General features: G+C 66.5%; 53 protein-coding genes (2 of these 53 only partly in view). 29 read left to right on the top strand and 24 right to left on the bottom strand.

All coding sequences use genetic code 11. From position 1 onward, the window contains the following. Together AABF56_RS25770 and AABF56_RS25765 are read left to right on the top strand one after the other, a co-directional pair. Window positions 1-519: the 3' portion of an ABC transporter substrate-binding protein gene (locus AABF56_RS25770; RefSeq protein ID WP_244766225.1), read on the top strand. The gene continues 318 nt to the left of window position 1, outside the view; 519 of the gene's 837 nt are visible here — the last part of the coding sequence; its start codon lies off the left edge, out of view; it ends in the stop codon at window positions 517-519. A gap of 94 nt (window positions 520-613) precedes the next feature. Continuing rightward, window positions 614-1,288 carry a 4-carboxy-4-hydroxy-2-oxoadipate aldolase/oxaloacetate decarboxylase gene (locus tag AABF56_RS25765; protein WP_272807603.1) on the top strand — a complete coding sequence of 225 codons (675 nt, stop codon included), beginning with the start codon at window positions 614-616 and terminating at the stop codon, window positions 1,286-1,288. 49 nt (window positions 1,289-1,337) lie between these two features. On the opposite strand, the gene AABF56_RS25760 is transcribed toward AABF56_RS25765, so the two are convergent. The 7 genes from AABF56_RS25760 to AABF56_RS25730 form a co-directional block, all read right to left on the bottom strand. Beyond that, entirely contained in the window at window positions 1,338-2,147 is an 810-nt protein-coding gene (locus AABF56_RS25760; protein WP_272807604.1) for an ABC transporter ATP-binding protein, read from the bottom strand. 23 nt (window positions 2,148-2,170) lie between these two features. Then, on the bottom strand, window positions 2,171-2,866 hold the full coding sequence (locus AABF56_RS25755; RefSeq protein WP_272807605.1) for an ABC transporter permease: 696 nt from the start codon (window positions 2,864-2,866) through the stop codon (window positions 2,171-2,173). Further along, complete coding sequence (locus tag AABF56_RS25750; protein ID WP_272807606.1) at window positions 2,866-3,579, bottom strand: ABC transporter permease; 714 nt, start codon at window positions 3,577-3,579, stop codon at window positions 2,866-2,868. Before AABF56_RS25750 ends, AABF56_RS25755 begins: the two co-directional genes overlap by 1 nt. Further along, window positions 3,576-4,736: an NAD(P)/FAD-dependent oxidoreductase gene (locus AABF56_RS25745; protein WP_272807607.1), complete on the bottom strand. Its 1,161-nt coding sequence runs from the start codon at window positions 4,734-4,736 to the stop codon at window positions 3,576-3,578. Before AABF56_RS25745 ends, AABF56_RS25750 begins: the two co-directional genes overlap by 4 nt. After that, window positions 4,729-6,174, bottom strand: coding sequence for an FAD/NAD(P)-dependent oxidoreductase (locus AABF56_RS25740; RefSeq protein ID WP_338341921.1), 1,446 nt, complete (start codon window positions 6,172-6,174; stop codon window positions 4,729-4,731). The genes AABF56_RS25745 and AABF56_RS25740 overlap by 8 nt, the downstream gene beginning before the upstream one ends. Window positions 6,175-6,224: 50 nt before the next feature. Beyond that, window positions 6,225-6,530, bottom strand: coding sequence for a (2Fe-2S)-binding protein (locus AABF56_RS25735; protein WP_244766232.1), 306 nt, complete (start codon window positions 6,528-6,530; stop codon window positions 6,225-6,227). 87 nt (window positions 6,531-6,617) lie between these two features. Continuing rightward, the gene (locus AABF56_RS25730) at window positions 6,618-7,466 is read right to left on the bottom strand and encodes a transporter substrate-binding domain-containing protein (protein WP_272807609.1); all 849 of its coding nucleotides are present in this window, start codon (window positions 7,464-7,466) and stop codon (window positions 6,618-6,620) included. A 127-nt stretch (window positions 7,467-7,593) separates the two neighbouring features. Between AABF56_RS25730 and AABF56_RS25725 the strand changes: the two genes are divergently transcribed. After that, entirely contained in the window at window positions 7,594-8,517 is a 924-nt protein-coding gene (locus AABF56_RS25725) for a LysR family transcriptional regulator (RefSeq protein WP_272807610.1), read from the top strand. Between the two features lie 97 nt (window positions 8,518-8,614). Here AABF56_RS25725 and AABF56_RS25720 read toward each other — a convergent pair whose 3' ends face one another. From AABF56_RS25720 to AABF56_RS25700, 5 genes are all read right to left on the bottom strand, one after another. Next, window positions 8,615-9,751: a lysozyme inhibitor LprI family protein gene (locus AABF56_RS25720; protein ID WP_272807611.1), complete on the bottom strand. Its 1,137-nt coding sequence runs from the start codon at window positions 9,749-9,751 to the stop codon at window positions 8,615-8,617. Further along, complete coding sequence (locus AABF56_RS25715) at window positions 9,748-10,998, bottom strand: lysozyme inhibitor LprI family protein (RefSeq protein WP_272807612.1); 1,251 nt, start codon at window positions 10,996-10,998, stop codon at window positions 9,748-9,750. Before AABF56_RS25715 ends, AABF56_RS25720 begins: the two co-directional genes overlap by 4 nt. A gap of 23 nt (window positions 10,999-11,021) precedes the next feature. After that, the gene (locus AABF56_RS25710) at window positions 11,022-12,344 is read right to left on the bottom strand and encodes a caspase family protein (protein WP_272807613.1); all 1,323 of its coding nucleotides are present in this window, start codon (window positions 12,342-12,344) and stop codon (window positions 11,022-11,024) included. Window positions 12,345-12,578: 234 nt separating this feature from the next. Continuing rightward, complete coding sequence (locus AABF56_RS25705) at window positions 12,579-14,576, bottom strand: CocE/NonD family hydrolase (protein WP_272807614.1); 1,998 nt, start codon at window positions 14,574-14,576, stop codon at window positions 12,579-12,581. A gap of 90 nt (window positions 14,577-14,666) precedes the next feature. Next, a complete protein-coding gene (locus AABF56_RS25700; protein ID WP_272807615.1) occupies window positions 14,667-16,250 on the bottom strand; it encodes an ABC transporter substrate-binding protein in 1,584 nt (527 codons plus the stop codon). Between the two features lie 141 nt (window positions 16,251-16,391). Between AABF56_RS25700 and AABF56_RS25695 the strand changes: the two genes are divergently transcribed. Next, entirely contained in the window at window positions 16,392-17,186 is a 795-nt protein-coding gene (locus AABF56_RS25695) for a helix-turn-helix domain-containing protein (RefSeq protein ID WP_272807616.1), read from the top strand. Window positions 17,187-17,208: 22 nt separating this feature from the next. Here AABF56_RS25695 and AABF56_RS25690 read toward each other — a convergent pair whose 3' ends face one another. Beyond that, window positions 17,209-18,162 (bottom strand): LysR family transcriptional regulator, encoded by a 954-nt coding sequence (locus AABF56_RS25690; protein ID WP_272807617.1) that lies wholly within the window; start codon window positions 18,160-18,162, stop codon window positions 17,209-17,211. Window positions 18,163-18,263: 101 nt separating this feature from the next. Between AABF56_RS25690 and AABF56_RS25685 the strand changes: the two genes are divergently transcribed. The 7 genes from AABF56_RS25685 to AABF56_RS25655 are packed head-to-tail and all read left to right on the top strand — an operon-like array spanning window position 18,264 to window position 25,384. Further along, window positions 18,264-19,673, top strand: a complete 1,410-nt coding sequence (locus AABF56_RS25685; protein ID WP_272807618.1) for an amidase — start codon at window positions 18,264-18,266, stop codon at window positions 19,671-19,673. Beyond that, entirely contained in the window at window positions 19,673-20,521 is an 849-nt protein-coding gene (locus tag AABF56_RS25680) for a branched-chain amino acid ABC transporter permease (protein ID WP_244766243.1), read from the top strand. The genes AABF56_RS25685 and AABF56_RS25680 overlap by 1 nt, the downstream gene beginning before the upstream one ends. Further along, complete coding sequence (locus AABF56_RS25675; protein ID WP_244766244.1) at window positions 20,518-21,498, top strand: branched-chain amino acid ABC transporter permease; 981 nt, start codon at window positions 20,518-20,520, stop codon at window positions 21,496-21,498. Before AABF56_RS25680 ends, AABF56_RS25675 begins: the two co-directional genes overlap by 4 nt. Continuing rightward, on the top strand, window positions 21,495-22,181 hold the full coding sequence (locus AABF56_RS25670) for an ABC transporter ATP-binding protein (protein WP_272807619.1): 687 nt from the start codon (window positions 21,495-21,497) through the stop codon (window positions 22,179-22,181). Before AABF56_RS25675 ends, AABF56_RS25670 begins: the two co-directional genes overlap by 4 nt. Next, window positions 22,181-22,876: an urea ABC transporter ATP-binding subunit UrtE gene (gene urtE / locus AABF56_RS25665; RefSeq protein ID WP_272807620.1), complete on the top strand. Its 696-nt coding sequence runs from the start codon at window positions 22,181-22,183 to the stop codon at window positions 22,874-22,876. The genes AABF56_RS25670 and urtE overlap by 1 nt, the downstream gene beginning before the upstream one ends. A 52-nt stretch (window positions 22,877-22,928) precedes the next feature. Next, a complete protein-coding gene (locus AABF56_RS25660; RefSeq protein WP_272807621.1) occupies window positions 22,929-24,095 on the top strand; it encodes a substrate-binding protein in 1,167 nt (388 codons plus the stop codon). Continuing rightward, window positions 24,083-25,384: an amidase gene (locus AABF56_RS25655; protein WP_338341913.1), complete on the top strand. Its 1,302-nt coding sequence runs from the start codon at window positions 24,083-24,085 to the stop codon at window positions 25,382-25,384. Before AABF56_RS25660 ends, AABF56_RS25655 begins: the two co-directional genes overlap by 13 nt. A 57-nt stretch (window positions 25,385-25,441) precedes the next feature. Here the strand turns inward: AABF56_RS25655 and AABF56_RS25650 are convergent, their stop codons facing one another. Continuing rightward, a complete protein-coding gene (locus AABF56_RS25650) occupies window positions 25,442-25,918 on the bottom strand; it encodes a RidA family protein (protein ID WP_272807623.1) in 477 nt (158 codons plus the stop codon). A 125-nt stretch (window positions 25,919-26,043) separates the two neighbouring features. Here AABF56_RS25650 and AABF56_RS25645 point away from each other — a divergent pair, with 125 nt between their 5' ends. After that, the gene (locus AABF56_RS25645) at window positions 26,044-27,015 is read left to right on the top strand and encodes a helix-turn-helix transcriptional regulator (RefSeq protein ID WP_272807624.1); all 972 of its coding nucleotides are present in this window, start codon (window positions 26,044-26,046) and stop codon (window positions 27,013-27,015) included. A gap of 84 nt (window positions 27,016-27,099) precedes the next feature. Here AABF56_RS25645 and AABF56_RS25640 read toward each other — a convergent pair whose 3' ends face one another. Continuing rightward, window positions 27,100-27,954: a LysR substrate-binding domain-containing protein gene (locus AABF56_RS25640; protein ID WP_338341912.1), complete on the bottom strand. Its 855-nt coding sequence runs from the start codon at window positions 27,952-27,954 to the stop codon at window positions 27,100-27,102. A 229-nt stretch (window positions 27,955-28,183) separates the two neighbouring features. On the opposite strand from AABF56_RS25640, the gene AABF56_RS25635 reads away from it, so the two are divergent. The 7 genes from AABF56_RS25635 (at window position 28,184) to AABF56_RS25605 (ending at window position 35,611) form a co-directional block, all read left to right on the top strand. Then, window positions 28,184-29,017 (top strand): transporter substrate-binding domain-containing protein, encoded by an 834-nt coding sequence (locus AABF56_RS25635; protein WP_272807626.1) that lies wholly within the window; start codon window positions 28,184-28,186, stop codon window positions 29,015-29,017. A gap of 65 nt (window positions 29,018-29,082) precedes the next feature. After that, window positions 29,083-29,742 (top strand): amino acid ABC transporter permease, encoded by a 660-nt coding sequence (locus AABF56_RS25630; RefSeq protein ID WP_272807627.1) that lies wholly within the window; start codon window positions 29,083-29,085, stop codon window positions 29,740-29,742. Beyond that, a complete protein-coding gene (locus AABF56_RS25625; RefSeq protein ID WP_272807628.1) occupies window positions 29,739-30,515 on the top strand; it encodes an amino acid ABC transporter ATP-binding protein in 777 nt (258 codons plus the stop codon). The genes AABF56_RS25630 and AABF56_RS25625 overlap by 4 nt, the downstream gene beginning before the upstream one ends. A 24-nt stretch (window positions 30,516-30,539) precedes the next feature. Continuing rightward, the gene (locus AABF56_RS25620) at window positions 30,540-31,661 is read left to right on the top strand and encodes an enolase C-terminal domain-like protein (protein WP_272807629.1); all 1,122 of its coding nucleotides are present in this window, start codon (window positions 30,540-30,542) and stop codon (window positions 31,659-31,661) included. Window positions 31,662-31,755: 94 nt separating this feature from the next. Beyond that, window positions 31,756-33,033 (top strand): NAD(P)/FAD-dependent oxidoreductase, encoded by a 1,278-nt coding sequence (locus AABF56_RS25615; protein ID WP_272807630.1) that lies wholly within the window; start codon window positions 31,756-31,758, stop codon window positions 33,031-33,033. 37 nt (window positions 33,034-33,070) lie between these two features. Beyond that, window positions 33,071-34,825 (top strand): thiamine pyrophosphate-binding protein, encoded by a 1,755-nt coding sequence (locus tag AABF56_RS25610; protein WP_272807631.1) that lies wholly within the window; start codon window positions 33,071-33,073, stop codon window positions 34,823-34,825. Window positions 34,826-34,852: 27 nt separating this feature from the next. Beyond that, on the top strand, window positions 34,853-35,611 hold the full coding sequence (locus tag AABF56_RS25605; protein ID WP_272807632.1) for an SDR family NAD(P)-dependent oxidoreductase: 759 nt from the start codon (window positions 34,853-34,855) through the stop codon (window positions 35,609-35,611). A 12-nt stretch (window positions 35,612-35,623) separates the two neighbouring features. On the opposite strand, the gene AABF56_RS25600 is transcribed toward AABF56_RS25605, so the two are convergent. The 9 genes from AABF56_RS25600 to AABF56_RS25560 form a co-directional block, all read right to left on the bottom strand. Further along, entirely contained in the window at window positions 35,624-37,204 is a 1,581-nt protein-coding gene (locus AABF56_RS25600) for a GMC family oxidoreductase (protein ID WP_272807633.1), read from the bottom strand. Between the two features lie 7 nt (window positions 37,205-37,211). Next, window positions 37,212-38,642: an NAD-dependent succinate-semialdehyde dehydrogenase gene (locus AABF56_RS25595; protein WP_272807634.1), complete on the bottom strand. Its 1,431-nt coding sequence runs from the start codon at window positions 38,640-38,642 to the stop codon at window positions 37,212-37,214. Next, window positions 38,632-39,639, bottom strand: a complete 1,008-nt coding sequence (locus tag AABF56_RS25590) for an NAD(P)H-dependent flavin oxidoreductase (RefSeq protein ID WP_272807635.1) — start codon at window positions 39,637-39,639, stop codon at window positions 38,632-38,634. The genes AABF56_RS25595 and AABF56_RS25590 overlap by 11 nt, the downstream gene beginning before the upstream one ends. A gap of 4 nt (window positions 39,640-39,643) precedes the next feature. Continuing rightward, window positions 39,644-41,266, bottom strand: a complete 1,623-nt coding sequence (locus AABF56_RS25585) for a class I adenylate-forming enzyme family protein (protein ID WP_272807636.1) — start codon at window positions 41,264-41,266, stop codon at window positions 39,644-39,646. After that, window positions 41,256-42,035: an enoyl-CoA hydratase/isomerase family protein gene (locus AABF56_RS25580; RefSeq protein ID WP_272807637.1), complete on the bottom strand. Its 780-nt coding sequence runs from the start codon at window positions 42,033-42,035 to the stop codon at window positions 41,256-41,258. The genes AABF56_RS25585 and AABF56_RS25580 overlap by 11 nt, the downstream gene beginning before the upstream one ends. After that, the gene (locus AABF56_RS25575; RefSeq protein ID WP_272807638.1) at window positions 42,035-43,222 is read right to left on the bottom strand and encodes a CaiB/BaiF CoA transferase family protein; all 1,188 of its coding nucleotides are present in this window, start codon (window positions 43,220-43,222) and stop codon (window positions 42,035-42,037) included. Before AABF56_RS25575 ends, AABF56_RS25580 begins: the two co-directional genes overlap by 1 nt. Further along, on the bottom strand, window positions 43,222-43,968 hold the full coding sequence (locus AABF56_RS25570) for an enoyl-CoA hydratase/isomerase family protein (protein WP_272807639.1): 747 nt from the start codon (window positions 43,966-43,968) through the stop codon (window positions 43,222-43,224). Before AABF56_RS25570 ends, AABF56_RS25575 begins: the two co-directional genes overlap by 1 nt. 8 nt (window positions 43,969-43,976) lie before the next feature. Beyond that, complete coding sequence (locus tag AABF56_RS25565) at window positions 43,977-44,903, bottom strand: hydroxymethylglutaryl-CoA lyase (protein ID WP_272807640.1); 927 nt, start codon at window positions 44,901-44,903, stop codon at window positions 43,977-43,979. A gap of 79 nt (window positions 44,904-44,982) precedes the next feature. After that, window positions 44,983-45,549 (bottom strand): MarR family winged helix-turn-helix transcriptional regulator, encoded by a 567-nt coding sequence (locus AABF56_RS25560; RefSeq protein WP_133036248.1) that lies wholly within the window; start codon window positions 45,547-45,549, stop codon window positions 44,983-44,985. Window positions 45,550-45,726: 177 nt separating this feature from the next. On the opposite strand from AABF56_RS25560, the gene AABF56_RS25555 reads away from it, so the two are divergent. The 10 genes from AABF56_RS25555 to AABF56_RS25510 form a co-directional block, all read left to right on the top strand. Next, window positions 45,727-46,770 (top strand): ABC transporter substrate-binding protein, encoded by a 1,044-nt coding sequence (locus AABF56_RS25555; protein ID WP_272807641.1) that lies wholly within the window; start codon window positions 45,727-45,729, stop codon window positions 46,768-46,770. A 22-nt stretch (window positions 46,771-46,792) separates the two neighbouring features. After that, on the top strand, window positions 46,793-47,860 hold the full coding sequence (locus AABF56_RS25550; protein WP_272807642.1) for an ABC transporter ATP-binding protein: 1,068 nt from the start codon (window positions 46,793-46,795) through the stop codon (window positions 47,858-47,860). Then, window positions 47,857-48,759: an ABC transporter permease gene (locus AABF56_RS25545; protein WP_338341911.1), complete on the top strand. Its 903-nt coding sequence runs from the start codon at window positions 47,857-47,859 to the stop codon at window positions 48,757-48,759. The genes AABF56_RS25550 and AABF56_RS25545 overlap by 4 nt, the downstream gene beginning before the upstream one ends. Continuing rightward, on the top strand, window positions 48,756-49,568 hold the full coding sequence (locus tag AABF56_RS25540; RefSeq protein ID WP_272807643.1) for an ABC transporter permease: 813 nt from the start codon (window positions 48,756-48,758) through the stop codon (window positions 49,566-49,568). Before AABF56_RS25545 ends, AABF56_RS25540 begins: the two co-directional genes overlap by 4 nt. Before the next feature lie 42 nt (window positions 49,569-49,610). Continuing rightward, entirely contained in the window at window positions 49,611-50,993 is a 1,383-nt protein-coding gene (locus tag AABF56_RS25535; protein WP_272807644.1) for an aminotransferase, read from the top strand. Between the two features lie 12 nt (window positions 50,994-51,005). Continuing rightward, window positions 51,006-52,025, top strand: a complete 1,020-nt coding sequence (locus AABF56_RS25530) for a histone deacetylase family protein (RefSeq protein WP_272807645.1) — start codon at window positions 51,006-51,008, stop codon at window positions 52,023-52,025. A gap of 618 nt (window positions 52,026-52,643) precedes the next feature. Beyond that, window positions 52,644-53,246 (top strand): TetR/AcrR family transcriptional regulator, encoded by a 603-nt coding sequence (locus AABF56_RS25525; RefSeq protein WP_272807647.1) that lies wholly within the window; start codon window positions 52,644-52,646, stop codon window positions 53,244-53,246. Between the two features lie 242 nt (window positions 53,247-53,488). Continuing rightward, complete coding sequence (locus tag AABF56_RS25520) at window positions 53,489-54,742, top strand: sarcosine oxidase subunit beta family protein (protein WP_272807648.1); 1,254 nt, start codon at window positions 53,489-53,491, stop codon at window positions 54,740-54,742. Between the two features lie 9 nt (window positions 54,743-54,751). Continuing rightward, window positions 54,752-55,036 carry a sarcosine oxidase subunit delta gene (locus AABF56_RS25515; protein WP_272807649.1) on the top strand — a complete coding sequence of 95 codons (285 nt, stop codon included), beginning with the start codon at window positions 54,752-54,754 and terminating at the stop codon, window positions 55,034-55,036. Continuing rightward, window positions 55,017-55,397, top strand: partial view of a 2Fe-2S iron-sulfur cluster-binding protein gene (locus AABF56_RS25510; protein ID WP_272807650.1) — the 5' end (the start) only. The gene runs 2,427 nt beyond the window's last position; only the first 381 of its 2,808 coding nucleotides appear in the window; its start codon is at window positions 55,017-55,019; its stop codon lies beyond the right edge, outside the window. Before AABF56_RS25515 ends, AABF56_RS25510 begins: the two co-directional genes overlap by 20 nt.

The raw sequence follows: 55,397 nt of genomic DNA, 5'->3' as shown, positions 1-55,397 counted from the left end.
CGTGCCGAGCAGATCCAGTTCAGCGATCCCTATTACCTCGCCAAGGAAATGCTGATCGTTCCGGCCGATGATCCCGGCACGTCGAAAGCCGACTATGTCGGCCAGCGCATCGCCTCCACCAAGGGCTCGACCTCGGAAATGTCGATCAAGCTCAACAAGTCCGAGCCGCTGACGTTCCAGGACACGGCATCCGCCTATCTCGCCGCCCAGCAGGGCAAGGCGCGCGGCATGGTCGCCAACACCATGACGACGACCAAGCTGGTCAACGAGTCCAAGACCAAGGGCCGCGAGATGCGCATGATCGAAGAGCCCATGCTGTTCCAGCCGATCGGCATCGGCATGCAGCAGGACCAGCCGGCGCTGACGGCCAAGATCAACGAGGTCCTGCGCAAGCTGGACGAAAGCGGCGAGCTCAACAAGATCTGGGACAAGTGGCTCGGCCCGGACACCGAATACAAGATGACCCGCACCGACAAGGTCGTGCCGCTTTCCGAACTGAAGTTCGACCAGATCCCGTAAGGGTTCGCGCGCAAGCGGCCTCCTTTCCGGCATGAATCGAGCAACCCGGCGGCGGGCGCCGCGCCCGCCGCAACGATTACCCATGGGAAAAATCATGACGCATATCAAGAAAATGCCCGTTCGTCCGAGCGCCGCCGAGATCGAGGCGCTTGCGAAATTCTCGCCGGCGACCATTCACGAGGCGCAGGGTCGCCGCGGGGCGCTTTCCTCGCGCATCAAGCCGGTCGACTACCGCATGAAGCTTTGCGGCCCGGCCTTTACCGTGCGCTGCGCGCCGCGTGACAACATCATGCTGCAGCTCGCGATCAACTACGCTCAGCCCGGCGATATCATCGTGGTTTCGGGCGGCGAATACGAGGAGGCCGGCTCCTTCGGCGACGTGCTCGCCAATGCCTGCCTCGCCAAGGGCATCGGCGGCCTTGTGACCGACAGCGGCGTGCGCGACTCGCTGCAGCTGCGCGAGCTGGGCTTCCCGGTATTCTCGCTCAGCGTCTGCATCAAGGGCACCGTCAAGGAGACGCTGACCTCCACCAACGACCCGATCGTCGTCGGCGGCGAACTCATTCATCCCGGCGACATCATCGTCGGCGACGCCGACGGCCTGGTCGTCGTGCGCCGCAGGGAGGCGCTTGAGGTGGCGAGGCTCTCGCAGGCCCGCGAAGACGCCGAAGCCGGATACATCGCCGACTACAAGGCCGGCAAGTCGGTCATCGAGGTCAGCAAGCTCGAAGCCGTGCTGAAGGCCAAGGGCCTGACCGTCGAGGCGTGAGCGGGATCGAGCGGCTGCAGGCCGGGCTATACCCGGCCGCGTGCATTCCTCAAGCCTGGTTGAACCGCGAGATGAATTGATCAAAGCGCTCATTGACGCCGCCGCGGAACAAGTCCAGCGGCGGGCCTTCGGCTTTGATCCGGCCCTGCTCCAGGAACATGATCCGGCTCGATACGTCTCGGGCGAAGGCCATTTCGTGCGTCACGATCAGCATCGTGCGTCCTTCCGCCGCCAGATCCCGCATGACCTTCAGCACTTCGCCAACGAGCTCGGGATCGAGCGCGGAGGTGGGTTCGTCGAAGAGGAGGCCCCGGGGCTTCATGACCAGGGCGCGCGCTATGGCCGCCCTCTGCTGCTGGCCGCCGGACAGCTGGGCCGGATAGGCTTTTGCCCGATCGATCAAGCCGACGCGCCGCAACATGGCTTCCGCCTCCTCGCGCACCTCGCCGCGACCGCGCCGTTGGACATGGAGGGGCGCCTCCATCAGGTTTTCGAGCACGGTCATGTGGCTCCAGAGGCAGAAATTCTGGAACACCATCGCCACCTGGGTTCGCAGGCGATCCACCTGCCTGCGATTGCCGATATGGAGGGCGTCGCCGCTTTGCCGCAGATCGACCTGTTCGCCGAAGATCTGCAGCCGCCCCGCTGACGGAAGCTCCAGGAGGTTGAGACAGCGCAGGAAGGTCGACTTGCCCGAGCCGGATGCACCCAGGATGGAGATGACCTCGCCCTCATGGGCGCGGAAGTCGATGCCTTTCAGCACCTCGATCGCGCCATAGCGCTTGTGGAGGCCATCGACCGCGATGGCGGGAGCCGTGGAAGCATTGTCGGCAGCAGCCGGGCGGGAGGCGGAAGCCATCTGGTTTCTCCGTGTGGACGAGGTCAGGCGCGACGATGGGCGTGGTGGGCCTGGAGTTGCCGTTCGAGAAGCGCGAAGGCCGCGCTCATCAGGAAGGTCAGGGCGAGATAGATCGCTCCGGTGACGATGAAGATCTCGAAGATGCGATAGGTCGAGGAAATCAGCTTGTGCGCGATGCCGGTCAGCTCCGTCAGGGTGATGATGCTTGCCAGCGAGGTCGCCTTGATCATCAGGATGGCTTCGCTGCCGTAGACGGCCAGGCCCTGGCGGAGGGCGATGGGCCAGATGATGCGACGGCGCAGCAGGAGGCCCGACATGCCGCAGGCGCGCCCCGCCTCGATCTCGTGTGCCGGCACGGCCTGGATCGCGCCGCGGATGATCTCGGCCGTATAGGCCGAGGTGTTGAGCGCAAGGGCGAGGATGGCGCACCAGTAGGGTTCGCGAAGGAAGGGCCAGAGGGCCGAGTGGCGCAGCGGGGCGATCTGACCCAGGCCGTAGTAGATCAGGAAGATCTGCAGCAGGAGAGGGGTTCCACGAAAGAGTTCGACATGGGCCTTCGCGGCCCATCGCAGCGGCGAGAAGGCGCTGCCGGCGGCGCCAGCGGCGAAGACGGCGAGGGCGAAGCCGATCGAGAGGGACAGTGCCGCAAGCTGGAGCGTCAGCGGCAAACCCGACAGCAGCTGGCCGAGGACATCCGTCAGAAAGGGCCAATCCAGCATCAGCGTCTCCAGGGTTTGGCGAGGTGGCTTTCCATCCGGTTCAGCCCGGCGCCCGTGGCGCGCCCGATGACCAGGAACACCGCGGCCGCAATGGCGTAGAACAGGAGAGGCTGGCGGGTCGAACCCGCGGCGGTACCGGCCTGGCGCAGCAGCTCCGTCAGCCCGATGACCGACAGGAGCGATGTTTCCTTGAGCGCGGACTGCCAGATGTTGCCGAGCGCAGGCAGGGCGAAACGCAGCGTCTGGGGAGCGACGATGCGGCGCAGGAGCAGGAGTTTCGACATGCCGCACGCGGTGCCCGCCTCGATCTGGCCGCGGTCCAGCCGAAGATATGCGGACCGATAGGCTTCCGTCTGGTAGGCACCGGATACGATCCCGATCGCAAGGACGCCGATGACGAAGGACGGCAGAGAATAGAAGCCGGGAAATCCTCCCGTGTTCATGAGCGTCGTCAGGATGACGCTGCCGCCGAAATAGAAGAGATACACCACGAGGATCTCGGGCACGCCTCGGAAGACCGTGGTATAGGCCTGGCCGATCAGGCGCAGGGCGCGCGGCCGGGCGAGCTTGAGGGTCGCCCCGCCAATTCCGAAAACGCTTCCCAGCAGGAAGCCGCAAAGGGCAGCGGCGATCGTGACGCCTGCGGCCTTGAGCAGCGGCAATCCCCAGCCTTGCGGCCCGAAGCCCAGCAATTCGAATATGCTCGACATCATGGAACAGCCTCGTCTTTGCGCTGCGGCCGGTGCAAGCGGTCGACCGCGAAGGGAGCGAGCGTCGCCTCCAGGCTTCCGGAGACAAGCGAACGCGCCACCGCTTCCCCAACGGCGGGGGCAAGCTGGAAACCGTGGCCGCAGAAGCCAAACACATGCCAGAGGCCGGGATGCAGGCGGCTGGGACCGATGAAGGGTATTCCGTCGTCGGTCGCCCCTTCGAGGCCGGTCCAGGTCCGCACGACGGGCACGCCCGCCAGGCCCGGAAAGGCCGCAACCGTGGCCGCGGCGCTCGATGCCATCCGGTCCATGACGGTGAACGAGGTGTCTTCGCTCAGGCAGGGCTTGCCGAGTATCCCGCCGCCGATGACCAGCGAGCCGACCGCGCTCTGCTTGAAGGAGAGGGGCTGGTCGATGCCGATGACGACAGGGGCGATGAATGGTTTCACCCGCGCCGTCACCATCATGGAAAGGGCCAGGACCGTGATCGGCAGCGTCTCGCCGAGGCGTGCCGCGATGTCCGATCCCCAGGCGCCGGCGCAGTTGAGCACCCACTCCGCCTCGATCCTGCCCGCATCCGTGTCGACGCGCCATCCGCCGAGGGGTTTGGCGGAGAGGTCGCGCACGGTGCACCGCTCAAGAATCCGGACGCCGGCACCTTCCGCAGCCTTGCGGAAAGCGCGTGCGGAATTGGCGGGGTTTGCGTGCCCGTCGCGCCGGGAAATCAGGCCACCATGTGCGGAGCCGGCAAGGCCGGGCAGGAGCCGGTGAAGCTCGTCGGGCGCGATCAGCTCTTCGGAATCTATTCCACGGCCGCGCATCGTCCGCGCCCGTGCCCCGCACCATTGCAGCTCGGCCGCATCCATCGCCAGCGCAATCTGCGATGTGCCGAGCCGGACCTCGCAGGCTTCGGCCGCGTCCTTCCCCACGAAGTCCGCAAGATTGGCCCACATGTCCATGGCCCGCAGGGAAAGCGGATATTCACGGATATCGCGCATCAGTGACCGAAGGCCACCCGCATTGACACCCGAGGCATGCCGCCCCGCCAGGTTCTTCTCGACCAGGGTGACCTGCCAACCGGCACGCGCGAGAAACAGGGCAATCGAGCATCCCTGCAAGCCGCCGCCGATAATGAGGGCATCGCAGCCGTTCCTATGCATGGACGTCGTCTCCGGTGATCTCTTCCGGCTTGTCGTCCAGCGACTCGACCTGCGCCAGCGCCGGATCGAGCCCCGTCATGCCGGCCAGCGCGCCGAGCGGAAGAGGCCGCAGCGGTGGCCTTGCGCGGAACGGGCTCGGCGGCATCGGTCGGCCGGGCTCTGCTTCCGCGAGAAGCCGGGCCAGCGTCGCCGCGCAGTTTCGGCCTTGGCAAGGCCCCATGCCGCAGCGCAGGAGCCCGCGGATCAGATTCATGTCGGCAGCCCCGTTCCGGATCGCGACACGTAGCGAACCCGCCGTGATTTCTTCGCAGCGACAGACGATGGTCGCGTCATCGGGCAGCCGTGCCGCCAGGCCGGGCGGAAACGCTGCGTCGAGGAAGGGGCGTGCTGCCAGGGTGCGTAGCACCTCGGCTTCGGTCCGATCCGGCCCCCCCTGTCTCCCGGTGATGCGGCCGAAGTCGGCGAGGATGGCTCGCGCGGCATGACGCCCGTGCGCGGCCGCGGCGTCGGCGCCGCCGATCCGGCGTGCGTCGCCTGTGATCCGTATCCTGCAGGGGCCCGTCGTGAACGATGGGCAGGGCGCCATCCGCGCCCGACCATCGTGCGCCGTCCTGGGGCGCCAGCTCGCATCGTCCCGTTTCCACTCGAGAGCAAGCCCGGCGGCATGCGCCAGGTCCGTTGACGGTACGATGCCGTCGTGCACCAGGAGGAGGTCGCAGGGAATATCCATGGTTTTTCCGCCGGCAAGCAGGCGGACGGATTCGAGATGTTCGCCGCCCAGCGCCTGAAGCCCGGATATGCCGGTCCGCATCGGGATGCCCGCAAGCCGCAACCGGGCAAGCCAGCCCACCCCCTTGGCGAGGGCCGGGATCCCGGCCGGTCGAACCCGTTTGAGAGCGGCAAGCTTGTCCCCGAGCCGGTCCGTGCGGGCAATCAACACCGGCTTGACGCCGAGACGCCGCAGCTGGTCGGCAAGCAGAAAGATCAGCGGGCCGGTTCCGGCCAGGACGATCCTTCCCTCCGGCTTGAGGCGTCCGGCCTTCATCAGGGTCTGAACCGCCCCGGCGGTCATCACGCCGGGCAGCGTCCATCCCGGAAACGGCGTCGGGCGCTCCACCGCGCCGCTGGCGAGCACGACATGCGGCGCACGCAGGTAGCCGGCCGCGTTGCCCCTGAGCCAGCCGACCGTACCGTCTGCCCGCAGATCCCAGACCGTGGTGCCGGGCCGGAAATCGATGCCGGGCGTTGCCCGAAACCGCTCGATCAGGGCAAGGCCGGCCCTGTAGGCCGGCCCGAGGGCGGAGAGCAGCGCGTCCGTCCGGGGGCGTGCCTGCATGTTGGCTTCCAGCGAACGAAAGATCTGCCCGCCGGGTAAGGGCTGCATGTCGAGCACGATTACCCTGCATCCCGCAGACGCCAGCTCGATTGCGGACGACATTCCGGCAGGACCTGCCCCTATGACGATCACGTCTGCATCGGGGGCCGGGGTCATTGGAATTCCATGCCGGCGATGGCGGCAGGCCCATCCTGGGTGTGAAGCCTCATGCCATCCTCGACCTCGCTCAGGCAGGCCTGGCGGCTTCCGACGCCGTCGATCTCGATCAGGCAGTCGAAACAGTGTCCGATCATGCAATAGGGCAGTCGTCTCGCGCCGCTGACCGGCGTCGTGCGGAAGTGGCCGACACCGGCGCGCAGAAGGCAGGCCGCGATGGTTTCGCCGGCCCGCGCCGGTATCGCCCGGCCATCCAGATAAATGGTCATCGTTGCCTCGGTGGAGCCGATGGGCGCGAACATGGTGCTACCTGTGCATCGTTGAAACGGCTGGTTCGGGAGGAGGGCCGCGCGGCGATCGCCCCCTCCCGACGAGGGAGGGGGAGCGGGCTATTCATGGATGGAGATATCCACGCCGAACCACTTTTCGGTCAGGGCCTTGTTGGTCCCGTCCCTGTTGATGTCCGTGATGGCTGCGTCAAAGGCTGCCCGCAGCGCCTCGTCGCCCGGACGCAGGGCGACATTGATGGTGCCGAGCCCAAGCACGCCGCCGGCGAAGGTGGGGCCGGTAAAGACCAGCGTCCCTGCCGGGTTCGCGTCGATCACCGCCTTGAAGGCCGTCACATTGGCCACGGCGAGGTCGATGCGCCCGGCGGTGAGCTCCAGGCCGAGCTGTTCGAAGGAGGGATATTCGCGGATATCGAGGCCGTTGAAGTATTCGCCGGCGAAGGTGGCCGCGGTGGAACCGGTCTGAACGCCGATGGTCTTGCCGGAGAGCTTTTCCTTCAGGGCTGCGAGCGCCGCCTCGGACTCCTGCGGAGCCTTTGCGAGGTCGAAGGAGCGGCCGGCTTCCGGAAGATCCTTGAGCGCGTTGTCGCCCGCCGTGAGGAACCCGTTGGGCGCCTTCGCATAGGGCTTCGAGAAGCCGATGACTTTCTTGCGCTCTTCAGTCACGCCCATCGACGCGATGATGGCATCATACTTGCCGACCGTGAGGCCCGGGATGATGCCGTTCCACTCCTGGGCGATGAGATCGCATTTGATCTTCATGCGCTCACAGAGCGCCTGCGTCAGCTCGATTTCATAGCCGCCGAGGGAGCCATCGGCATTGCTGAAATTCCACGGAGGATAGGCGCCCTCGGTCGCGACGGTGATGTGGTCGGGCAGGTTCTGAGCGGTCGCCGCGCCAGCCAGAAGCGGCGTCAGGGCGAGAGCAAGCAGCATATGGCGTCTGAGCATATCTTCGTTCCCTTGGTGTTGTTCATCGGGTTTTGAGCAACCCGTCATGCGACTATGCCAAAGAGCGAAGCATGTTTGGATACGGTATCTGATTGACCTGAGGCTAAGCTGGACTTAGCCTGATGCAATGCGTATCGCGAAAATCCCCTCGTTGAACTGGCTCCGCGTGTTCGAGGCAGCCGCGCGGCACCAGAGCTTCGCCCGGGCCGGAAAAGAACTAAGCATGTCCGCTGCCGCCGTCAGTCAGCAGATCCTTGCGCTCGAGACACATCTGGGACGTCCGCTGTTCGAACGCGCCGCAAACCGGATCAACCTGACGTCGGAAGGAGGCGATTTCCTTCCGACGGTCCAGGCGTCCCTCGGGGCGATCGAAAGCAAGGCCGAGTCCCTCTTCGCGCGGCAGCGGATCGACCGCGTTACGCTGTTGGCGAGCCAGTTGATGGCGATGAGCTGGCTGCCGCGCGTGCTGGCGGATTTCGAAGCGGCGAACCCGGCGATCCGCGTCGACCTTCTGGTGGAGGGCACGCAGCGCAAGGTGGATCCGGACCTGGTGATCCGGTTCGGAGAGGAGCCGCACCTCGTGCGGCACCCTACCTGGCTGATGGGCATGTCCCATGTCGTCATGTGCCGGAAGGAGGACACGGCGCGCATCGGCAGCCTGGAGGACCTGCTGTCGTTTCGCCTCTATGACGTGGCGTCCCACGCCATTGGCTGGACTGCCCTTCTCAATCACAATTTCGGCCCGCAGCCGGGCCGGCACCTCAAGCTCGAAACCGTTGACACGACGCCGCTGTCCCTGATGATGGTCAGCCAGGGGCTTGGCCTTGCGATCGGCCACCTGCCGGTTTGCGGCCCGATTGCCGCCGCCCTCGGCCTCGTCGTTTGCCCGTTCGTGCCGAGAACGCCGGGTCCGGGAAACTACTATCTCGAACAGCCACAGGACAGGCCGCAACGCCCCTCTGTCGGACGATTGGAGCGTGCTCTACAGGAGGCGGCGCATGCGTCGATGCGCATTGGCGCCCGGCCAGCCGGCGCGGAGGATGGTCGATGACCATGAGCGCCGCCGGCGGCAGGCTGTAGGCCGACCGGGCATCCTCTTCCCGAGGTTCAGGATGAATGGATGCGGTGTTGCCGCTGGAACGACATGTCTAGCGAATTTCCAGATCCATCCTCGTGCCGAAAAGCGGCACGTCCCGGGCGGACCAGCCTTTGCCGTCGGCCGTAAAGCCCAGCTCCGAACAGGGCCTGCCTTCGGCACCTGCGGGGTTCGAGGCCAGGTTCCTGCCGGCAAGGAAGGTCTGGGAGAAAGTGGTGTCGATGGGAACCGGCGTCAGGCAGGCGACCGCCTTGTAGAAATCGTCCCGGTGCTGCGGATCGTCCAGGGCATAGGATTGGAAGACGCCGCGCAATCCATCGAGTTTTTGCTGGCAGAACGCCGCCATGTCGGCGTCATAGCGGCAACCCAGTTCGGTGGAATACTGCACGCGGCATTGAGGATCCGCGAGGTTCTTCAGGCAGGAGGGCAGGCGCGCGGCAAAGGCTCCGGCCTCGTCCTTGTCCCAGCTGTTGTCGGCGGGGCTGCCCGCAATCGTTTCCGGCGCCGCATGCAGCCGCACGCCGCTTTCGGGATCATAGCGCAGCATGTCCCATTCGGCGGCGACGAAGCCGGAGGTCAGCGGGCCGTAGCCGCTTGCCGCACGGATCTTCGCCTGGAAATCGCTGACCCATTTGCGAAAGCTCCAGTCCTGCGCCTGGCGCGGCCCGGTCGCGAGAGCGACGCGATCAGCAATGGTGCGCATTGGCGGCCCGCCGAGCCGCAGCATGACCCAGGCATCCGTGTGGAAGGGACTTTGACTGACCCGCCGTTCGGACCAGCTCTCGCCCTCCGCGCCCGCTTCCGCAATGTCGGGGTTCTGCAGCTCGGCGAGCCGCTCCTCCGCCATCGACCGGCGGCATGCCTCGGTACCGTCCGGGTGGGCGCCGGCAAGGGCGCATTGGTGATCGCGGAAGGTCTCCCAGGCGGCTTGCGATGCGGCAAGCCGTGCCTGCTGGTCCGCCGCCTTCTCCTGCGCGATCCCGCCTGCGGCGGCGCGGGCCTCGATCTCGCCGTCGAGCAGCCGGAGGGTTTGCGAAAGCGATTCCGTTTGCACCGCGATCCGCCATGCCTGGCAGAGGCCGGGCGTCAGCGCGTTTCGCGCGCAGTCGGCTTGGTCCTGTGCTTCGGCGAATGTCGCCGTGCCCGACAAGACGGCCACGGAGAGGAGACTTAATGCAAGACGGCTCATTGTGCGGCCTCATCGAGTGCGTTGGCCACGCGTCGCAGGTGGTCGGCGTAGTCGGGATCGCGTGCCGGGTCGGCCGCCTGCGCATCCTCCCGATATTGCGCGAACACGCTTTCGGGGGAAACGGCATAAAGCTCGATCGTGCCGCCCGCAGCGATCGGATTGCCGCTCTCGTCGAACGTCCAGCCGATGAGCGCGCTGCAAAGCTCCGCCTGCCGCTCGGGAAGCGTCTCGATGTCGACCGGTTGGGCGACGGCGCTGCCGCCTGCCGGCTGTGCGATAAAGGTGAGCTTGGTGACGGTCTCGGCATTGTCCGGGGCGAAGACCGCGAGGCCCGCCCCCTTGCCGCCTTCCGCGATGCAGCCGGCCATGGCGTATACCGAATTGCCCTGGAAACCGGAAAAAGGCGAGGCGGTGCGGCCGTCGCGCCGATAGCCGGCAGCGATGGACCGGCTGACATCGAAGACGCCCTGGCATGCCTTCGCGACAGGCGGGTCGAGCCGGCAGCCGAGTTCGATCGAATAGGCCATGCGGCAATTCGCCGTGCCGAGATCGCGCATGCAGGCAGGAAAACGGGCCGCAAGCAACTGCATGTCGGCATCGCTGGCGCTCATGGGCGCGCTCTCCAGCAGGGGCTGGCCGTTTTCCGGGTGATATCGCCAGGCGTCCCAATCCGCCGAAATGGCCTTTGCCGTTTCCGCCTCGAAGCCGCGTGCCGCCAGCGCCTTCTCGATCAGGGCGGCGCCATAGCGCTTCTTGATGTACCAGCTGTAATCGCCGAAGGCGAAGGCGCGCATGGAATAGTGCGAATCGGCGAGCGTGTTGAAGTCCGGTTCGAGCCCGCCCTCGGCCTGGCTTTCGTCGCCGTCCTCCGATGGAGCGACGCCCAGCAGCGCGTCGAGTTCCTTCATCCGGCGCCACGATGTCCAGCGCAGGCATTGAAGGCCCTGGATGACGCCGACGATGCCCTCCTGCCCGGCAAAATAATCGCAGGTCGCTTTGCGATAGGAAAGCCAGGCGTCCTGGGCGGCGCGCACCGCATCAGGCTGCGCGGAGGCGGCCAGCACGGCCGCAAGCCGGCTTTCCACCTCGCCGTCCAGCCCTCCGCCAAGGGCTGCGAGGCAGGCTTCGATCTTCAGGTCACCCCTGTCCGTGCATTCGGCCGGCGTCTCGAAATTCTCGACGATCCCGCCGGCAGCCGCCGTTTCCGGCAGGATGCCCAGCAGCGCAGCGATAAAAAGGCGTTTCATCCTCTTCCCTTCCCGTGATGCCGTCAGTGGCAGCGGAAGCCCGCCGGCACGGTATCGTAGATTTTCAGGGCATGGACCGTCTCGAGCGTCAGTCCGCCGGCCTTCAGCCGGGCCTGCTGCTGAAACGCGCCGACCGCGGCCGAAAGCCCGTCCGGGCCGCGGACGGTCACGCCCGCTTGTCCAAGTGCCTGGGCCAGCGTTGCCTTGCCGCCGTCCGAAAGGTAGGGCAGCAAGTCGTGGGCGGTAAGCGTGGATGCCGCTTCGAGATCGCCGAGATCGCGCGCCCGCGAGATGAGCTGCAGCGCGCGGGCGATATCGGGCCTGGCCATGCCGCATCCGGCCAGATACATGATGCCGAGCGCATTGATAGCGGCCGGATGCCCTTTGTCCGCCGCCGCCTGGTATTGTTCCAGCGCCTCGGAAAGCCGCTCGGCCTTTTCGAGGCTGCGGGCAAGGTTGTGCTTGAGCCGGGCGCTTTCCGGCTCGGCCGCGACGGCATCAAGGCAGGCGGGCACGGCCTTCACGGCGTCGATGTCCTCGAAGGCGATGCCCTTCACGCCGATGAAATTACGCGCGTCGACGGCGAGCCGGTCGCATTCGGTTATGTTGGGTGGACGAAAGAAGAGCGTGCGACTCGTCTGAACCAGATATTCGGGCTTCTGCATGCCGTTCGTGCTGGCAAGCACGTCGCCTGCCGCAAGGCGAAACATTTCGGACACTTCGAGCCCGGGCTGATCGATGAAGCGCAGCAGGCTTTCCGTATAGGGGCTGTGCTCCCTTTCGCCATCGGATGCCACTTGGCCGGCAGCCGTGGCGAAGGCGACCAGGCGATAATAACCGGCACTCGCCTCAGCGCCGGCCGGCTTGGGCAGGTCGATGCGCGCAAGACCGCGCGATCCGTCCGCGCCGTGGAAGAGGTCGCTGAACGGATTGTTCCGGCAGGCATCGAGCACGATGATCTTGGCGGCATCCGGCTTGGCCTTCTCCTCGATGGCCGAAAGGATCAGGTCGACCGCGATCAGGTCGTCCCGCTGCCCGCCTTTCGCAAGATCGACCGGAACGAGGAAGTTGCGGCCGTCGAGCTGAAGGCCGTGGCCTGCATAGAAGACGAAGATCACGTCCGCACCGGACACGTCGCCGGCGAACCGCCGGATCGTCTCCTGCAAGGCGCTTGTCGGCTGGTCGATGGCGACATGGAGGCGAAAGCCGAGGCCGCCCAGTTTTTCCGCCATGGCCCGCGCATCGTTCGCCGGATTGGCGAGCCGGGCCACCGACCGGTAGTCCGCGTTTCCGATCACCAGGGCAACCCCGTCGAAGGCACCGTGCGATGCTGACACCTGTGCCATGGCCGGCGATCCGGCAGGAAGGAAAAGCAGGCAGACGAGCGCGGCGAGAAAATGCCGGATTGCATTTCTTCCAGGAACAGCCCGCATGCCTCAACTCCGCCTTGCACGCATGAACATCGCGGACGTTCTATTCCCGCCGTTCGTCGCCCGTTCACCAGAATTGGTTTCATTCAAACCGAAAAGCGGCAAAGAGGCAACCAGCGGCCTGCGGGCGATCGGAATGCGGCTGGAAGGCTACATGAAGTCGCGCGGAACCGCTTTTTCGAACGTCTTCTCGAAGATCTTCGTTTCGCCCTCGAAGGCGCGGACATTGGCCGAGATCAGCCAGTGCGTCGCGGTGCAGGCGATGGTGGCGGTCGAGACGGTGCGTACGAACCAGCCGGGGCGCTGCATGTCGCAGGTCCAGACGGCCGTGCCCGTCATCGAGAGCGGGTCGTTTTCGGCGATCGACCAGAGTTCGTCGCGGACCTGGCGGGTGGCGAGGCCCGTGCCGGGATGCTCGTTGAGGCCGGTATCCTCGTAGATCGAATATTCGGTCAGGCCGTTCGTCAGGTCCCGTTCCACGCCGCGCGCCGTTTCGCCCGGAGCGAGCTCCGTATATTTCGGCAACGGGTCGGGATTGGCCGGCTCGGGAAGAGAGACGACCCGGTGCGCGCCGAGTTTCGGCAGGGAAAGGCCGAGCGAGGCGAGATCGACCGTCACGCCGGCATCCACCGGCGGCGGCAGCACCATCGGCCAGTAGGATGTCGAGAGCGACAGGCGGATGCGGTGGCCGGCGCGGAAGCGATAGCCCATGGCATCGAGCACGAGGCGGACACGGACCTTCTCCCCTCTGGGCATCGCCTTCGGTTCGGCATTGCCGTCGCGATGGGCGAGGTTGAGGACGCCGAAGGTCACGCGGGTCGCCGTGCCATCGGGATGGATATCGACGAGGCGGGCGCAGAGATTGGCGATATCGGCCTCCGTCGAGAGGTCGAGCTCCAGCACCGGCTGGCCGAGGAAGTCCTGGGCTTCCGAGAGCGGCGGCGTCTCGATGACAAGCGAGCCGGCATCGTCGAGGCGCTGGTCGAGCGCCATTTCCGCGTCCGGCTTCAGCGTGAACCACTCGCCGGCCATGATGCCGGTGTCGAGCGGCGACTTCAGGGTGCGGTCGTGCCCGGTGGCGCCGGCAATCGGCATGCCGGGCGCCAGCGTGCCGTATTGCTCGACGTAGAAGGTCGCCATGTCGGGCGCCTCCCAGCGATCCTTGGCGACCCAGAAGCCGGGATCGGCCTCGCGGCGCAGCGCCGGGCGGGCGGCGTCCTGGATATAGGCGCGCACCTGCGGCGTCTTCTCCGCGCCATTCTCCTCACCGCGCAGCCAGCGGTTCCACCAGGCGATGGCTTCCGTGTGGAAATCCATGCGCGGCTTCGGCCAGGCGAAATGCGGGTATTTGTGAACCCAGGGGCCGATCAGCGCCTTCGCCTTGTCGCCAAGGCCTTCGACGGCCTTGAGCGGCGTGCTGCGATAACCGTCCGCCCAGCCGGCGATGACGAGGGCGGGGACGGGGAAGCCGGCGAAATCCTCGCAGATGGAACCGTGTTTCCAGAAGGCGTCGCGGCGCTGGTGCTGCAGCCATTCCTCCATGAAGAAGGGCTCGTTTTCCAGCCGCTCCAGCCACATCGCCTTCCAGCGCTCGCCGACGATGTCGGGGTCGGGCGAGCGTGACTGATAGGCGAGCATGGTGGCGGCCCAGGACAACTGGGCGGAAAGATGGGTGCCGTTCTTGTAGTGGATGTCGTCGTTGTACCGGTCGACGGTGGAGGCGATGGAGATGACGGCCTTCAGCGCCGGCGGCTTCAGCGCGGCGACCTGCAGGCAGTTGAAGCCGCCCCAGGAGATGCCCATCATCCCGACCGCGCCGTTCGACCAGGGCTGTGCCGCGATCCAGGCGATGAGCTCGCAGGCGTTCGCCAGCTCCAGCGGCGTATATTCCCCGTCGATGACGCCGTCGGATTCGCCCGAGCCGCGGATATCGACACGCACGCCGGCAATGCCGGCGGCGGCGAAGACGGGATAGGTCGATTCATCGCGCATGCACGTGCCGTCGCGCTTGCGGTAGGGCAGGAATTCGAAGACGGCGGGCACGGGGTCCGCCTCGGCCCCGTCCGGCATCCAGATGCGCGCGGCAAGCCACGTGCCGTCGGCAAGCGTGATCCACTGGTTTTCGATGACGGTGAAGGGGCGAGGCATGGCGGGCGTCCGTTTGGCGGGAGAGGCGGATTTGACTGACCGGATGCAGCGCGCGGCGCTGCATCCGGTCATGGATATAGAGGCATAACGTCAGGCGTCGAGCCAGACCCGGCTTGCGACATAGCCGTTGGAGACGTCGTTGCCGATGTCGTGGACATAGCCCTTCACCTGCTTGGAGCAGGCATTGAGGTAGTCGTTGAAGACCGGCAGGATCAGGCCGCCCTCGTCGCGCACGATGAGCGCCATGGTCTTGTAGAGCGCGCGGCGCTTGGTTTCGTCGAGCTCGGCCCTTGCCTGGAGAACCAGCTTGTCGAAATCCGGCCGCTTGAAGCGCGTGTCGTTCCATTCGGCGTTGGAGACATAGGAGGTGGAATAGCGCGAATCCTGCGTCGGGCGCCCGCCCCAGTAGGATGCGGAGAAGGGCTGGACGTTCCAGACGTTCGTCCAGTAGCCGTCATCCGGCTCGCGCTTGACGTCGATGGCGATGCCCGCCTTCTTGGCGCTCTCCTGGAAGAGCACGGCGGCATCGACCGCGCCGGGGAAGGCGGCTTCGGCAGTGCGCAGGAGAACCGGGCCGGAATGGCCGGATTTCTTGTAGTGGAAGGCGGCCTTGTCCGGGTCGAAGGCGCGCTGCTCGATACCGTCCGGGGCGAGGGCATAGGCCATGTTGACCGGATAGTCGTTGCCGAGGGTGCCGTAGCCGCTGAGCACCCGGTCGAGGATCTCCTGGCGGTCGATGGCGTATTTGAGCGCGAGGCGCAGATCGTTGTTGTCGAACGGTGCCGTGTCGCAATGCATCAGGAAGCTGTAGAAGCCCTTGCCGCCGGTCTGGAGGATCTCGACGATCGGCGCGCGCTTCAGGAGTTCGACGGTCTTGGGCTCTACCGCGCTGATGAAGTGGACTTGGCCGGAGGACAGCGCCGCAATGCGCGCAGTGGTGTCGTTCATGACGATGATCTCGACGCTGTCGACGAAGCCGCGGTCGGAGCGCCAGTCGTTCGCGTTCTTCTCGAAGGTCGTGCGCACGCCCGCCTCGAAGGAGACCAGCTTGTAGGGGCCGGTGCCGACCGCCGCATCGGGGTTTTCCACGCCGCCGCCCGGCTGGATGATCAGGTGGTAGTCCGAGAGGATCAGCGGCAGGTCCGCGTTCCCTTCGGCGAGCGTGATCACCAGGTCGCCGGCCTTGTCCTCGAAGGACCTGATCGAGCCGAGAAGCCCGAGCGCGCCCGACTTGGAGCCGGCATCGGAGTGCCGCTTCAGCGTGGCGAGCACGTCGGCGATGGTCATCGGGCTGCCGTCGTGGAACGTGACGCCCTTGCGGATCTTGAAGGTCCAGGTCGCGGCATCGGCGGAGGCTTCCCAGGATTCGGCAAGGGCCGGGACGGCGACGCCGGTATCGGGATGGGATTCGACCAGCGTATCTCCCCAGCAGCGGCCCGTCACGAAGGCGACGCCGGCGCTGTAGCCTGCCGGATCAAGCGTATCCGTCGCAGCGCCGCCCTTCAGGCCGAGCTTCAGGTGCCCGCCGCGCTTCGGCTCCTGCGCGAGCGCGCGCCCCGGCGCAAAGCCTGTCGCCGTTGCGGCGAGCACGCCGAGGGCGGCTGCGCCGCCGAGGAACTCGCGGCGTTTGAGGCTGCCGGTGGAATTTACATCAGGCTTCCAGATGCGCGTCATGTCGTCGGTTCCCCATTTGTGCGGGCTCCGGACATCCACCGGAGCTTTCGAGGAAATCGTAGCGAACATGGGGGCGGGAGAGAATTTCACGACTTGACGCGATTTTACGCTGCTTTACGCTCCTGTTCCCTGGAGTGAACCATGCAGCCGACGTCTTTCCCGATCAATCTCCGGCATGCCTGCAGCACCCGCAAGTCGGTGTCGGAAATCTGCCGCCAGCTCGGCGTCAACCGCCAGCAGTTCAACCGCTATGTGAACGGCGAGGCGGTCCCCTCGCCGCACAATCTGGCGCGGATCGCGGCCTTCTTCGGCGTCAGGCCCGCCGACTTCTCGCTCGACCCGGCCCTGTTCGAGCTGCGCCTCGTGAGCGCGGCCGGCGGAGCCTTCGGCACGGACGTGCTGCATACCTGCTTTCCCGGCAACCTGCCGTCGCTTCGCCGGCATCTCGGCTATTACCAGACCTACCATGTCTCGCTCTCGTGGCCGGGCATGATCGTCTGCTCCTGTGCCCGGCTGGACGAGCACGAAGGTGCGGTGCGCGTGAAATCCATCGAACGCATCCAGGACCGGCCGCATGAAATCCGCCAGTTCTCGAAATATGTCGGCCTCGCCTCGTTTCTCCGCAACCGCATCTTCGTCGTCGAGCGCAGCACCGGGCCTGAACCGATGATCGCGCAGACGATCCTGACGCCCTTCGAAACGCACCAGCGCATTTATCTGAGGGGCATGACGATGGGTGTTTCCTGGCGGAAGCAGAACCTCCCCTATGCCTCGCGCGTCATCTGGCGCCATCTCGGCACGGATACCGACCGGCGCCAGCTGCTGTCCCGCTGCGGCGTGTTGCCGCCAGGCTCGCGGCAGCTTCCCCCGACGGTGCGCGAATTCCTCGACGCGAGCGAAAATCCCGCCATTTCCATCCCGTTCAGCGAGGTCTGAGCATCTTGGGATCTGCGTCCGGCTAGACGGCGACCAGGCTTGCATGCCGTTCCGGCAAGGCAACCGCAAATCGCTCCGGCCCGATCTCCGCGAAAAATTCCCGCGCCACCTCGATGAAACGCCGCAGGAAGGCCGGTTTTGCGCTTCCGTACCGGTCGGCGATCATCAGGCGGGGTGTCGGCAGGATTTCGAGCAGGGGGCGGCGCACCAGACGATCGCTGTCCGGGCTTCCAAGCCCGATGGGGCGCATGTTGAGGATCGACATGCCGAAGCCGCAGGCCACCGCGGCGCGAACGGTATCGTAGCCCCGCGTCCGGAACGAGATTTTCGGTCGCTGGCCCGCGAGATCGAAAAGCGTGACCAGGTAGCCCGAGGTCTGCGGCAGGTCGAGCAGCACCAGCGGCCGCGTCACCAGCTCCGCGAGGCTGAGGCATTGCTTTTGCGCAAGCGGATCGTTCGCATGAAGCAGCGCATGTGCCGGCACATGGGCGAGGGTCACGGCATCCGAGGGAAGGCCCGGGCCGATGTCATAGGCCACGATCGCATCGACCATGTTCGATTCCAGCCATGTCAGCAGTTGTGGTTGCTCGCCCTCGAAGAGCTGGATCTCGGTGCCGCTCGCTGCAACGAACCGGTGCAGGAGTTCCGGCATGAACAGGGCGCCGAACGGCTCGAAGCAGCCGATCTTCAGGACCGGGGGCATGCCGGCGGTGAACTTGTCCATCGTGCGCTCGAACTCGGCCTCCGCCGCGAGCAGGCGGCGGGCCGACGCGACGAACCGCTCGCCTGCCGGCGTAAGCGTGACGCCCTTGGACGGCCGGCGCTCGAAGAGCCTGGAATGCATCTCGCCTTCCGCCTGGCCCATCGCGGCCAGAATGGAGGATTGCGCGATGCGGCACGTGCGCGCCGCAGCCGATATCGATCCCGTCTCTGCGACGAGCACGAGGTAACGAAGCTGGCGAAGGGTCAGATTCATTCATCTATTCCATGTAACAAGCAGCATCATATTTTGCATTTTATATAATTCAACGTTTGCGCGATGCTGTCTTCACTGGTTTTCAGCAGTGGGAAGACGCCGTGAACGACAGCCGCCAGTCCATCTCGCCAATCTCCGATGCGCCGGACCTGTGCCGCATGGATGTCGCGGCCCTCACCGCGGCCTTCCGGTCCGGCGCGCTTTCTCCGGTGGAGGCCGTCCAGGCGGCACTTGATCGCGCCGAGGCCGTCCAGCCGCGTTTCAACGCCTTCACCTTCATCGATCACGCCGGCGCGCTGGAGGCGGCGCGCGCCGCCGAGGCGCGCTGGCGGGCGGGCTCGGCGCTCTCGGCGATCGACGGCGTGCCCGCGACCCTCAAGGACATCGTGCATGTCGAGGGCTGGACCGTGCGCTACGGAAGCCGGGTCACCGATGCCGCGCCGATGAAGCAGGACGCGCCCGCCGTCGCGGGCCTTCGCGCTGCCGGCGCAGTCTTCATCGGCCAGACCACGACGCCGGAGTTCGGCTGGAAGGCGGTGACGGACAGCCCCGCCTTCGGCATCACCCGCAATCCATGGAACCCGGACCGCACGCCCGGCGGCTCTTCGGGCGGGGCAGCGGTCGCCTCGGCCACCGGCGCGGGCGTTCTTCATCTCGGCACCGATGGCGGCGGATCGATCCGGATCCCTGCCGCCTTCACCGGGACCTTCGGCCTGAAGCCGACCTTCGGTCGTGTCCCGGCCGATCCGCCGAGCGTCTTCGGCACGGTTGCCCATATCGGCCCGATGACCCGCAGCCCGGCCGACGCACGGGCGATGCTCGCCGCGATGGGCGGGCGGAGCCTTCGGGACTGGAGCCAGCCATGGGGGGCGGCGTCGGCGCTCGATGCGCAGCCCTTCGGCTGGAAGGGGCGCAAGGTCGGTCTTTGGATGTCGCCGCCGACGGGTTCGCTCGACCCGGCGATCGAGCGCGCGGTGTTGGATGCGGCCCGCCGGATCGAGGCGGCGGGCGCGCGCGTTGAAGCGATCCAGCTGCCCGGCGAACGCCTGCACGACCTGTTCTGCGCCCACTGGATGACCGGAGCCGCAAGCCGCCTTTCGTCCGTCCCCCCGTCGGCACGCGAAGCGATGGATCCCGGCTTCATCGATGCGGCCGGGGAGGGGAGCCGCTTCAGCCTGATGGACTATATCTCGGCGCAACAGGCCCGTGCCCGCTTCGGCGCCGCAATGGACCAGTTGCTTGCGGACTATGATCTCCTTCTTTCTCCCGCCACCGCCTGCCTGCCGTTTGCGGCCGGACGGGAGGTGCCAGAGGGCTCCAGCCTGTCGCGCTGGACCGAATGGGCCGGGTTCAGCTATCCGATCAACCTGTCACAGCAGCCGGCCTGCACCCTGTTCTGCGGCCTGGCCGACGGCTTGCCGGTCGGCTTGCAGATCGTCGGCCCGCGTGGGGAAGACGGCTTCGTGCTCGATGCCGCCGAGGCGGTCGACCGCTTGCTGGGAGCGCCGTGATGCCGGATATCGTCTCCCTTTCCCTCAATGCGCTGACGCTGATGAGCATTCTCATGCTCGTCGCGCTGGGTCTTGCGATCATCTACGGATTGATGGGCATCATCAATCTCAGCCATGGCGAGTTCGTCACCATCGGCGCCTATACGCTGTTCACGGTACAGGCGGCCGGCGGCTCGTTCTGGCTGGCGCTCGTCGTGGCGCCGGTCGTCGGCTATCTCCTGGGCACGGTGCTTGAAATCACGGTGATCCGGCGCCTCTACGACAGGCCCATCTCCACCATCCTCGCCACCTGGGGGCTCAGCCTCATCCTGCAGCAGGCGATCATCCTGGCCTATGGCGCCGCGCCGCGGCCGGTGACGGCGCCGTTCGAGGCGTCTGTTCAGGTGCTCGGCATCACATATCCGGCCTATCGGCTCTTCCTGATCGTCTTTGCCTTCGCCGTGATGGCCGGCTGCGTGCTGGTCTTCCGCAAGACGCCGTTCGGGCTCGATGTCAGGGCGGTGATCCAGAATGCGGGCATGGCGCGGGCGCTCGGCGTGAATGCCGAAAGGGTCTATCGCCGGGCGTTCGCCAGCGGCGCGGCGCTCGCCGCCCTCGCCGGCGTCCTCATCGCGCCGCTCGTCGCCGTGACGGCGCTGATGGGCGTCAACTATCTGGCGCGCTCCTTTTTCGTCGTCCTCGTCGGCGGCGCGGGTTCCATCCCCGGCGTCGTCGCCGGCTCGGCCTTCGTGGGCGGGCTGGAATCGTTGCTCTCCACCACCGTGCCGATCACCGTGGCGCAGGCCAGCGTGCTGATCCTCGCGGTCGTCATCGTGCGGTTCCGTCCGCAGGGGCTGGTGCCGGCATGACGCAACGGGAGAAGACCTGGCTTTTCATCACCCTCGCCATCCTGGCGGCGCTCGCCCTCTATCCGGCCTTCGGCTCCTATTCCGGCGTCTCCGGCCTTCGCGACATCCTGCTTTTCGCGCTCTTCGCCGTCTCGCTCGATCTCTTCTGGGGACGCACCGGCATCCTCTCCTTCGGCCACGCCACCTTCTTCGGTGCCGGTGCCTACGGCATGGCGGTGATGACGATCCACCTGGCGCCGGGCGCCGCCTGGAGCAGCCTCGCGGGGCTTGCCTTCGGTGTCGGCCTTGCCGGCGTGATCGCCCTTGCGGTCGGCTATTTCGTGATCTTCGGCGGCGTGCGCGGGGCCTATTTCACCATCGTCACCCTGGCCTTGACCCTGATCGCGCAGCAGATCGCCATCGGCTGGTCCTCGGTCACCGGCGGGGATGCGGGCCTGATCGGCGTTCCGCCGCTCACGCTCGGCCTCTCGATCACCGGCAAGGTCTTCTATTATCTCGTGGTCGCCGTGCTGTTCGGCATCGTGCTCGCGCTCTGGGCGGGCCTGCGCGGCCAGCGGGGCCTCGTCCTTCGGGCAATCGAGGACGACGAGCGCAAGGCCCAGACGCTCGGCTACAACACGCCGCTTCACCTGCTCGCCGTCTTCGTGCTTTCCGGCCTGATCGCGGGGCTCGCCGGCGCGCTCTATGTGACCGGAACGGGTTTCGTCGCGCCGGACATGATCGCGCTCCTGCTCTCCACCGAGGTCATCATGTGGGTCGCGGTCGGCGGGCGCGGCTCGCTCATCGGCGCGGTCGCGGGCACGATGATCGTCTGGCGGCTGCAGCAGGAGGTTTCCACGCTCAGCGCTTCGGCCTGGCCGCTGTTCATCGGCGCTTTCTTCCTCGCCATGGTGTTCTTCTTCCCTGACGGCCTGCCGGCCGCCGCGCAGAAGCTCTGGACGCGCTGGAAGGGCGTGAAGGAAGGGGGCGCGGCATGACGGGCGGCGAACTGCGCACGGAAGGCCTCGGCCGTCGTTTCGGCGGATTGGTTGCCGTCGAGGATGTCAGCGTGACCTTTGCGGCGGGGGAGGTCTCCTGCGTGATCGGGCCGAACGGCGCCGGCAAATCGACGCTTCTCAACATGATCTGCGGCGCCATAGCGCCGAGCGCCGGCCGGATCCTGTTCGACGGCAAGCCTGTCGAAGGCCTCTCGCGCCACGCGATCGCCCGTGCCGGCATCGCCCGCAAGTTCCAGGTCCCCTCCGTCTTCGGTTCGCTGACGGTTGCGGAAAACCTGGTGGTGGCGGGCGGCGGCGATGCGGAGGCGGTGATGGCGCGCACCGGACTTGCGGCCGAGCGCCATACCCGCGCCGACGTGCTGGCCCACGGCAAGAAGCAATGGCTGGAAATCGCCATGGGGCTGATCCGCAGGCCACGCCTCCTGCTGCTCGACGAGCCGACGGCCGGCCTCTCGCCGGAGGAGACCCAGGCGGTGGCCGATCTCCTCCTGTCGCTGCGCGGCACATGCACGGTGGTGGTGATCGACCACGACATGCATTTCGTGCGGGCGCTTTCCGCCCGCACCGTGGTGATGCACCAGGGCCGGCTCGTTGCGGAAGGCGATTTTTCGGCCATCGAGCGCGACCCGATGGTGCGCGACATCTATCTGGGGCGGGCGTGATGCTGGACGTGAACGATCTGCGCGCAGGTTATAGCAGCACCGAGGTCCTGCAAGGCGTCACCCTGTCGGTCCGAAAGGGCGAGGTCGTGTCGATCCTCGGCCGCAACGGCGTCGGAAAGACGACGCTGATGAAGGCGCTGATCGGCCTCATCAGGCCCTGGGCCGGGCAAGTCGCGCTGAACGGCAAGGCCGCCGCGGGCCTGCCGCCGGAAAGGATCGCGCGGGCGGGCCTTGCCTATGTGCCGCAGGGACGGGGCATCTTCCACAAGCTCTCCGTCATCGAGAACCTGACCATGGGCACGCGTGCGCGCCGCGACGGCAGCGCGACGATTCCAGCCGAGATCTTCGAAATGTTCCCGATCCTTGCCGAGCGTCGCCACCAGCTGGGCGGAACGCTTTCAGGCGGGCAGCAGCAACAGCTGGCGCTTGGCCGGGCGCTCGCCTCGGCACCGGATTTCCTGCTGCTCGACGAGCCCTCCGAGGGCATCCAGCCGAACATCGTCCAGATGATCGGCGACATCCTGCGCAAGCTCGCGGCCGAAAAGGGCCTGGGCGTGCTCCTGGTGGAACAGAACCTCGACCTCGGCCTCTCGGCGGCCGATCGGGTGCTGTTCATGGAGAAGGGGCGCATCGTTCACGAAAGCACGCCCCGGACGCTCGAAGAGGAGACGCTTCACCGGTACCTGGCCATCTGAACACGCCCGGATGGCCGGGATTGCATCAAGGCGAACCAAAAGGGGAACTGAAATGACGCTTATCACCCGCCGCCGCACGCTCCAGGGCCTTGCCGGCATTGCCGCCGTCTCGGCGCTCGGCGCGCCGTCCATCCTGCGTGCAGCCGACACGATCAAGCTCGGCTTCCTGTCGGGCCTCACCGGCCTTGAAACCATTCTCGGCGAAACGCAACTCCACTGCTTCGAGCTTGCGGTGGAAGAGCTGAACGCGGCCAACGGCATCGGCGGCCGCAAGATCGAATATGTCGTCGAGGACGACCAGACGACCACCCGCGGCGCCATCGAAAAGGCGCGCAAGCTGGTGTTCGAGGACGAGGTCGTCGCGACCATGGGCATGATCGCTTCGCTAGAGCACGTCGCCGCCCGCTCCGTTACCAGCCCGGCGAACCATATCCTGATGTACTCGACCTATTACGAGGGCGGGGTCTGCGAGAAGAGCTTCTTCTCGACCGGGCAGGTGCCGAACCAGCAGATCGTGCCCTCGCTCGGCTGGCTGACGAAGAACACCGGCAAGACCGTCTATGTCATCGGCTCCGACTACATCTGGCCGCGCGCCTCGACGGAAGTCATCAAAACGGAGATCGAAAAGCTCGGCGGCAAGCTGCTCGGCGCGGAATTCGCCCCGTTCGGCACGCAGGACTTCGCGCCGATCTTCGACCGTGCGCGGGCGGCCAATCCGGATTTCATCTGGATGATGGTGGCGGGCGCCGACGTCATCACGGCCCTGAAGCAGTACCAGTCCTTCGGCTTCAAGCAGCAGCTCTTCTCGAATGCGCTGGACGAGCTGTTCTCCTTCGCGCATCCGGAACTGACGGCCGGCACGCTGTCCAACCAGGCCTACTTCATGAAGCTGGACACGCCGCGGAACAAGACCTTCACGGAGGCCTTCGCGAAGAAGTACGGCGCGGACAAGCCCATCAACGCCATCGGCGAGGCGGCCTATGACGGCGTCCATCTCTATGCCGCCGCCGTGGAGAAAGCCGGATCGACGGAAAGCGACGCGGTCATCAAGGCATTGCGCGAGGTGGAGTTCGATGCGCCGCAGGGCAAGGTCAACTTCGCCGCCAACAATTGCCTGCGCACCAACTCCATCCTCGCTCGCGGCACGCCGGACGGCCATTGGGAAACCGTCGAGAACTTCGGCCAGATCGACCCGGACGTGCCTGGATGCACCCTTTGAACGACATCCTCACCTCGGCGAAAGCGGCACGTGCCGCTTTCCTGTCCGGCACGGCAGGCGCCGAGGAGATGGCCCGGGCGATGCTGGCGGGCATCGCCCGGGACAATCCCCGCCTCAATGCCTATCGCGAGGCGCTGGAAAGCACGGCGCTCGCCGAGGCGCGTGCCGCGGATGCCGCCAGGATGGCGGGCCGCGATCCCGGGCCGCTTGCCGGGCTCTGCGTGGCGGTGAAGGAAAACATCGATACCGTGCCGGCACTGGCGAGTGCCGGCATGCGCTTCCTTCGCGACCGGAGAGCGGTAAAGGACAGCTGGATCACCGCGAGATTGCGTGCGCTCGGCGCGACGATCGTCGGCACGACGATCAGCGATCCGGGCGCCTTCGGGGTGCGGACCGCCGAGGTGGTGCATCCTGCGGACCCGGCGCTCTCCGTCGGCGGTTCTTCGGGCGGCTCGGGTGCCGCGCTGGCGGCGGGGCTTTGCCATGCGGCGATCGGCACCGATACCGGAGGCTCCATCCGGGTGCCGGCCGCGCTGTGCGGCGTGGCGGGCCTGAAGCCGAGCGCCGGCCGATGGTCCCTTTCGGGCGTATGGCCGCTCGTGCCCTCGCTCGATCACGTCGGACCGATGGCGCGCACGGGCGAGGACCTGCTGCTCCTGGCAGAGGCCCTAGACCCCGACATGCCGGCACGCCCGGCCGCGCGCCGTGTCGCTTTCGACCCGGCCTGGATCGCCGAGTGCGATGGCGACGTGCAGGCAGCCTTCGGGCAGACGCTGACGGCGCTGACGCGCAAGGGTGTCGCGGTGTCCGAGGCGCGCCTGCCCGCGCTCGATCGGGTGGCGGCGGTGCACGGCACGATCTTCTGCGTCGAGACGGCCGCCTTCTATCGCAGCGTCGTCGCGCCCGGCGTCGAGCTGCCGCGCGAGGGGCAAGGTGCCGTCAACCATGCGGATTCGATCACCATGGCGGCTTATCTGGCTGCCTGCCGCGATCGCCAGCAGATGCGGGCCGCCGTCGATGCAATCCTTGCGGACGGCACGGTGATCGTGAGCCCGACGACCGCGGTGGCGCGTGCGCCGAAAGACGCGCAAAGCCTTACGGTCGGGGGGACGGAACGGGATTTCACCTATGGATTGGTGCGGCTGACCTGCCTCTTCGACCACACGGGCCACCCCGCCGCGGCTCTGCCGGCCGCAGGCGGCAGCCTGCAGGTCGTTGCCGCCCGCGACGCCGATCGCTCGACTTTCGCGCTGCTGGAGGACGGCCCCTCTTTCAGCACCGGCGTATGATGAAGGCGACGATCAACCCTCCGCTTGGGCCGCTTGCGCGGCCCCGCGGCAGGACCGCTAGTTCATGACGACCACGGCTTCCACCTCGAAAAGCATGGGGTCGATCGCAAGCCTGGGAACGGGAACGAGGGTCTGCGCCGGCAGCGCTTCACCGAACATTTCCTTAACGCTCTGGGTCAGCACCCCAAGCTTCGCCATGTCGTGATCGACCACGAATACGGTGAGCTTGGCGACCTGATCCGGCCTTGCCCCGAGCGCATCGAGGGCAGCGCGCAAATTTGCGTAGGCTTGTTTCACCTGGGCCGCGAAGTCGGGCGACAAGGCCCCCGTGCTGTCCTGGCCGCCCTGTCCGGAGACATAGGCAAGCCTGGCGCCTGCAGGGACGATGACCGCCGTGCTGTAGCCGTTCGGCGTCGGGTCGCCGAGGGTCGGCGGGTTGACGATGGTCAGCTCGTTCGCGGCCGACGCAGCGGAGATTCCGGTTGCCATGATGATGAGCCCTCCAATGAGCAGATGCTTGGTTGCACGTGGCATGATTTTGGTCCTTGGGGTCTAAGACAGGTCGGAGCGAGCATCGGCATGTCGCCTGCTCGTGGCCGACGACGCATTCTATGCGGCCATACCTGTCAATTTCTGTCAGGTTGGATTACGCTTTTTCGATGCGTGCAAGCCGCCTTCTGTCCATTCTGACGACCCTGCAAGCGAAGGGACATGTCACCGCCCAGGCGCTGGCCGCCGAGTGCGAGGTTTCGCTGCGCACGATCTATCGAGATGTGGATGCGCTCAGCGCAGCGGGAATTCCGGTGTACAGCGTGCAGGGCAGCAGCGGAGGCTATCGGCTGCTCGAGGGCTACCGGGTCCGCCTGAACGGCTTGTCCTCGACCGAAGCCGAGGCGCTGTTCCTGGCCGGCCTTACGCGCCAGGCGGCTGATCTGGGGTTGGGCGCCGTTGCGGCGAGCGCGCGCACAAAGCTTCTGGCCGCCTTGCCGGAGAACATGCGATCCGGGGCGATGAGGGCGCGTTTCCACTTCGATGCGCCGGCCTGGTTCGCCGAGGCCGAGGCCCTGGACCACCTGCCCGCCGTTGCCGATGCCGTGTGGAACCAGCGTCCTATCCGCATGCGCTACCAAAGCCGGAAGGCTGACAGGGAGCGGCGCGTCGAGCCTCTTGGAATCGTCCTGAAAGGCGGCGCCTGGTATCTGGCCGCTCGCGCCGACAACGCTTTCCGCACCTTCCGCCTCTCCCGGGTCGGGAAGATGGAGGTGCTTGATGAACGCTTTGACTATCCGGAAGGGTTCGACCTCGAAGCATATTGGACCGAGAGCATCAGGCGTTACGAGATGGACCTTCATCCCAATCGCGCTGAAATCCGGCTGTCGCCCTGGGCCATGGGCATGATGGAGGAGCTTCTGCCTCCCTATGTCCGCACCGGCGCCGTTGTTTCCGAGGAGGCCGACGCGCGGGGCTGGCGACGGGTAACCCTTTCGGTCGGTTCCATCGCTCACGCCGCGATGGAGATCCTGCGCTTTGGAGCGGACGCAGAAGTGATCGGGCCGCCGGAGCTTCGCGCCAAAATGGCGGAGATCGTCGGCACTCTGGCGGAGGTCTATGCCGGTGAGGATCCGGGGTAAGACCTTGCCGCTCTCGTTCCGGACCGGGCCTCAAGCATCAGGCTGACCATGGGGGCGGACGGATCGGCGGCTTCGCGCAACGCCCTATTTCCGCGATGCTCCATACCGGTCATACTTTCGTGTCTGCCGCACCAGCCAGTCCCGAAACAGAATGATGCTCGGCTGGTGGGCTTTGCGTTCCGGGTAGACCACGAAGTACGAGTCGCCCGAGGGGATGGCGTCGCCGAAAGGCATATGCAGCTTGCCTTGGGCAAGTTCAGGCTCGATGAACGAGATCGGGATCACCGCGATCCCGACACCATGGACGGCGGCATTGATGAGCATGTCGTTATGGGAAAACCGCGTTCCCTGGATCCGTCCGCTATAGCTGAGCCCGGCGACCCGCAGCCAGTGCAGCCAAAGGCTGGGTCGACTGGCATTCTGCAGCATCGGGAATTTCGAGAATTCGAGCGGATCGAGCCGTGTCCCCGGCGGGATCAGGCCGGGAGAGGAAACGACGGCAAGCTTCTCCGTGAACAGCTCGATGGCGCGCGCATGAAGCCACGTGCCCGCGCCGCGCAATATGGCGATATCGAGCCGTGTCGTTTCGAAGTCGACGCTCGGAAGGGCCGGCGCGATCTCGAGCGGTATGTCCGGATGGGCCGCGATGAAGGAGCCCAGCCGTTCGGGAAGCCAGCGAGACGCCAAGGTATAGTGCGTGCCGATCATCAGCGAGGAATCCACGCTGCGTCCCCGCACCGCGTCGATCGAGATTTCCTGCAGCCTGTCGAGCGACAGCGCAAGGTCGCGATAGTAGGTGGCCCCCACCTCGGTCAGGACCAGCCGCGGCCCGGAGCGGTGGAAAAGCGGCACCCCGAGAAAATTCTCCAGGTTCCTGATCTGCCGGCTGATCCCGCTCTGGGTCAGCCCGAGATCCTCCGCCGCCCGCGTGAAGCTCATGTAGCGCGCGGCCGCCTCGAAGGCGTGGAGCGCGGAGAGGGAGGGGAGGTAGCGTCGCATGCCCCGTTTTATCAATCATGACTAAAACTCATGCAAGAGAGAATTTTTCCATGATTTTCATCCGACCCGGGATGCGTCAGGTTCTTTCCAGAATAATCCAAACAGGAAGTTCAAGGTGGCCCGTGCGAACCGGACGGGCCGGCTGAAACTCCATAAAAAGGGGAATGCCATGATCAACAGAAGACACTTCAACAAATTCCTGGGGCTGGCCGCGATTTCCGCGGCGGCCTCGCTGCCCGCCCTGCGCGCCAGCGCGAACACCTCGTTCGAGCGGGTCAAGGCATCGGGCGTCCTGCGCATCGGCGGCGTCGCGGACGGCGCGCCCTATTACCAGAAGAGTTTGGCGGACGGTTCCTGGCGCGGGTTCTATGTCGATATCTGCCAGAAGCTGGCGGACGACCTCGGCCTGAAGCTGTCGATCCTCGAAACCACCTGGGGCAACTCCGTCCTCGACCTGCAGGCCGACAAGGTGGACGTGTTCTTCGGCCTGAACCCCACGCCCGAGCGCCAGAAGGTGATCGATTTCTCCGGCCCCGTCTTCCGCAACGCCTTCACCATGGTCACGCGCAAGGGGCTGGAGGCGAAGACCTGGGAGGACTTCGACAAGCCCGAGATGCGCATCGCCGTCGATGCCGGCTCCTCCCATGATGCGGCGGTCTCGCGCCATGCCGCCAAGGCGGAGGTCGCCCGGCTGAAGACGGCGAGCGACGCCACGGCCGCCCTTCAGGCCGGCCGCGCCGACGCGCAATGCCTCGTCCTGATCCTGGCTCTGACGCTGCGTGCGAAAAATACGGCGATCGGTGATCTGGTCATGCCGACCCCGCCCGACTTCACCACCTCCAATGCCGGCTTCCGCCGGGAAGAAGACGGCTCCTGGAAGGAATTCGTCGACCAGTGGATCACCGCCAACCGCGAGAGCGGTTTCGTCCGCGATGCGATCGTGCGCAACATGGGCCTCGTCGGCGTCAAGGAAAGCGACTTCCCGCCCAATTTCGAGATCTGATCCTCCCTCATCCGGCGAAGCTTCGGCTTCGCCGGCATCGGATTTTCGAAGATCGGGTTCGCATCATGTATCAATGGGATTTTTCCATCCTGTGGGACTATCGCTGGATTTTCCTGCAGGGTCTCGGCGTCACCGTGAGTTTCACGCTCGCCATCATCGCCGGCGGCCTGATCGTCGGCCTGGCGGCGGCGATCGGCCTCCTGTCGCGCTTCGCCATATTGCGTGGCATCTCGCTGGGCTTCATCGAAATCTTCCGCTGCACGCCCGTGCTCGTGCAACTGATCTGGTGCTACTATGCCCTGCCGATGCTGGCAGGCGTCGAAATGACGCCCGTGACGGCTTCGCTCCTCGCCCTGTCGTGTTATGGCGGCGCCTTCTATGCGGAGATCATCCGCGGCGGCATCGTCTCCATCGATGCCGGACAGTCCGAGGCCGCCTCGGCGCTGGGCATGACGCCGGCGCTCGCCATGCGGCGGATCATCCTGCCGCAGGCGCTGCGGCGCATGGTGCCGCCGCTGATGAACCAGTCGATCCTCCAGTTCAAGAACACCTCGCTCGTCTCCGTTCTGGCGGTTCCCGATCTCGTCTATCAGGGGCAGATGGCGGCGCATGACAGCTTCCGGCCGCTGGAGACCTATACGGCGGTGGCCGCGGCCTATTTCGCCATCCTTTTCCCGCTGACCTTGTTCGTCCGCTGGCGCGAGCGCAGGAGCGAAGAGACATGACGACCTCCCAAACCGCCATGATCGACATCACGGGCCTGCGCAAATCCTTCGGCCCCCTGGAGGTGCTGAAGGACATCAATCTCCAGGTGAAGGCGGGTGGCGTGGTCGCGCTCCTCGGTCCCTCGGGATCGGGAAAATCGACGCTGCTGCGCTGCATGAACCTCCTGGTCGTGCCCGATGCCGGCCGCATCCGCGTCGGGGACACCACGTTCCAGTTCGGCGCGTCGACCGAACGGCCCAGGACGAAACCGCTTGCCGCCTTCCGCTCGCGCACCGGCATGGTGTTCCAGAACTTCAACCTCTTCCCGCACATGACGGTTCTGGAGAACGTGATCGAAGCGCCCATCCATGTACGCAGGCTCGACCGCAAGACCGCGATCGACCTCGGCATGTCGCAGCTCGAGAAGGTCGGCCTCGCCGACCGGGCGAGCCAGCGCCCGCAGACGCTTTCGGGCGGCCAGAAGCAGCGGGTGGCGATCGCCCGGGCGCTGGCGATGGAGCCGAGCGTCATGCTGTTCGACGAGGCCACCTCCGCGCTCGACCCCGAGCTCGTCGGCGAGGTGCTGCAGACCATGCAGCAACTGGCGGCCGACGGCATGACCATGGTGATCGTCACCCATGAGATCGCCTTCGCCCGCGACGTCGCCGACCGGGTGGTCTTCATGCGCGACGGATACGTGGTCGAGGAGGGGCCGGCGGGCGAGGTCATCAATACACCGAGGATGGAGGCGACGAAAACCTTCCTCAGCCACTTCCACAAGGGTGCGATCTAGCGCAACCCGCACGAGGCACAGGTCATGGAAACAATCAGCGCACTTCGGGTCTTCCTGATCGAAAGCCCGATCAAGATGGCCCGGCAGCAGGGTGTCGGCGACGTCAAGGGAACGGTCAAGCGCGTCCTGGTGGAGCTCACCTCCTCGTCCGGCATCGTCGGCTGGGGCGAGGCGGCGCCGTGGGAGGTCTTCACCGGCACGGCCGAAGCCGCCTTCGCCGCCATCGACGTCTATCTCCGGCCGCTGGTGATCGGCGCCCCGGTCGACCGCATCCGCGCCCTCAGCCTGAAGATGAAGAAGGCGCTGGTCGGCCATGGCGAGGCCAAGCTCGCCATCGAGACCGCGGTGTTCGACATCCTCGGCAAGTCCTGCGGCCTGTCGATCGCCGATCTCCTCGGCGGGCGCGTGCGCGACACCATCCCGCTCTCCTTCTCGATCGCCGATCCGAGCTTCGAGGCGGACATGGAGCGCATGAAGGAGATGGTGCCGAACGGGCACCGGCTCTTCAAGGTCAAGACCGGGGTGAAATCCCACCGGGACGACCTCAGGCATCTGGAGGCGATCCGCAACGCCTTCGGCGACGCGGTGGACCTGCGCCTCGACTACAACCAGGCGCTCGAACCCTTCGGCGCCATCGCCGTCCTGCGGGACGTCGACCGGTTCCGCCCCACCTTCATCGAACAGCCGGTGCCGCGCGAATGCCTTGCGGCCATGGCCTCCTTCGCCGCCGATCTCGACACGCCGATCCTTGCCGACGAAAGCTGCTTCGATGCCCGCGACCTGATGGAGATCGTCAGGCTTCAGGCCGCCGATGCGATTTCCGTCAAGCTGATGAAGGTCGGCGGCCTGTTCAACGCGCAGGCCCTGATGGCACTCGCCGACCTGGCGCATGTGCCGGGCTACGGCGGCACGCTCTGGGAAGGGGGCGTGGCGCTTGCCGCCGGAACCCAGTTCATCGCCGCCACGCCCGGTGTCTCGCTCGGCTGCGAATTCTACATGCCCCATCACGTGCTCACGGAGGACGTGCTGGAGGCGAAGATCGAGAACCGCAACGGCGAGGTCGTCGTCCCGGACGGGCCGGGTCTCGGCGTCATCGTCTCGCAGGCATCGCTGCGCGAGAACGCGCGCATCCTCTGCGAGCGATAGCGGGCAACACGAAACATCATTCGGAGACGTTCCTTTCCGGCGCGGCATCGCGCGCCGGTGGCGGGAGCGTCGTGCAGATTGTCGAGGACGGGAAATGCCAAGCGGAGTTGCCAAGCATGTGGTCGTGATCGGGGCGGGCATCGTCGGTGCCTGCTGCGCGCTCGAGCTCGTCCGCGACGGCCATCGGGTGACGATCGTCGATGCCGGCGAGCCGGGCGGCCGGCAGGCGGCGAGCTACGGCCACGGATGCTGGATCAGCCCCGGCTCCGTGGTGCCGATGTCGATGCCCGGCCTGTGGAGGAAGGTGCCCGGCTATCTCCTCAATCCGTGCGGCCCGCTCGTCATTCGCTGGCGGTACATCCTCAAGCTCCTGCCGTGGCTCGCCCGCTTCCTGCTGGCCGGCGCGACGGTGACGCGGGTGGAGCGCACGGCGCGTGCGCTCGCAACCCTCCTGAAGGACAGCCCTTCGCGGCACGGTGCGCTGGCCGGCGAAATCGGCCGGCCCGACCTCGTTCTCCAGGAGGGCCTGCTCTACGCCTATCCGGACAGGGCAGCCTTCGAGGCCGAGGCGCTCGCCTGGCGCCTGCGCCGGATGACGGGCCTCACATGGCGGGAGCTCGACCGGAGCGCACTCGAAGCGCGCGAGCCCGGATTGTCGCCTCATTACCAGTTCGGCGTCCTGGCGGAAGACGGGGCCCATTGCATCGATCCCGGCGCCTATGTCGCCGCCATCGTCGCGCTGACCGTGAGCCGCGGCGCAAGCCTCGTCCGGGCGAAGGCGACGGGCTTCGATGTCGAGGGCGGGCGGCTCGCCGCCGTACGGACGGAGGCCGGGGCGATCGCCTGCGAGCGCGCCGTCATCGCCTGCGGGGCATGGTCGAAAACGCTTGCGCGCATGGTGGGTGACCGCGTTCCGCTCGAGACCGAGCGCGGCTATCACGGCATCGTCGCATCGGACCAGGCGGGGCCGCGCCATCCGATCATGCCGAGCGATGGCAAGATGGCCAACACGCCGACGCTCGCCGGGTTGCGCCTGTCCGGCCAAGTGGAGCTTGCCGCGCTCGACACGCCGCCGAACTGGAGCCGCGTCGACATTCTCGTCGCGCATGCGCGCCATACCTATCCGTCCCTCAAGGGCCGCGAGGATGTCGTCCTCGACCGGTGGATGGGGCATCGGCCCTCCACGCCGGACGGCCTGCCGGTGATCGGCCCGTCCACCCGTTCGCCGGATGTCCTTCATGCCTTCGGCCACGGCCATGTGGGCTTTGCCAGCGGCCCCGTCACCGGCCGCATGATCGCGGACCAGATCGGCGGCAGGCCCTGCTGCCGAGACCTCGCCCCCTTTTCGCCCCGGCGCTTCGGCCGGGCTTAGATCGACGATTTCGAACAGACGAGTACAGGAGAAAGCAATGCGCGGAGCAGACATCCTTGTGGACATGCTCATAGGCTATGGCGTCGAGGTCGTCTTCGGCGTGCCCGGAGACACCAACGTTCCCTTCTACGAAGCGTTGCAGCAGCGCGAGGGCAGTATCCGCCATGTCATGGCCCGCGACGAGCGGTCCGCCGGCTACATGGCGGATGCCTACGGGCGCTTCACCAACCGGCCGGGCGTCTTCGAGTGCCCGTCGGGCGCGGGCGCCATGTATTCCCTGCCCCCGGTTGCCGAATCCAACATGTCCTCGGTGCCGGTCATCCTCCTGACGATCGACATTCCGCTGCCCGGCGAAGGGCGCGGCGTGTTGACGGAGCTGGATTGCGCCCGGCTCTTCGATCCGGTCACCAAGATGTCCGTGCAGGTGAAGTCGCCGGAAAAGCTGCCCGAGATCATCCGCCGCGCCTTCCGCGCCGCCTGCTCGGGCAAGCCCGGCGCGGTCCATCTGCAGATCCCGGAAGACATGCTGCTCGCCGAGGTCGATCCGGCACGCGTTTCCCTGCATGTGGAAACCGAATGCGCGACCTTCCCGGCCTATCCGACCCTGCCGCCCGCCGACAAGCTCGACAGCGTGCTGTCGCTGCTCATGACCAGCAAGCGTCCGCTCATCGTGTCCGGCGGCGGCGTCAACCGCTCCTGCGCGGGCCCGGAAGTCACCGCCCTTGCCGAGCGCCTCAACATCCCCGTCTGCACGACGATGACGGGGCAGGGCACGATGCCGGACGATCACCGCCTCGCGGTCGGCGTCATCGGCGACAACGGCTTCCATCCCCATGCCAACTGGGCGCTGGAACACGCGGATTTCGTGCTCTTCGTCGGCTCGCGCATGGGCTCGGTCGTGACGATCGGCTGGACCTTCCCGAAGATCACGCTCAACAAGCGCGTCGCCCAGATCGACATCGATCCGGAGATCATGGCGAACAACTACGAGAACGCCGTCTCCGTACAGGGCGACGCGCGGCTCGTCCTGCAACGGCTGATCGACATGGCGCCCGCCGACAACGACGCGGCGCGTACGCAGGACTGGGTGAACGAACTCAATGCGCTGCGGGCGGACTTCTGGGAGAATGCCGAGACCCTGCTCGGCTCGGAAGCCGCGCCGCTGCGCCCCGAACGGGCCGTGCGCTGCTTCAACGAGGCGCTGGAGGCCTATGGCAAGCCGGCGCACATCTATTCCGACGCCGGCACGCCGACGCCGCATATGACGCGTTTCCTCAAGCTGAAGGACCGGCGCACCCGCTTTGCCATTCCGCGTGCCTTCGGCGGCCTCGGCTCGGCGCTGCCGGCCACCATCGGCGCGTGGTTCGCCGACAAGGAGCGCCGGCCGATCGGCATGTTCGGCGACGGCTCCTTCGGCATGTCCGTGGGCGAGCTGGAAACGCTGGTCCGTCTCCAGGTGCCGGCGATCCTGCTGCTGTTCAACAACGGCACCTTCGGCTGGATCAAGGGCCTTCATCGCCTCAGGGGGCACAACCAGTGCTTCGGCGTCGACTTCCTGCCGCCGCGCGGCCAAGCGATCGCCGAGGCCTTCGACGTCAAGGCCTGGACCGCGACGAATTCGCGCGAACTCGACGCGGCACTTGCGGAGGCCTTCGCCTATAAGGATGGTCCCTGCCTGATCGACATCCATGTCGAATCCATCGCCGACCGCGTTCCGCCGGTCTATTCGTGGCTGGCCAAGCGCGGCAAGGATCCGCTCAGCATCGAGGCGGAAGACGTCCGCTACGCCTGAGGGAAAATCGAACGACGGGAGATCACCATGGCAAAGGGACCGACAATCCTCGTGACGGGCGCGGCCGGCGGTATCGGAGCGGAAATCGTCCGGCACATCGCCGGGCCGGGCGTGGCGCTGCTGCTGCATACGGGCACCAATAGGGAAGGATTGCAGGCCGTGGCCGACGAGGCGCGCGGCAGGGGCGCGAGGGTGGCCGTGGAGACGGGCGATCTCGGTGATCCCGCCGTGCCGGCGCGGCTGGTGGACGCCGCGCGCGGCGCCTTCGGTAGGCTCGACCAGATCGTCTCCAACGCCGGACGGGCGCATCAGGCGCGCTTCGAGACGCTGGAGGCGGACGACCTGCAGGCCGCCTTCGCGACCATGCCGATGGCGTTCTTCCATCTCGTGAAGGCGGGCCTTGCGGACCTGCGCGCCTCGCCGCAAGGCCGTGTCGTGGCGATCAGCTCCTTCGTTGCCCATGCCTTCGGCACCAACGGCATGCACTTTCCGGCCACCGGCGCGGCGAAGGCGGCGCTGGAGGCGCTTGCCAAGTCGCTGGCCGTGCAGCTCGCCCCGGACGGCGTGACGGTGAACTGCGTCGTGCCGGGATTCGTCCGCAAGGCGAGGGATGGCCACAGGGCCATCACCCCCGCCTCCATGGAAAGCGCGCGCGCCGTGACACCCAACGGAACGCTCGGCGAACATGCCGATATCGCCGCGCTTGTCGCATTCCTCCTGTCCCCCCACGCCCGCCACATCACCGGGCAAAGCATGCATGTCGACGGTGGCCTCCTGCTGCCATAGGTGCGGTTTTCTTCACGTTGAAAGCAGGAAGTCGGCGCAGCGCTCCGCGATCATGATGCAGGGGGCATTCGTGTTGCCGCTCACGAGTGTCGGCATGATCGAGGCGTCGGCGATGCGCAGGCGCGGGATACCCTGCACCCGCAGCCGGTTGTCGACGACCGACAGCCGGTCGCGGCCCATCCTGCAGGTGCCGGCCGGGTGGTAGACGGTCTTGGCATTGGCCCGCGCATGCGCCTCGAAATCCGCATCGGACGACTTCTCGTCCCCGGGTGCCAGTTCCCGGAAGCCGAGGGCCTTCATGGCGGGAGCGGCGAGAATCTCGCGCGAGAGCCTGATGCCGCGCACCAGGGTATCGACGTCTTCCCGGGCGACCAGGTTGTTGCCGACGAAATGGATCGGATCCTCGACCCGGTTGCTGCGCAGCGAAACCTTGCCGCGCGAGACGGGACGCAGGATGCAGGGATTGATCGAGACGCCATGGCCCTCCATCTGGCCGCGGGTGGCATCGCCCACGAGGGTCGGCGTGACGTGGATCTGGATGTCGGGCCGCCCGCAGCTCCCCGTGTCGATGAAACCGCCGCTTTCCACCACATTCGACGACAAGAGTCCGGACCGCCCGAACAGATAGCGAAGCCCGTTTGCGACGGCCTTGAGGCCCTTGTCCTGGTCCTTCAGCGAGATCGGCCGATCGGTGATGCCGTAGACGGAGACGGCGATATGGTCCTGGAAGTTCTCGCCGACCCCCGGAAGGTCGCGGACGACCGGGATGCCATGCCGCGCGAGCATCTCGCCCGGGCCGATGCCGGACAGCATCAGGATTTTCGGCGTGGCGAGCGCCCCGGCGCAAAGGATGACCTCTTCTCTCGCCCGAGCCTCGAAAATGCTGCCGTCCCGCCGGCGATAGGCAAGGCCGGCCGCCGCGCCGTTCTCCAGGATGATCTTCGTTGCGATGCTCTCCGTGCTGATCTCCAGGAGAGGGGAGCGGCGCACCGCCTTCAGGTAGGTCACCGCCGTGGAACCGCGCCGGGCATTCACCGTCGTCGTCTGGTAGAAGCCGACGCCGTCCTGCCGGGCGCCGTTGAAATCGTGCGAATAGGCAAGGCCGACCTGCTGCGCGGCCCGGACGAAGGCCGCGCTGATCGGGTGGCGAAAGCGGGGCTCTGAGACCTTCAGGGGACCGCCGGTGCCGTGATAATCGTCGGCGAGAACCTCGTTGTCCTCCGAACGGCGGAAGACCGGCAGGACATCCTCGTATCCCCAGCCCTCGCAGCCGAGGTCCCGCCAGGTGTCATAGTCCTCGGCCTGGCCGCGAATGTAGATCATCGCGTTGACGGACGAGCCGCCGCCAAGCGTCCTGCCTTGCGGCACGAGCAGGACCCGGTTGTTGGCGCCCGGCTCCGGCTCGGTGGCGTACATAAAAGTCCGCCGGGTGCCGAGAACCTTCACGAAGGTGGCGGGGATGTGGATATAGGGGGTGTTGTCGGCAGGCCCGGCTTCGAGAAGCAGGACGCTCTTGCCTGCCGTCACGAGCCGGTTTGCGAGAACGCAGCCGGACGAGCCGCCGCCGGCGATGATGTAGTCGTAGCTTTTCATCGGGCGCTCACAGGCCAATATGGCTGACGAACTTCGTCGTCAGGTAGGCGTCGAGCGTTTCGCTGCCGCCCTCGCTGCCGTAGCCGCTCTCCTTGAGGCCACCGAAGGGCGTTTCCGCGGCGGCGATGCCGAAATGGTTGATCGAGACCATGCCGGCTTCAAGCTCGGTCGAAAACCGGTCGGCCGTCGCCAGCGAGCGCGTGAAGCCGAAGGCGGCGAGGCCGAAGGGCAGGCGGTTGGAGCGCCGGATCGCCTCGTCGATGTCGGAGACGGGCACGAGCGCCGCAAGCGGACCGAACGGCTCGTCATTCATGACCGCTGCGTCTTCCGGTACGTCGCCGAGCACCGTCGGCTCGAAGAAATAGCCGCTGTTGCCGATGCGCTTGCCGCCGCAGTCCAGCCGGGCGCCATGCGAGACGGCGTCGTCCACGAAGCGCGCCATCGCATCGAGCCGCCGGGCGTGCGTGAGCGGGCCCATCTGCACGCCGTCCGACAGGCCGTCGCCGACCTTGATGGCGCGCGCACCGGCCATGAAGCCCGACCGGAAGGCGTCGTAGACGTCTTCCTCGATATAGAAGCGGGTGGGCGCGGCGCAGACCTGGCCGGCATTGCGGTATTTCAGCATCAGGCCGAGCTTGACGGCGGCCTCGACATCCGCGTCCTTCGCGACGATGTAGGGCGCATGGCCGCCGAGCTCCATCGTCGCGCGCTTGACCCCGGCCGCGGCCATCGCCCCGAGCTTCTTGCCGACCGGAACGGAACCGGTGAACGAGATCTTGCGGATGACCGGCGAGGCGATGAGGTGCTCGGAAACCTCGGCGGCCGGGCCGAAGACGATGCCGAGCACGCCCGGCGGCAGGCCGGCATCCTGGAAGGCGCGGGCAAGCGCGATACAGGCGGACGGCGCCTCCTCCGGCGGCTTGGCGATGATCGAGCACCCGCTGGCGAGCGCGGCGGAGACCTTGCGCACGAGCTGGTTGATCGGGAAGTTCCAGGGGGTGAACGCGGCGACCGGGCCCACGGGCTCGCGCAGGACGACCTGGCGTGCGCCCGGCACGCGCGCGGGGATGACGCGGCCATAGGCGCGCCGGCCCTCCTCGGCATGCCATTCGATGTGCTCGGCGGCGGCATTCGCCTCGCCGCGCGCCTCGGCGATCGGCTTTCCCTGCTCCCGGGACATGAGCTGCGCCATGGTTTCGGCACGCTCTCGCACGAGGGCGGCCGCCTTGTGCAGGATCTTCGCGCGGTCGAGGGCGGTGGTCCTGCGCCAGGTTTCGAAACCCTGCTGCGCCGCTTCCAGCGCCGCGTCGAGATCGGCGCGTTCGCACAAGGCCAGTTGCGCGATCAGCTCGCCGGTTGCCGGATTGTGAACCCCGGCCGATCGGTTGCCGGCGGGCGCGCGCCATTCGCCGTTGATGAGAAGCGGTTTATCCAGCATGGCTCAGTCCTTCATGAGAGCGTGTCATGGGGCGGGGCAGGGCGGCGAGCGCCGCCGCATAGTCCCGCGCGATGGCGGCGACGATGTCCGCCGCCGGTAGGATGTCGTTGACGAGGCCTGCGCTCTGGCCGGCCTCGACCTTGCCGTTCTCGACATCGCCGTCGAAGGCCGCGGCCTTGAGCGAGGCGGCGGCGAAGAGCGCCTTGCGCTCCTCCAATTGCCGTCCTTCCGCTTCCGCCGCCCCCATCCGTTCGCCAAAGTCGTTGCGCAGGATGCGGATCATGCCGATGCCATGGCCGACCACCATCGTGTCGGTGACGGAGGCGGACAGCAGGCGCCGGCTGTAGGCGGCGTGCAGGCGTGCCTCGCAGGACAGCATGAAGCGCGTGCCGAACTGCGCCGCGCCGGCCCCCAGCGCCAGGGCGGCGGCAAGGCCGTATCCATCGGCAAAGCCGCCGCTGAGGATGAGCGGCACGCCGGGCACGGCCCTTACGATCGCACGGCCGAGAACGAGCGTGGAGACGAGATCCGGCGGAGGATGGCCGCCGGCTTCCCCGCCGACGGCGATCAGGCCGTCGACACCGACCGCCGCTGCCTTGGCCGCGTGCTCCGCACCGGCGACCACATGCAGGCAGACAGTGCCGATGGCCTTGAACCGCTCGAGGTAGCGCTTCGGCCCGCCCTGGGAGGCGATGAGCACGGGCACCCGCTTTTCGACGAGGAGGTCCATGATCTCGTCGGCGCCCTTGCGATAGAGCGGCAGGTTGACGGCGAACGGCCTGTCCGTGCCCGCCCGCACCGCATCGATCGCCGCGGCGAGGTCGTGTGCATACATGGGACCTGCGGCGATCACGCCGAGACCGCCGGCGGCCGAAACGGCAAGCGGCAGGGCCGCGTTGGACGATGCCCATGACATGCCGGCCTGGATGATCGGCAGGTCGATGCCGAGGAGCCGCGTCACATCGGTTTCGATCCGCATGGGGGTTTCGATCCGCATGGGGTCACGCTCCGATCAGCTTGCGCGCATGTTCGGCAAGCTGCTTCTTCTGGATCTTGGAACTCGCCGTCATGCCGATCGCTTCGAAGCTCTCGACGATCCAGACATGGCGCGGCACCTTGAAGCCGGCCATGTTGGCCTTCGCCCAGTCCATGATCTCCGCCGGTTCGGCCTTGGCGCCCTCCTTCAGGATGACGAAGGCACCGGTCACCTCGACGAGGCGTTCGTCCGGCACGCCGACCACCGCCGCCTGGCGGATCGCCGCATGGCGATGCAGGACGTTCTCCACGTCGGCCGGCGAAACGTTCTCGCCGCCGACGCGTACGATCTCCTTGGCGCGGCCGAGGAAGGTCAGCCTGCCGTTCTCGTCCAGCGCGCCGAGATCGCCGGTGGACAGCCAGCCGTCGGCCGAGAGCGCGGCCCGCGTTTCGGCGGGCTTGTCGAAATACTCCCGCATGACACTCCAGCCGCGCACGAGGATTTCCCCCGATTCGCCGCAGGCGGCATCCTCGCCGTCTTCCTTCAGGATGCGGACGTCGATGCCCGGTTGCGGCCGCATGGCGGCGGATATGCGGACGGCCTCCGGCTCCCACCAGGAGGATTGCGCGACGTTCGGTGCGGCTTCCGAAAGCCCGTAGCCGATGACGCATTCGCCTGCGCCGAGCTCGTCGATGACGCGGGCGACGATGGTCGGCGAGGCGGCGAGCCAGGCGCCGCGCAGAACGAGGCGGCGCGCCTGGCGCTCGGGATGGCTGAGCAGCATCAGCGCCATCGTGTCGTTGCCGGAAAAATGCGTGCAGCGCTCGGCCTCCATGAGGCGCAGCGCCTCACCCGGTTCGAACCGGTCCATGGAGACGAGCGTCGCCATGTGCTGGAGGCAGGAGAGGATGGAGAGCGTCGTGCCCGCGACGTGGAAGAACGGCCGGGCGCTATGGAACCGGTCGCCGACGCGAAGGCCCATGCGATGACCGGAGACGAAGGCGTTGCCCAGCATGCTGCGCTGGGTCAGGAGAACGCCTTTCGGAAAGGATGTGGTGCCGGACGTATACTGGATGAGCAGCGGGTCGTTGGCCTCGCCCTGTGCCTGCGCGGGCGAGGCGCCGCTTGCAAGCAGGGCCTCCCAGGCGAGGGCCGCGGGCGGCACGTTGTCTCCGATGACGATCAGTTGCCTGAGATCCGGAAGGGCGGGGGCGGGCAGCCGGTCGGTGAGCGCGGGGTCGATCTGCCGCAGCAGGCCGATGAAATCGATCTTGAGGAACCGGTCGCACAGGATGAGGCGCGAGACCTTCGACTGGGAAAGCGCATAGGCCATCTCGGCGGCGACGAAACGGGTGTTGATCGGCACGGTCACCGCGCCGAGCGAGCCGATCGCCAGAAAGATCGCCACCCAGCGCGTGGAATTGCCGAGGCAAAGGCCGATGTGCTCGCCCTTCCTCACGCCCTGCGCCGCCAGTCCGTCGCGGATGCGTGCGACCTCCGCGGCGAGCGCGGCATAGGTCAGCCGCCCGTCCGCCGCCACGACGGCCTCGACATCGCCGGCAAGCGTTGCGGCCCGTGCCAGTGCGGCGGAGATCGTCGTTGCGCAGAGCGCGTCGATGTCGAAGGGCGCGGCATGGTCAGAGATCATGGTTTTCCTTGCCTCCGACGCTGTTTGCGAAGCGGTTCAGGCCGTCGCGCCAGCCGCCGTCCGCCAGGCAACGCTCGATCGCGGCCATTTCGACGCGGATGCCGTTGTTGAGGTCGGTTTCGCTGCCGAGATCCACCGCCTGCTTGGTCAGCGCCATGGCAAGCGGCGGCGCGGCGGCGATCGCCTCGGCGATGCCGGCGATGGTTTCGGCCAGGGCTTCCGCCGGCACGATGCGGGCGACGAGGCCAAGCTGGTAGGCCTCCTCGACCGGCATGGTGCGGCCGGTGAACAGGAGTTCCTTGGCCCGCATCTTGCCGATCGTGCGTTGCAGGCGCTGCGTTGCGCCGACCGTGCCCCATTGCGGCTCGGGGAAGCGGAAGGTCGTCCTGTCCGATGCGATGACGAAGTCGCAGCTCATCAGGATCTCGCCGCCGGAGCCGACCACGGGTCCCTGCGTTGCCGCGACCACCGGCTTGCGGCAGCGGGCAATGGCGTCGTAGGCGGCGAAGGAGGCGCGCCGCCGGGCGATCACCCAGGCCTCGTCCCGGCCGTTGCGCTCCTTCAGGTCCGCTCCGGCGCAGAAGACGGGACCGTTTGCCGAAAGCACGACGGCGCGGATATCGGCATCGGCATCGAGCGCCTCGAAAATCTCCTTCAGGGCAAGGCACATCGGCAGGTTGAGGGCGTTGCGCGCTTCCGCGCGGTCGAGGACCACATGGGCGACACCCTCCTCGCGCCGCAGGAGAACCGGGGGTTTCGCTTTGCTCATCAGATCACTCCCTCATTCCTCAGCCGGTCTATGGTCTCGGCCGGCATGCCCAGTTCCCCGGCAAGCAGCGCCGCCGTGTCCGCACCGAGCGGCGGCGGGCAGCCGATGGCGGGATCCTCGTAACCCGCAAAGCGCAGCGGCGTGCGCAAGGCGCGGACGGTGCCCTCCTCCGGGTGGTCGAACGTGCCGACCACGCCGCGGGCCTCGCTGTGGGGATCGCTCAGGATCTCGCGGACCGTGTTCACCTCGCCGGCCGGCACGCCGCGGTCTCTCAGCGCCTCGGCGAGCGGTCCGCGTTCGCACTGCGCGATCGCCTGCCGCATGCCCGCCATCACCCGTTCGCGGGCGTCGACGCGGGCGGCGTTCTTCTTCAAGGCCGCGTCGGCGGAAAGATCGTCGAGGCCGAGGACCCCGCAGATATCGTCCCAGTGCTGGTCGCTGCCGCTGATATGCAGCCATGTGCCGTCGGCGCACTGGAACGCCGCGGAGGGAACACGGCCCGGATGCTCCGTTCCCGAGCGGCCGATATCCTCGCCCAGCGCGAAGAGGCGGGCGGCGGCAAGCGCCAGGAGGCTCGTCTGGACATCCATCATAGACAGGTCGACATGGCATCCCCGGCCGCTGCGCCCGCGCCCGACCAGTCCCGTAAGGATCGCGATCGCGATCCACAGGCCGGAGGTCATGTCCGAGACCGGAATGCCGGCCTTGGCGGGCGGCGCGTCGGGATGGCCGGTGAGATGCATGATACCGGAGAGCGCCTGGAAGATCGTGTCGTAGCCATTGCGCAGGCGATAGGGTCCGGTCTGCCCGAAGCCGGTATTGGAGACATAGACGAGGCCGGGATTGCGGCGGGAGAGCACGTCGTAGCCGAGATTGAAGCGGTCCATCTCGCCGGGCAGGAAGTTCTCCACAACGACGTCGTGCGTCTCCGCCAGCCTGGCGGCGATCTCCTGTCCTTCCGGCGATTTCAGGTTCAGCGTCATGGAGCGCTTGGCGCGGTTGAACGCGAAGAAATAGGCGCTTTCGCCGCGGGGCAGCCGGGGCTCGAACAGGCGGGATTCATCGCCCGTGCCCGGCCGCTCGACCTTCGTCACCTCCGCGCCGAGCTCGGCGAGGATCTGCGTCGCCATGGGGCCGGCGAGCACGCGGGAAAAGTCGAGGATGCGGATGCCTTCCAGCGGCTTCATCAGCACTCCTCCCGGAAGCTGCGCATCTGCGTGTTGACGGTGCGCCCGGCCGCCATCGCCTCGTCAAAGGGGAGGTCGGCGACGCGATAGTACAGCGACTTGACGGCGGCCATCGCCTTCGGATGCGCGGCCACCCATTGACCGGCGATCTCCAGCGCCGCCTCGACGACCGCCTCCGGCGCGACGATCCGGTTGACGAGGCCGAGGGCGCGTGCCTCCTCGGCCTCGATGAGGCGGCCGAGGCTGACCATCTCGAAGGCCGCCTTGCGGCCGAGCGAGCGTTGCAGGCCGGTCATCACCAATGCCGGCACGATGGAATGCTTCAGCTCGGGATAGCCGAATTTCAGGTCGGTGCCGGCGACCATCATGTCGCAACCGATCGCCAGTCCGGCGCCGCCGCCGACGGCCGCGCCGCGCACGGCCGAAACGACCGGTTTGGAAAGGCGCTGCATCATCGCCTGGGTCCGGCAGGTGAGGTCGGCGCGCTTTTCCACGAGGTCCTGGTTGGCCGGCGTCAGGGTGGAGAACTCCGCAAGGTCCGCTCCCGCGCAAAAGGCCCGTCCCGTCCCCGTCAGCACGATCGCCCGCACGGCCTCGTCGGCGTCCGCGGCGAGCAGCGCGTCATGCAGCGCCTGCGTCAGGGCCGTGTCGAGGGCATTCAGCTTGTCGGGCCGGTTGAGCGAGAGGATGCGGACCGGGCCGCGGTCTTCGCTGATGAGGATCGGTGAAGCGTCAGTCTGTGTCATGAGAAATCCTACGCTGCCAGATGGCCGAAACCGGTGCGCGCCACCTTGCTCTGCAACTCGCGCCCAAGCGCCTGCTCGCATTGCAGCGAGGCGGCCTGGAGCCTGTCGATGTCGATGCCGGTCGCAATGCCCTCGGCCTCGAAGAGATTGACGAGATCTTCCGTCGCCACATTGCCGGTATAACCGCCGCCATAGCGGATCTGGGCGGGATGGCCGCCGACGCCGCCGATCGCGCTGTCGAACCAGCGGCAGCCGACCTCGTAGGCGGCCATGCAATTGGCGATGCCGGTGCCGCGCGTGTCGTGGAAATGGGCGATGGGCGTGACGTCGGGCACCTCGGCCATGGCGCGGGCAAAGAGGCGGCGCACGCTGCCGGGCGTGCCGTGGCCGGTCGTGTCGCAGATGGAGACGTGGCGCACGCCGAGGTCGGAGAAGGCCTTCAGGTCGCCGATGACGGATGCCGGGTCGACCCGGCCTTCGAAGGGGCAGCCGAGCGCCATGGAGATCACGCCGATCAGGCGGAACCCGCCATCCGCCAGCGCGACCATCTCGGCAATGTTGCGCCATTGCTGCTCGCGCGTCGTGCGCAAGTTCTTCTCGGTGTGCGCCTGTGTCGCCGACACGAGCAGGCTTATCTCCTCCGGTCCATGGCCGGCTTCGCGATCCCCGATCGCCCGTCTGACGGCATGAAGGTTGGGACAGGTCGCCTTGTAGGCCGTGCCCGGCCGGCGGCGGATGCCGGCCAGCACGTCGCTGGCATCGGCGAAAACCGGCACATGGCGGGGGCTGCTGTAGCTCGTCGCTTCCACGCGCGGGAAGCCGGCTTCGGAAATGGCGTCGATCAGGGCAATCTTGGTTTGCGTGGAAAGGTCCGTCGTTTCGTGCTGCAAGCCGTCCCTTGCAAAGCACTCGCAGATTGTCAGCGCCTCCGACATCTCGATCCTCCCGGTTTCCTTGGAGGTAGTGATGCGAAATTTAGTTCATATTGTCAACTATAATTCTGGCGATGCATGTTCACTCCTCGTCCAGTTCGCGCAAATCCTCCTGGGATGCCCTGGTTTTCAGGTCGTGGAAATAGTGCGCGCTGTTGCGTCCCACCCGCTGCAGCAGTTCGATCAGGATCTGTCGTTCGGCGTGGCTGAGGGTCGAGAGCATGTTTTCGTTGCGCTCGAAGGCGTCGGCCAGGATCGCCTGCGACAGGTCCAGCCCCTCCGGGCTGAGCTTGAGCAGGATGCTGCGCCCGTCCTCGGGATTGGCGGTCTTCAGGATGTAGCCGCGCTCGATCATCGAAGAAACCGTCCGGCTCATCTGGCTTTTCAGCAGTCCGCTGTGTTTCGCCAGCTCCTGGAGCGGCACTTCGCCGAGATATTTGAGAACGGCGAGCGCGCGCCATTCGCGCGCGGTGATGCCGTATTTCGGCCGGATCGAAAGGGCCGCGATGCGGGTGGAAAGCCCGGCCAGCCGCTGCAGCTCGAAGGAGAACAGGTCCCGTATGTCCGGTTCGCTCTTCTGGGGCGCCAGGTGTCCGCGAAAGAAACTGCCGTCGGAGCGGTCCGTCATGTTTTCGACTTTCTTATTCAAATGGTTGCTCCTCACGGTTCCCGCCGGGTCATTTTATGCGCAGAAATTTAGTTGACAAGGTGAACAATATAGTTCATCTCATTAACTAGATTGGCACGCAGGGAACGGAATGTCGATCATGCATTCGGGCCGTGGAGGATGGCTCCGGCCGGGCATCACCAGAGGAGGAACTTGGTAATGGCATCGTGTAATCGCGCATTCTTGACCATCGCCGCGACAGCGGGCGTGCTCTCCTTCGCCGGCGTCGCCGCGGCGCAGGACGTCCTCACCGTCGCCGGCTTCGGCGGCAACCTTCAGACAGACCTGCGCAAGACGATCTGGCAGCCCGCGGCCGATGCCGCAGGCGTCGAACTGCGCGAGGAAACCCAAGACGGGCTCGCCGCCGTGCGGGTGCAGGTCCAGTCCGGCTCCCCGACCTGGGATGTCGTGCATCTCGGCGCGGACGAATGCGCGGTCGGCGGCAAGGAAGGGCTTTTCGAGCCGCTCGACTACGGCACGATCAGCACGAAGGGTTTTGACGCGCGCGGATACGGCGAGCACTGGATCGCGACGAACACCTATTCCGTCGTCCTGGCCTGGCGTACCGATGTCTACAAGGACAAGGCGCCGGCAAGCTGGCAGGATTTCTGGAACGTGGAGGCCTTTCCCGGCCGTCGCGCGCTCAGCACCTATCCGCAGGAAATGATGGAGATCGCGCTCATTGCCGACGGCGTCGACAAGGACAGCCTCTATCCGCTCGACACCGAGCGGGCGCTCGCGGCCCTCGAGAAGATCAAGGCCAATGTCGGCGTCTGGTGGTCGTCCGGAGCGCAGTCCGCCCAGCTCCTCAAGGATGGCGAGGTCGACATGATGGCGATCTGGGGCAGCCGCGTGGCGTCGGTGATCACGGACGGGGCACCCGTCAAGTTCACCTACCAGGATGCGATCCTCGGCTACGGCTGCCTGGCGATCCTCAAGGGCGCGCCGCACGCGGCGAGCGCCCAGAAGTTCATCGCCGGCGTCGTGTCGCCCGACGTGCAGGCGCGCATTCCGGAAATGATGCCCTATTATGGCCCGACCAACAGCCTGGCCTTCGAGGTGAAGGCGTTTTCGCCGGAGGTGCTGGCGCAATCCAACATGTCGCCGGAAAACGTCAAGAAGCAGACCTTCCTCGATGCCAACTGGTGGCGCGACAACAACGAGCTGGTTCGCGAGGACTACAGCCTGCTGATGTCGAACTGATCGAACGAGCCGGGAGGACAGGATGCGCTCGGGCAGAGTCAACCTTCGCGAGGTCCACAAGGCCTATGGCAGCTTCAGGGCGCTCGACGGCGTTTCCCTGGATATCAAGGCGGGGGAGTTCCTGACGCTTCTCGGTCCTTCCGGCTCGGGAAAGACCACGCTTCTCAACGTCATCGCCGGCTTCGAGCGGCCCGATCTCGGCAGCTTGCTGGTCGATGACGTCGAGTTCATTACGCGTCCGCCGCACAAGCGCGACCTTGGCATGGTGTTCCAGAACTATGCGCTGTTCCCTCACATGGACGTCTTCTCGAACGTTGCCTATCCGCTCAAGCTGCGGAAGGTGGACAGGCCCTCCATCCGCAGGCGGGTGATGGATGCGCTGGAGATCGTGCACATGCAGCACCTTGCCGATCGGCGCATCACCGCGCTGTCGGGCGGCCAGCGCCAGCGTGTGGCGCTGGCGCGCGCCTTCGTCTTCGAACCGCGCCTGCTGCTGATGGACGAGCCGCTCTCCGCGCTCGACAAGAACCTGCGCGAGCACATGCAGATCGAGCTCAAGCGGCTGCACAGGCAGCTCGGCATGACGACGATCTATGTCACGCACGACCAGCAGGAGGCCCTGACCATGTCGGACCGCATCGCGGTTCTCGACAAGGGAAGGATCATCCAGCTCGACGTGCCCGCGACGGTCTACGACCGCCCGAACTGCAAGTTCGTCGCCGGCTTCATGGGCGAGACCCGCTTCCTGCCCGTCGAGCGCCGCGACCAGTCCTATGTCCTCGATGGACGGCCGCTCCGGCTTGCCGATACGAGGGCCGCCTCATCGACGGGGGAGGCCTGGCTCATGGTCCGCCCGGAGCGGCTGCGCTGGCAGGGCGATGCCGACCACGACAACCGTATCGAGGGCAGGGTGCTCGATGTCGTCTATCGGGGGGATTGCAACCAGGTTTCCGTCTCGCTGCCCGGCGGGCATGAGGTCGCCATCCGCCATGCGGGGGCGGAACGGCAACCCTTGCCGCAGCCCGGCGATACCCTTGCCCTGTGGCTGCCGGCGGAAGCGAGCCTCGTCATCGGGAGCGCCGCGCCATGACGCTCGCCATGGACGGAGCCCCGGGCATGCCGCTCAATCGCGCCATGCTCAAGAGCGCAAGGCGCCGGGAGCGGCGCATTTTCAGCGGGCTTGCCCTGCCGGCGCTGGTCCTCGTCGCCTGCATCCTTCTCATCCCCTTCGCCTGGCTTGCCTGGCTGTCGCTGTTCGATGCCGCCGGCGATCTCTCGACCCAGAACTATGCCCGGCTGCTGCGGCCCGCCTATGTCGGCAGCTTCCTCACCACCTTCAAGGTCGCGGGGCTGGTGACGGCGCTGTGCGTGGTCTTCGGCTATCCGGTGGCCTATCTCCTGTCGCAGCTTTCCGCGCGTGCCGCGCAGATCCTCCTGGTGTTCGTCATCCTGCCGTTCTGGACGTCGGTGCTGGTGCGCACCTATGCCTGGCTGGTCCTGTTGCAGCGCAACGGCGTCATCAACGACTGGCTGCTTTCGATGGGCGTGATCGACGAGCCGCTCGCGCTGGTGCACAACCTGACAGGCACGATCATCGGCATGGTGCATGTGATGCTGCCCTTCCTGATCCTGCCGCTCTATGCGTCCATGAAGGCGATCGACCCGGTGCTTTTGCGCGCGGCGGCCAATTGCGGCGCCTCGCCGAGCCAGGCGTTTCGACAGGTCTTCCTGCCGTTGTCGATGCCCGGCCTTGCCTCGGGCATCGCGCTGACCTTCGTGCTTTGCCTCGGCTTCTATCTGACGCCGGCCCTTCTCGGCGGCGGCCGTGTCGCCATGTGGTCCACGCAGATCGCCGATGCCGTTTCGAAATTCTCCAACTGGGGCGCGGCAAGCGCCCTCAGCGTGGCGCTGCTGGTGGTGACGGCCGTCGTTCTGTGGGGCGTGCGCAGGCTGACCGACGCCTTGAGCTTTTCCGCGGGGAAACCATGATGCTGAACACGCCGGCCACCTCCACCCAGGTCACGCACGGCCAGCGCCTCTGGCTCTATGCGACGGTTGCGCTCGTCATGGCCTTCCTGGTTATTCCCTGCATCCTCGTCATCCCCATGTCGTTCTCGGACTCGCAATATCTCGAGTTTCCGCCACGCAGCCTCAGCCTGCGCTGGTACGAAGCCTTCTTCACCTCGCCGGAATGGATCCAGTCCGCGGTGGTCTCGCTCAAGGTCGCGGGCCTCACGACGATGCTGGCCACCGTGCTCGGCACGCTGGCCTCCTACGGGCTCTACAAGGCGACCAGCCTCTTCACGCCGATTACCCGGGGCCTCTTGATGCTGCCGATGATGATCCCGCTGATCTTCGTCGCTATCGGCGTGTTCTTCGTCTACGCCCGCTTCGGGCTCAACAACACCATCACCGGCCTCGTCCTGGCGCATACCACGCTCGCCATCCCCTTCGTCATGATCGCCGTCGGCAACGGGCTGAAGAGTTTCGACCCCAACCTCGAACGTGCCGCCCGCAGCCTCGGGGCCTCGCCCGTGACGGCCTTTCTCACCGTCACGCTGCCGCAGATCCGCATCTCGGTCTTCTCCGGCATGCTGTTCGCCTTCGTCACGTCCTTCGACGAGGTCGTCGTCTCGCTGTTCGTGTCGAGCGGCGCGAACTCCACGCTGACCAAGCGCATGTTCGCCAATATCCGCGACCAGGTCGATCCGACCGTCGCCGCCATCTCGTCCATGCTGGTGGCCCTGTCGATCGTCGTCCTGATCGCCGCCCAGTTCGTGAAGCGCAAGGACGCGTGACGGCCGTCCGATACGCCCCGCATCCCATTTCAGGAGGAAACCATGTACAATTCGCTGCGCATGCGCGACATCGCGTCCCAGATCCACCCGCAGACCAATCTTGCCGCCCACGAGACCGTCGGGCCGACGATCATGGCCCGCGGCGAGGGCGCCTATGTTTATGACGACGACGGCAAGCAATATATCGAGGGCATGTCCGGCCTCTGGTGCGCGGCGCTCGGCATGAGCGAGAAGCGGCTGGTCGATGCGGCGACGCGCCAGCTCAATACCTTGCCCTATTACCAGAACTTCGCCCATCGCGCGACGGAGCCGGCGATCGAGCTTTCGGAGCGCCTCCTGAAGATCGCGCCGGTGCCGATGTCCAAGGTGCTCTTCCAGAGCTCCGGCTCGGAGGCGAACGACACCGCCGTCAAGCTCGCCTGGTACTATTTCCACGCCCAGGGCAAGCCGGAAAAGAAGAAGATCATCGCGCGCAACCGCGGCTATCACGGAACCTCGATCGGTTCGGCCAGCATTACCGGCCTGCCGCACCTGCACCGGGAGTTCAACCTGCCGCTGCCGGGCTTCCTGCACGTCACATGCCCGCATTTCTATCGCGAGGGCCGGACGGGGGAGATGGAGGAGGATTTTGCCACGCGTCTTGCTGAGGAGCTGGATGCGCTGATCGTGGCGGAGGGGCCGGACACGGTTGCGGCCTTCTTCGCCGAGCCGGCCATGGGGACGGGTGGCGTCGTCATTCCGCCGAAAACCTATTTCGAGAAGATCCAGAAGGTTCTGAAGAAGCACGACGTCCTGCTCGTGGCCGACGAGGTCATCACCGGCTTCGGGCGCACCGGCGCCTGGTGGGGAAGCCAGACCTTCGGGCTGGAGCCGGACATGATCACCTGCGCCAAGGCGCTGACCGCCGCCTATATGCCGCTCTCGGCAGTGCTGCTTTCCGAGCGGCTTTATGCCGGCATGAAGGTGCAAAGCGAGAAGATCGGCGTCTTCGGCCATGGTTATACCTACGGCGCGCATCCTGTCGCCTGCGCCGTCGGTGTCGAGGCGCTGAGGATCTACGAGGAGGACGGCATCATCGATGGTGTCGCAGCGCTCGGGGAGCGCATGGCCGAGGGCATGATGCCGCTTGCCGAGCATCCGCTCGTCGGCGAGGTGCGCGGCGTCGGCCTGATGTGGGGCGTCGAGATCGTCCGCGACAAGCGGACGCGCGAAGCCTTCCCCGCCGACATGCAGTTCGGCATCGGCATCCAGAACCGCGCCTTCGAGAACGGGCTGGTCTGCCGTTCGCTCGGCACGGCGATCGCCTTCGCGCCGCCGCTCATCAGCACGCCGGAGCAGATCGACGCGGTCGTCTCGCGGTTCCGCGACGCTCTCGACAGGTCTCTCGATGCCTACCTTGCCGGCGGCGGCCGGCTCGGCGAATGAGGGGAGGCCATCGTGCTGGCGATCCATGACGAACGGCAGGCGCTGCACCGGCCGCTGACGCGCATTGCGGGCGGCGTGCTGAAACCCAATCTCGAGGTTCCCGAGCGCATAGCGCTGCTGCGCGAGGGGTTGGCACTGGCCGGTATCGATGTCGTCGCGCCCGCCGGCGACGACGAGGGCCTGATCCGTGTTTTGCATGATCCCGGCTATCTCGATTTCCTCGAGAACGGCTTTGCCGCCTGGCGCGCCATCCCGGGCAATGGCCCGGAGCTGCGGTCCAGCATCCATCCGAACATCTACATGAACCGGCGTCCCGACGATCTTCTCGGCCGCGCCGGCTTCTACCAGGCCGATGCGGGCTGCGTTCTGGTGGAAGGAACCTGGCAGGCCGCCCGGGCGAGCGCGCTGACGGCGCTCGATGCCGCGGCGCGCGTGCTTGAAGGCGAAGGCATGGTCTATGCCCTGTGCCGGCCGCCCGGCCACCATGCGTATCGCGACAAGGCCGGCGGCTTCTGCTACCTCAACAATTCCGCCCTTGCCGCCGAACGGGCGGCCCTGGCGGGGCGGCGCGTCGCGATCCTCGACATCGATGTGCACCACGGCAACGGGACGCAGACGATGTTCTACGATCGCGGTGACGTGCTGACGCTGTCGGTGCATGGCGATCCTGCATATCTCTATCCCTACTATGCCGGTTATGCCGACGAGGCCGGGACCGGCGCGGGGGCGGGAAGGAACCGCAATTTCCCCCTTCCGCTCGGCAGCGACGGCGTGGCGTACCGGGCGGCGGTGCGGGCGGCCTGTGACGAAGTTCGACGGTTCGGCGCCGACTTCCTGGTCCTTGCCCTCGGCCTCGATGCGTCCGTGAACGATCCTTTCGCCTGCATGACGGTGAACGACGAGGACTTTGCCCGCATCGCGGAGGACATCTCGGATCTGCGGATCCCGACCGTCATCGTTCAGGAAGGGGGTTATGTCTCGCCATTCCTCGCCGGAACGCTGGCCGCCTTCCTTTCCGGAATCTCCCGATAGAGCACCCGCTTTCGGCAAGGCCGGGCTGCCGGTCCGCGCCATTCGTCTGCCGCTTGTTACGATCCTCCGATGGGCGCCGGCTTCAATCGAGCCGGCAAGTCATCTTTTTTGAGCGTCCCGCTGCAAGATCGGAAATGCCGCGACGTCCTTGGCTGTGAGGGGATGCGGGGCCTGCCGGTGGCGGCGGGCGCGACGCTCCTACGCATTTGTAGCGTAGAGGGGTTTCCATGGGCAGGATCGTGGGTCCTCAACGTGAATGCCAGCAATCTTCTCGGCAAGGAATTCGTCTCGAACTGCGCGGGCGAGGTTTGCTACTACGGGCCGGATCGCTCCGTCACGGCGACCTTGACGTATCGCTGGTGAGGAAGGGAAGTGGGCTGTTCGCGACGCGTGGTCGCGGGGGCATGCCTGAATTCCGTCCGCTCGAAGGCAGGCGCCGGTGGCTCTCGCGGGCTACGGTGCCGCCTCGCGTCGTTGCGGCGCTTGCGATCGGCCTCTCTTTCAGCCACATGATCATTTTCTAGATCGGTGACGAGCAGGTCCGCCTTTGGAGCGCAAGTGAGTGCGATGAAACCCCTTCGGGCGAAACACGGTTCTTCAAGGCAGCCCACGGGTCGCATGACGCGGGAGGCCTGGATCGAGGCGGGCATCGCCGCGCTTGTCGAAGAGGGCATCGCCAATGTGAAGATCCAGGTCATGGCCAAGGCGCTCGCGGTGTCGCGCTCCAGTTTCTACTGGTTCTTTGCCGACCTTCAGGACCTGCACCGCGAGCTGCTCGACCATTGGCTTTGCAAGAATACGAGCCCGATCATCGAGCGCGCCCTCCGTCCTGCGCCGACCGTGACAAAGGCCGTGTGCCATATCTTCGAATGCTGGGTGGATCCGGCCCTGTTCGATCCGCGTCTCGATGCGGCGGTGCGGTCCTGGGGGCAGGTGGACGCTGCCGTGCGCGGCGTTGTCGACCAGGCGGATGACCAGCGCGTCGATGCGATCACGCGCATGTTCCTGCGCTACGACTATCCGGAGGCGGAGGCCTTCATCCGTGCGCGGATTCTCTACTTCACGCAGATCGGCCACTTCACGCTCGGCATGCGCGACGACCGGGAAATGCGGCTGCGCCTCCTGCGCCCCTATCTCCTCGGTTTCACCGGGCGTCACGCCACCGACGGCGAGGTCGAGGCATTCGAGACATTGATGCGGCGTGTTCAGCCGGATGGCTGAATAATGGGCATGTCTGTACGTTTTGGAATTCCTGAAATTTAAGGGGTAACCTCGCAGGTTCTCCAACATTCAGTGTGTTTCCATGCAATTTTCTGGACATTAATGTCCAGAAGGAATACGGATGGTCCCGAACGGGCGCAATGTGCCTGTTCGGCGGGTTCCTCCATTCATGGGCGGCGCATGAAGCAGCATTCAGCTTTGCCATTTCACCGCGGCGCGGGCACGCGCAGGAGGACGTCGCGATGACGCGGCACTATTCTGCCTTCTCCCTCCTCAAGGAGGGCCTCAGGGGCCAGAAGGGCTGGCAGCTCGCTTGGCGCTCGCCCGAGCCGAAGCCGCGCTACGACATCCTCGTCATCGGCGGCGGCGGCCATGGCCTGGCGACGGCCTACTACCTTGCCAAGGTGCACGATATCCGCAACATCGCGGTCATCGAGAAGGGTTGGCTCGGGGGCGGCAATACCGGGCGCAACACGACCGTCGTGCGTTCCAACTACTTCTTTCCCGAGAGCACGGCGCTCTACGATCTGGCGCTCCGCCTCTACGAGACGCTCGGCCGGGACCTCAACTACAACATCATGCTCTCCCAGCGCGGTATCGTCACGCTCGCCCACAGCGAGGCCGAGATGGAAATGGCGGCGCGGACCGTCAACGCCATGCAGATCAACGGCACGGATGCCGAACTCTTCGGCCCCGAGGATGTTCGCCGCGTCCTGCCGCTCCTCGATGTCTCGCCGGAGGCGCGGTATCCGGTGTTCGGCGGCGTCTGGCAGGGAAGGGCCGGCACGGCACGACACGATGCGGTGGCCTGGGGCTATGCCCGCGCCGCCGACCGGCTGGGCGTCGATATCATCCAGTCCTACGAGGTGGAGGACTTCCTGGTCGAGGGCGGACGCTGCCGCGGCGTGAAGACCAGCCGTGGCGAGATCCGCGCCGAGCGGACGGGCATGGTCGTCGCCGGCCATTCCTCCCATCTCGCTGCCAAGGCCGGCTTCCGCCTGCCGATCACCTCCTACGCCCTGCAGGCCTGCGTTTCCGAGCCGATCAAGCCGGTGCTCGATACCGTCGTGCTGTCGCCTGGCACGAGCACCTATGCCAGCCAGTCGGACAAGGGCGAGCTCGTCATCGGCGGTGCGCTCGACCGCGTTCCCTCCTATGGCCAGCGCGGCAACCTGCCGGTGCTGGAAGGCGTCGTCGCCGGCCTTCTCGAAATGTTCCCGTCCTTCCGCCAGCTTCGGCTGATGCGGCAATGGGCCGGCATCGTCGACGTGACACCGGACTCCTCGCCGATCCTCGGGGAAAGCCCGCTGCCGGGCCTTTTCCTCAACTGCGGCTGGGGAACGGGCGGCTTCAAGGCCATTCCCGCCGGCGGCACGCTGCTCGCCCATCTGCTGGCGACCGGCAAGCACCACGATATCAGCCGCCCCTTCGATCTCGACCGTTTTGCGCGCGGGCGGTTGATCGACGAGGCAGCCGGCTCCGGCATCGCCCACTAGGAGGTCTCCATGCAGCTTTTCCCATGCCCCTTCTGCGGTCCGAGAAGCGAGAGCGAGTTCCATTTCGCGGGTGAAGCCGGCAACCATCGCCCGGAAGGATTTCGCGATGTGACGGACGGCGTATGGGCCGCTTATCTCTACGAGCGCAACAACCGGTGCGGGGCGGCAAGCGAAATCTGGATGCACATGGCCTGCGGCGAGGTCTTCCGCATGGAGCGCGACACCGTGAACCACCGCGTGGCGCAGTCCGTCACGCTCGGGGAAGGAGGCGGCAATGACGGCATGGCGCACTGAAGGCGGCACGGCCATCGACCGGTCACGTCCCCTTGCCTTCACCTTCGACGGCAAGGCGATCGACGGCTTTGCCGGCGACACAGTCGCCTCGGCACTGCTTGCCGGCGGCGTTTCCGTACTTGCCCGCAGCTTCAAGTATCACCGGCCGCGGGGCCTCTGGGGCGCGGGCGTCGAGGAGCCGAACGCGCTGGTCGACATTGCCGGCGGCCTGCCGAACACGCGCGCCACGCAGGTGCCTGCAGCCGACGGCCTTGTCGTGCGCAGCGTCAATGCCGAGCCGAACGCGGAGAAGGATCGCCATGCCTTCCTTGACGCCTTTTCGCGTTTCATCCCGGCCGCCTTCTACTACAAGACCTTCATG

This window comes from Shinella sp. WSC3-e, assembly GCF_945994535.1.
GTDB lineage: Bacteria > Pseudomonadota > Alphaproteobacteria > Rhizobiales > Rhizobiaceae > Shinella > Shinella yambaruensis.
The sequence above is the reverse complement of the archived record's forward strand: the minus strand, read 5'-3'. Positions and strand labels throughout refer to the sequence as shown.

Bases quoted from the DNA above. Each gene is read 5' to 3' on its own strand.
- AABF56_RS25585 (WP_272807636.1), bottom strand. From the start codon at position 41,266: ATGATCTCTGACCATGCCGCGCCCTTCGACATCGACGCGCTCTGCGCA.
- AABF56_RS25655 (WP_338341913.1), top strand. From the start codon at position 24,083: ATGCACCCTTTGAACGACATCCTCACCTCGGCGAAAGCGGCACGTGCC.
- AABF56_RS25550 (WP_272807642.1), top strand. From the start codon at position 46,793: ATGCGCTCGGGCAGAGTCAACCTTCGCGAGGTCCACAAGGCCTATGGC.
- AABF56_RS25515 (WP_272807649.1), top strand. From the start codon at position 54,752: ATGCAGCTTTTCCCATGCCCCTTCTGCGGTCCGAGAAGCGAGAGCGAG.
- AABF56_RS25540 (WP_272807643.1), top strand. From the start codon at position 48,756: ATGATGCTGAACACGCCGGCCACCTCCACCCAGGTCACGCACGGCCAG.
- AABF56_RS25610 (WP_272807631.1), top strand. From the start codon at position 33,071: ATGCGCGGAGCAGACATCCTTGTGGACATGCTCATAGGCTATGGCGTC.
- AABF56_RS25740 (WP_338341921.1), bottom strand. From the start codon at position 6,174: ATGTCGTCCGCAATCGAGCTGGCGTCTGCGGGATGCAGGGTAATCGTG.
- AABF56_RS25620 (WP_272807629.1), top strand. From the start codon at position 30,540: ATGGAAACAATCAGCGCACTTCGGGTCTTCCTGATCGAAAGCCCGATC.
- AABF56_RS25710 (WP_272807613.1), bottom strand. From the start codon at position 12,344: ATGGCACAGGTGTCAGCATCGCACGGTGCCTTCGACGGGGTTGCCCTG.
- AABF56_RS25715 (WP_272807612.1), bottom strand. From the start codon at position 10,998: ATGAAACGCCTTTTTATCGCTGCGCTGCTGGGCATCCTGCCGGAAACG.
- AABF56_RS25700 (WP_272807615.1), bottom strand. From the start codon at position 16,250: ATGACGCGCATCTGGAAGCCTGATGTAAATTCCACCGGCAGCCTCAAA.
- AABF56_RS25660 (WP_272807621.1), top strand. From the start codon at position 22,929: ATGACGCTTATCACCCGCCGCCGCACGCTCCAGGGCCTTGCCGGCATT.
- AABF56_RS25565 (WP_272807640.1), bottom strand. From the start codon at position 44,903: ATGTCGGAGGCGCTGACAATCTGCGAGTGCTTTGCAAGGGACGGCTTG.
- AABF56_RS25600 (WP_272807633.1), bottom strand. From the start codon at position 37,204: ATGAAAAGCTACGACTACATCATCGCCGGCGGCGGCTCGTCCGGCTGC.
- AABF56_RS25595 (WP_272807634.1), bottom strand. From the start codon at position 38,642: ATGCTGGATAAACCGCTTCTCATCAACGGCGAATGGCGCGCGCCCGCC.
- AABF56_RS25730 (WP_272807609.1), bottom strand. From the start codon at position 7,466: ATGCTCAGACGCCATATGCTGCTTGCTCTCGCCCTGACGCCGCTTCTG.
- AABF56_RS25650 (WP_272807623.1), bottom strand. From the start codon at position 25,918: ATGCCACGTGCAACCAAGCATCTGCTCATTGGAGGGCTCATCATCATG.
- AABF56_RS25535 (WP_272807644.1), top strand. From the start codon at position 49,611: ATGTACAATTCGCTGCGCATGCGCGACATCGCGTCCCAGATCCACCCG.
- AABF56_RS25555 (WP_272807641.1), top strand. From the start codon at position 45,727: ATGGCATCGTGTAATCGCGCATTCTTGACCATCGCCGCGACAGCGGGC.
- AABF56_RS25760 (WP_272807604.1), bottom strand. From the start codon at position 2,147: ATGGCTTCCGCCTCCCGCCCGGCTGCTGCCGACAATGCTTCCACGGCT.
- AABF56_RS25675 (WP_244766244.1), top strand. From the start codon at position 20,518: ATGACGCAACGGGAGAAGACCTGGCTTTTCATCACCCTCGCCATCCTG.
- AABF56_RS25545 (WP_338341911.1), top strand. From the start codon at position 47,857: ATGACGCTCGCCATGGACGGAGCCCCGGGCATGCCGCTCAATCGCGCC.
- AABF56_RS25755 (WP_272807605.1), bottom strand. From the start codon at position 2,866: ATGCTGGATTGGCCCTTTCTGACGGATGTCCTCGGCCAGCTGCTGTCG.
- AABF56_RS25670 (WP_272807619.1), top strand. From the start codon at position 21,495: ATGACGGGCGGCGAACTGCGCACGGAAGGCCTCGGCCGTCGTTTCGGC.
- AABF56_RS25570 (WP_272807639.1), bottom strand. From the start codon at position 43,968: ATGACACAGACTGACGCTTCACCGATCCTCATCAGCGAAGACCGCGGC.
- AABF56_RS25725 (WP_272807610.1), top strand. From the start codon at position 7,594: ATGCGTATCGCGAAAATCCCCTCGTTGAACTGGCTCCGCGTGTTCGAG.
- AABF56_RS25745 (WP_272807607.1), bottom strand. From the start codon at position 4,736: ATGCATAGGAACGGCTGCGATGCCCTCATTATCGGCGGCGGCTTGCAG.
- AABF56_RS25750 (WP_272807606.1), bottom strand. From the start codon at position 3,579: ATGATGTCGAGCATATTCGAATTGCTGGGCTTCGGGCCGCAAGGCTGG.
- AABF56_RS25525 (WP_272807647.1), top strand. From the start codon at position 52,644: ATGACGCGGGAGGCCTGGATCGAGGCGGGCATCGCCGCGCTTGTCGAA.
- AABF56_RS25690 (WP_272807617.1), bottom strand. From the start codon at position 18,162: ATGAATCTGACCCTTCGCCAGCTTCGTTACCTCGTGCTCGTCGCAGAG.
- AABF56_RS25520 (WP_272807648.1), top strand. From the start codon at position 53,489: ATGACGCGGCACTATTCTGCCTTCTCCCTCCTCAAGGAGGGCCTCAGG.
- AABF56_RS25735 (WP_244766232.1), bottom strand. From the start codon at position 6,530: ATGTTCGCGCCCATCGGCTCCACCGAGGCAACGATGACCATTTATCTG.
- AABF56_RS25645 (WP_272807624.1), top strand. From the start codon at position 26,044: ATGCGTGCAAGCCGCCTTCTGTCCATTCTGACGACCCTGCAAGCGAAG.
- urtE (WP_272807620.1), top strand. From the start codon at position 22,181: ATGCTGGACGTGAACGATCTGCGCGCAGGTTATAGCAGCACCGAGGTC.
- AABF56_RS25615 (WP_272807630.1), top strand. From the start codon at position 31,756: ATGCCAAGCGGAGTTGCCAAGCATGTGGTCGTGATCGGGGCGGGCATC.
- AABF56_RS25635 (WP_272807626.1), top strand. From the start codon at position 28,184: ATGATCAACAGAAGACACTTCAACAAATTCCTGGGGCTGGCCGCGATT.
- AABF56_RS25630 (WP_272807627.1), top strand. From the start codon at position 29,083: ATGTATCAATGGGATTTTTCCATCCTGTGGGACTATCGCTGGATTTTC.
- AABF56_RS25605 (WP_272807632.1), top strand. From the start codon at position 34,853: ATGGCAAAGGGACCGACAATCCTCGTGACGGGCGCGGCCGGCGGTATC.
- AABF56_RS25590 (WP_272807635.1), bottom strand. From the start codon at position 39,639: ATGCGGATCGAAACCCCCATGCGGATCGAAACCGATGTGACGCGGCTC.
- AABF56_RS25640 (WP_338341912.1), bottom strand. From the start codon at position 27,954: ATGAGCTTCACGCGGGCGGCGGAGGATCTCGGGCTGACCCAGAGCGGG.
- AABF56_RS25680 (WP_244766243.1), top strand. From the start codon at position 19,673: ATGCCGGATATCGTCTCCCTTTCCCTCAATGCGCTGACGCTGATGAGC.
- AABF56_RS25720 (WP_272807611.1), bottom strand. From the start codon at position 9,751: ATGAGCCGTCTTGCATTAAGTCTCCTCTCCGTGGCCGTCTTGTCGGGC.
- AABF56_RS25765 (WP_272807603.1), top strand. From the start codon at position 614: ATGACGCATATCAAGAAAATGCCCGTTCGTCCGAGCGCCGCCGAGATC.
- AABF56_RS25625 (WP_272807628.1), top strand. From the start codon at position 29,739: ATGACGACCTCCCAAACCGCCATGATCGACATCACGGGCCTGCGCAAA.
- AABF56_RS25705 (WP_272807614.1), bottom strand. From the start codon at position 14,576: ATGCCTCGCCCCTTCACCGTCATCGAAAACCAGTGGATCACGCTTGCC.
- AABF56_RS25575 (WP_272807638.1), bottom strand. From the start codon at position 43,222: ATGAAGCCGCTGGAAGGCATCCGCATCCTCGACTTTTCCCGCGTGCTC.
- AABF56_RS25695 (WP_272807616.1), top strand. From the start codon at position 16,392: ATGCAGCCGACGTCTTTCCCGATCAATCTCCGGCATGCCTGCAGCACC.
- AABF56_RS25580 (WP_272807637.1), bottom strand. From the start codon at position 42,035: ATGAGCAAAGCGAAACCCCCGGTTCTCCTGCGGCGCGAGGAGGGTGTC.